The sequence below is a fragment of the Dongia sp. genome (genome assembly GCF_041905885.1).
GTDB lineage: Bacteria > Pseudomonadota > Alphaproteobacteria > Dongiales > Dongiaceae > Dongia.
In genome coordinates, this window is sequence record NZ_JAYRKD010000018.1 from 55,276 (window position 1) to 111,245 (window position 55,970).

53 protein-coding genes (2 of these 53 only partly in view) are annotated in these 55,970 nt (G+C 65.7%); 21 read left to right on the forward strand and 32 right to left on the reverse strand.

Translation table 11 applies throughout. From position 1 onward, the window contains the following. Together ACH2CY_RS17870 and ACH2CY_RS17875 are read right to left on the reverse strand one after the other, a co-directional pair. Positions 1-1,292 carry the 5' portion of a dihydroorotase family protein gene (locus ACH2CY_RS17870; RefSeq protein WP_395020733.1) on the reverse strand. The gene continues 55 nt to the left of window position 1, outside the view, so only the first 1,292 of its 1,347 coding nucleotides appear in the window; its start codon is at positions 1,290-1,292; the stop codon falls past the left edge of the window. Positions 1,293-1,297: 5 nt separating this feature from the next. Further along, positions 1,298-2,263, reverse strand: coding sequence for an aspartate carbamoyltransferase catalytic subunit (locus tag ACH2CY_RS17875; protein WP_395020673.1), 966 nt, complete (start codon positions 2,261-2,263; stop codon positions 1,298-1,300). 142 nt (positions 2,264-2,405) lie between these two features. Between ACH2CY_RS17875 and ACH2CY_RS17880 the strand changes: the two genes are divergently transcribed. After that, the gene (locus ACH2CY_RS17880; protein WP_395020674.1) at positions 2,406-3,479 is read left to right on the forward strand and encodes an AI-2E family transporter; all 1,074 of its coding nucleotides are present in this window, start codon (positions 2,406-2,408) and stop codon (positions 3,477-3,479) included. Between the two features lie 11 nt (positions 3,480-3,490). Continuing rightward, a complete protein-coding gene (locus ACH2CY_RS17885) occupies positions 3,491-4,054 on the forward strand; it encodes a hypothetical protein (RefSeq protein WP_395020675.1) in 564 nt (187 codons plus the stop codon). Here the strand turns inward: ACH2CY_RS17885 and ACH2CY_RS17890 are convergent. The 5 genes from ACH2CY_RS17890 to ACH2CY_RS17910 form a co-directional block, all read right to left on the reverse strand. Next, positions 4,051-5,268, reverse strand: a complete 1,218-nt coding sequence (locus tag ACH2CY_RS17890; protein ID WP_395020676.1) for a CaiB/BaiF CoA transferase family protein — start codon at positions 5,266-5,268, stop codon at positions 4,051-4,053. The two genes, ACH2CY_RS17885 and ACH2CY_RS17890, sit on opposite strands and share 4 nt — an antisense overlap. Positions 5,269-5,337: 69 nt before the next feature. Beyond that, entirely contained in the window at positions 5,338-5,805 is a 468-nt protein-coding gene (ruvX, locus tag ACH2CY_RS17895; protein WP_395020677.1) for a Holliday junction resolvase RuvX, read from the reverse strand. Positions 5,806-5,848: 43 nt separating this feature from the next. Next, positions 5,849-7,924 (reverse strand): FAD-dependent oxidoreductase, encoded by a 2,076-nt coding sequence (locus tag ACH2CY_RS17900; RefSeq protein ID WP_395020678.1) that lies wholly within the window; start codon positions 7,922-7,924, stop codon positions 5,849-5,851. Positions 7,925-8,024: 100 nt separating this feature from the next. Then, positions 8,025-9,458, reverse strand: a complete 1,434-nt coding sequence (locus ACH2CY_RS17905; protein ID WP_395020679.1) for an MFS transporter — start codon at positions 9,456-9,458, stop codon at positions 8,025-8,027. A gap of 10 nt (positions 9,459-9,468) precedes the next feature. Then, positions 9,469-9,657 carry a hypothetical protein gene (locus tag ACH2CY_RS17910; RefSeq protein WP_395020680.1) on the reverse strand — a complete coding sequence of 63 codons (189 nt, stop codon included), beginning with the start codon at positions 9,655-9,657 and terminating at the stop codon, positions 9,469-9,471. Between the two features lie 96 nt (positions 9,658-9,753). Here ACH2CY_RS17910 and ACH2CY_RS17915 point away from each other — a divergent pair, with 96 nt between their 5' ends. Next, positions 9,754-10,380 (forward strand): helix-turn-helix transcriptional regulator, encoded by a 627-nt coding sequence (locus tag ACH2CY_RS17915; RefSeq protein WP_395020681.1) that lies wholly within the window; start codon positions 9,754-9,756, stop codon positions 10,378-10,380. On the opposite strand, the gene ACH2CY_RS17920 is transcribed toward ACH2CY_RS17915, so the two are convergent. Continuing rightward, a complete protein-coding gene (locus ACH2CY_RS17920; RefSeq protein WP_395020682.1) occupies positions 10,381-11,412 on the reverse strand; it encodes an alpha/beta hydrolase in 1,032 nt (343 codons plus the stop codon). 414 nt (positions 11,413-11,826) lie between these two features. On the opposite strand from ACH2CY_RS17920, the gene ACH2CY_RS17925 reads away from it, so the two are divergent. From ACH2CY_RS17925 to ACH2CY_RS17935, 3 genes are all read left to right on the forward strand, one after another. Next, positions 11,827-13,635, forward strand: coding sequence for an ATP-binding protein (locus tag ACH2CY_RS17925; protein WP_395020683.1), 1,809 nt, complete (start codon positions 11,827-11,829; stop codon positions 13,633-13,635). Between the two features lie 45 nt (positions 13,636-13,680). Beyond that, positions 13,681-14,154 carry a PAS domain-containing protein gene (locus tag ACH2CY_RS17930; RefSeq protein ID WP_395020684.1) on the forward strand — a complete coding sequence of 158 codons (474 nt, stop codon included), beginning with the start codon at positions 13,681-13,683 and terminating at the stop codon, positions 14,152-14,154. A 141-nt stretch (positions 14,155-14,295) separates the two neighbouring features. After that, complete coding sequence (locus ACH2CY_RS17935; RefSeq protein WP_395020685.1) at positions 14,296-16,383, forward strand: methyl-accepting chemotaxis protein; 2,088 nt, start codon at positions 14,296-14,298, stop codon at positions 16,381-16,383. Positions 16,384-16,389: 6 nt separating this feature from the next. Here the strand turns inward: ACH2CY_RS17935 and ACH2CY_RS17940 are convergent, their stop codons facing one another. The 3 genes from ACH2CY_RS17940 to ACH2CY_RS17950 all read right to left on the reverse strand — a co-directional run bounded on the left by ACH2CY_RS17940 (position 16,390) and on the right by ACH2CY_RS17950 (position 21,322). After that, a complete protein-coding gene (locus tag ACH2CY_RS17940) occupies positions 16,390-18,072 on the reverse strand; it encodes a methyl-accepting chemotaxis protein (RefSeq protein ID WP_395020686.1) in 1,683 nt (560 codons plus the stop codon). Positions 18,073-18,335: 263 nt separating this feature from the next. Beyond that, the gene (locus ACH2CY_RS17945; protein ID WP_395020687.1) at positions 18,336-19,709 is read right to left on the reverse strand and encodes an aspartate aminotransferase family protein; all 1,374 of its coding nucleotides are present in this window, start codon (positions 19,707-19,709) and stop codon (positions 18,336-18,338) included. 263 nt (positions 19,710-19,972) lie between these two features. After that, positions 19,973-21,322 carry a glutamine synthetase family protein gene (locus tag ACH2CY_RS17950; protein WP_395020688.1) on the reverse strand — a complete coding sequence of 450 codons (1,350 nt, stop codon included), beginning with the start codon at positions 21,320-21,322 and terminating at the stop codon, positions 19,973-19,975. A gap of 256 nt (positions 21,323-21,578) precedes the next feature. Between ACH2CY_RS17950 and ACH2CY_RS17955 the strand changes: the two genes are divergently transcribed. Beyond that, on the forward strand, positions 21,579-22,361 hold the full coding sequence (locus ACH2CY_RS17955) for a 3-hydroxybutyrate dehydrogenase (RefSeq protein WP_395020689.1): 783 nt from the start codon (positions 21,579-21,581) through the stop codon (positions 22,359-22,361). Beyond that, positions 22,358-23,515, forward strand: coding sequence for a patatin-like phospholipase family protein (locus ACH2CY_RS17960; RefSeq protein WP_395020690.1), 1,158 nt, complete (start codon positions 22,358-22,360; stop codon positions 23,513-23,515). Before ACH2CY_RS17955 ends, ACH2CY_RS17960 begins: the two co-directional genes overlap by 4 nt. 127 nt (positions 23,516-23,642) lie before the next feature. On the opposite strand, the gene ACH2CY_RS17965 is transcribed toward ACH2CY_RS17960, so the two are convergent. From ACH2CY_RS17965 to ACH2CY_RS18005, 9 genes are all read right to left on the reverse strand, one after another. After that, positions 23,643-24,413, reverse strand: a complete 771-nt coding sequence (locus tag ACH2CY_RS17965; RefSeq protein WP_395020691.1) for a heme ABC transporter ATP-binding protein — start codon at positions 24,411-24,413, stop codon at positions 23,643-23,645. Next, positions 24,410-25,468 carry a FecCD family ABC transporter permease gene (locus tag ACH2CY_RS17970; RefSeq protein WP_395020692.1) on the reverse strand — a complete coding sequence of 353 codons (1,059 nt, stop codon included), beginning with the start codon at positions 25,466-25,468 and terminating at the stop codon, positions 24,410-24,412. Before ACH2CY_RS17970 ends, ACH2CY_RS17965 begins: the two co-directional genes overlap by 4 nt. Beyond that, a complete protein-coding gene (locus tag ACH2CY_RS17975; RefSeq protein ID WP_395020693.1) occupies positions 25,465-26,355 on the reverse strand; it encodes a hemin ABC transporter substrate-binding protein in 891 nt (296 codons plus the stop codon). Before ACH2CY_RS17975 ends, ACH2CY_RS17970 begins: the two co-directional genes overlap by 4 nt. Then, positions 26,352-27,410, reverse strand: a complete 1,059-nt coding sequence (locus ACH2CY_RS17980) for a hemin-degrading factor (protein WP_395020694.1) — start codon at positions 27,408-27,410, stop codon at positions 26,352-26,354. The genes ACH2CY_RS17975 and ACH2CY_RS17980 overlap by 4 nt, the downstream gene beginning before the upstream one ends. Before the next feature lie 16 nt (positions 27,411-27,426). Next, on the reverse strand, positions 27,427-28,356 hold the full coding sequence (locus tag ACH2CY_RS17985) for an energy transducer TonB (protein ID WP_395020695.1): 930 nt from the start codon (positions 28,354-28,356) through the stop codon (positions 27,427-27,429). A 2-nt stretch (positions 28,357-28,358) separates the two neighbouring features. Continuing rightward, the gene (locus tag ACH2CY_RS17990) at positions 28,359-30,452 is read right to left on the reverse strand and encodes a TonB-dependent hemoglobin/transferrin/lactoferrin family receptor (RefSeq protein ID WP_395020696.1); all 2,094 of its coding nucleotides are present in this window, start codon (positions 30,450-30,452) and stop codon (positions 28,359-28,361) included. A gap of 138 nt (positions 30,453-30,590) precedes the next feature. Next, the gene (gene hemP, locus ACH2CY_RS17995) at positions 30,591-30,785 is read right to left on the reverse strand and encodes a hemin uptake protein HemP (protein ID WP_395020697.1); all 195 of its coding nucleotides are present in this window, start codon (positions 30,783-30,785) and stop codon (positions 30,591-30,593) included. 256 nt (positions 30,786-31,041) lie between these two features. Further along, on the reverse strand, positions 31,042-32,160 hold the full coding sequence (ald, locus tag ACH2CY_RS18000; protein ID WP_395020698.1) for an alanine dehydrogenase: 1,119 nt from the start codon (positions 32,158-32,160) through the stop codon (positions 31,042-31,044). A 164-nt stretch (positions 32,161-32,324) separates the two neighbouring features. Beyond that, positions 32,325-33,689, reverse strand: coding sequence for an aspartate aminotransferase family protein (locus ACH2CY_RS18005; protein ID WP_395020699.1), 1,365 nt, complete (start codon positions 33,687-33,689; stop codon positions 32,325-32,327). A gap of 198 nt (positions 33,690-33,887) precedes the next feature. Between ACH2CY_RS18005 and ACH2CY_RS18010 the strand changes: the two genes are divergently transcribed. Continuing rightward, on the forward strand, positions 33,888-34,448 hold the full coding sequence (locus ACH2CY_RS18010) for a cupin domain-containing protein (RefSeq protein ID WP_395020700.1): 561 nt from the start codon (positions 33,888-33,890) through the stop codon (positions 34,446-34,448). Between the two features lie 3 nt (positions 34,449-34,451). Next, the gene (locus ACH2CY_RS18015) at positions 34,452-34,829 is read left to right on the forward strand and encodes a hypothetical protein (protein ID WP_395020701.1); all 378 of its coding nucleotides are present in this window, start codon (positions 34,452-34,454) and stop codon (positions 34,827-34,829) included. A 68-nt stretch (positions 34,830-34,897) separates the two neighbouring features. Here ACH2CY_RS18015 and ACH2CY_RS18020 read toward each other — a convergent pair whose 3' ends face one another. Beyond that, on the reverse strand, positions 34,898-35,812 hold the full coding sequence (locus ACH2CY_RS18020; RefSeq protein WP_395020702.1) for a calcium-binding protein: 915 nt from the start codon (positions 35,810-35,812) through the stop codon (positions 34,898-34,900). A gap of 149 nt (positions 35,813-35,961) precedes the next feature. Continuing rightward, positions 35,962-36,807: an N-acyl homoserine lactonase family protein gene (locus ACH2CY_RS18025; protein ID WP_395020703.1), complete on the reverse strand. Its 846-nt coding sequence runs from the start codon at positions 36,805-36,807 to the stop codon at positions 35,962-35,964. Between the two features lie 136 nt (positions 36,808-36,943). Here ACH2CY_RS18025 and ACH2CY_RS18030 point away from each other — a divergent pair, with 136 nt between their 5' ends. Together ACH2CY_RS18030 and ACH2CY_RS18035 are read left to right on the forward strand one after the other, a co-directional pair. Beyond that, positions 36,944-37,843, forward strand: coding sequence for an AraC family transcriptional regulator (locus ACH2CY_RS18030; RefSeq protein ID WP_395020704.1), 900 nt, complete (start codon positions 36,944-36,946; stop codon positions 37,841-37,843). Positions 37,844-37,854: 11 nt separating this feature from the next. After that, positions 37,855-38,382, forward strand: coding sequence for a PAS domain-containing protein (locus ACH2CY_RS18035; protein WP_395020705.1), 528 nt, complete (start codon positions 37,855-37,857; stop codon positions 38,380-38,382). Positions 38,383-38,389: 7 nt separating this feature from the next. Here ACH2CY_RS18035 and ACH2CY_RS18040 read toward each other — a convergent pair whose 3' ends face one another. Beyond that, positions 38,390-38,791, reverse strand: a complete 402-nt coding sequence (locus ACH2CY_RS18040) for a GFA family protein (protein ID WP_395020706.1) — start codon at positions 38,789-38,791, stop codon at positions 38,390-38,392. Positions 38,792-39,085: 294 nt separating this feature from the next. Between ACH2CY_RS18040 and ACH2CY_RS18045 the strand changes: the two genes are divergently transcribed. Further along, positions 39,086-39,478 (forward strand): hypothetical protein, encoded by a 393-nt coding sequence (locus ACH2CY_RS18045; RefSeq protein WP_395020707.1) that lies wholly within the window; start codon positions 39,086-39,088, stop codon positions 39,476-39,478. 759 nt (positions 39,479-40,237) lie between these two features. Here ACH2CY_RS18045 and ACH2CY_RS18050 read toward each other — a convergent pair. From ACH2CY_RS18050 to ACH2CY_RS18060, 3 genes are all read right to left on the reverse strand, one after another. After that, complete coding sequence (locus ACH2CY_RS18050; RefSeq protein WP_395020708.1) at positions 40,238-40,720, reverse strand: DUF1348 family protein; 483 nt, start codon at positions 40,718-40,720, stop codon at positions 40,238-40,240. A gap of 85 nt (positions 40,721-40,805) precedes the next feature. After that, complete coding sequence (locus ACH2CY_RS18055; protein WP_395020709.1) at positions 40,806-42,164, reverse strand: sensor histidine kinase; 1,359 nt, start codon at positions 42,162-42,164, stop codon at positions 40,806-40,808. Continuing rightward, complete coding sequence (locus tag ACH2CY_RS18060) at positions 42,161-42,820, reverse strand: response regulator transcription factor (RefSeq protein ID WP_395020710.1); 660 nt, start codon at positions 42,818-42,820, stop codon at positions 42,161-42,163. The genes ACH2CY_RS18055 and ACH2CY_RS18060 overlap by 4 nt, the downstream gene beginning before the upstream one ends. 142 nt (positions 42,821-42,962) lie before the next feature. Between ACH2CY_RS18060 and ACH2CY_RS18065 the strand changes: the two genes are divergently transcribed. The 3 genes from ACH2CY_RS18065 to ACH2CY_RS18075 are packed head-to-tail and all read left to right on the forward strand — an operon-like array spanning position 42,963 to position 44,240. Further along, positions 42,963-43,223 carry a PepSY domain-containing protein gene (locus ACH2CY_RS18065; protein WP_395020711.1) on the forward strand — a complete coding sequence of 87 codons (261 nt, stop codon included), beginning with the start codon at positions 42,963-42,965 and terminating at the stop codon, positions 43,221-43,223. A gap of 10 nt (positions 43,224-43,233) precedes the next feature. Further along, positions 43,234-43,773: a cytochrome b/b6 domain-containing protein gene (locus ACH2CY_RS18070; RefSeq protein ID WP_395020712.1), complete on the forward strand. Its 540-nt coding sequence runs from the start codon at positions 43,234-43,236 to the stop codon at positions 43,771-43,773. A gap of 14 nt (positions 43,774-43,787) precedes the next feature. Beyond that, the gene (locus ACH2CY_RS18075; protein ID WP_395020713.1) at positions 43,788-44,240 is read left to right on the forward strand and encodes a DUF3293 domain-containing protein; all 453 of its coding nucleotides are present in this window, start codon (positions 43,788-43,790) and stop codon (positions 44,238-44,240) included. A 1-nt stretch (position 44,241) separates the two neighbouring features. Here the strand turns inward: ACH2CY_RS18075 and ACH2CY_RS18080 are convergent, their stop codons facing one another. Beyond that, positions 44,242-44,688, reverse strand: a complete 447-nt coding sequence (locus tag ACH2CY_RS18080) for a globin family protein (protein ID WP_395020714.1) — start codon at positions 44,686-44,688, stop codon at positions 44,242-44,244. A gap of 247 nt (positions 44,689-44,935) precedes the next feature. On the opposite strand from ACH2CY_RS18080, the gene ACH2CY_RS18085 reads away from it, so the two are divergent. Both ACH2CY_RS18085 and ACH2CY_RS18090 read left to right on the forward strand, forming a co-directional pair. Next, positions 44,936-45,790 carry a sulfite oxidase heme-binding subunit YedZ gene (locus ACH2CY_RS18085; RefSeq protein ID WP_395020715.1) on the forward strand — a complete coding sequence of 285 codons (855 nt, stop codon included), beginning with the start codon at positions 44,936-44,938 and terminating at the stop codon, positions 45,788-45,790. Between the two features lie 93 nt (positions 45,791-45,883). After that, positions 45,884-48,148: an SUMF1/EgtB/PvdO family nonheme iron enzyme gene (locus ACH2CY_RS18090; protein ID WP_395020716.1), complete on the forward strand. Its 2,265-nt coding sequence runs from the start codon at positions 45,884-45,886 to the stop codon at positions 48,146-48,148. Positions 48,149-48,151: 3 nt separating this feature from the next. Here ACH2CY_RS18090 and ACH2CY_RS18095 read toward each other — a convergent pair whose 3' ends face one another. Continuing rightward, positions 48,152-49,087 carry a DMT family transporter gene (locus ACH2CY_RS18095; protein ID WP_395020717.1) on the reverse strand — a complete coding sequence of 312 codons (936 nt, stop codon included), beginning with the start codon at positions 49,085-49,087 and terminating at the stop codon, positions 48,152-48,154. Positions 49,088-49,362: 275 nt separating this feature from the next. On the opposite strand from ACH2CY_RS18095, the gene ACH2CY_RS18100 reads away from it, so the two are divergent. Next, positions 49,363-49,584, forward strand: a complete 222-nt coding sequence (locus ACH2CY_RS18100; protein ID WP_395020718.1) for a hypothetical protein — start codon at positions 49,363-49,365, stop codon at positions 49,582-49,584. 54 nt (positions 49,585-49,638) lie between these two features. Here the strand turns inward: ACH2CY_RS18100 and ACH2CY_RS18105 are convergent, their stop codons facing one another. Then, positions 49,639-50,661, reverse strand: coding sequence for a histone deacetylase family protein (locus ACH2CY_RS18105; RefSeq protein ID WP_395020719.1), 1,023 nt, complete (start codon positions 50,659-50,661; stop codon positions 49,639-49,641). Between the two features lie 91 nt (positions 50,662-50,752). On the opposite strand from ACH2CY_RS18105, the gene ACH2CY_RS18110 reads away from it, so the two are divergent. Then, positions 50,753-51,856 (forward strand): hypothetical protein, encoded by a 1,104-nt coding sequence (locus ACH2CY_RS18110; RefSeq protein WP_395020720.1) that lies wholly within the window; start codon positions 50,753-50,755, stop codon positions 51,854-51,856. A gap of 173 nt (positions 51,857-52,029) precedes the next feature. Further along, a complete protein-coding gene (locus ACH2CY_RS18115) occupies positions 52,030-53,349 on the forward strand; it encodes an Nramp family divalent metal transporter (RefSeq protein WP_395020721.1) in 1,320 nt (439 codons plus the stop codon). Between the two features lie 480 nt (positions 53,350-53,829). Here ACH2CY_RS18115 and ACH2CY_RS18120 read toward each other — a convergent pair whose 3' ends face one another. The 3 genes in view from ACH2CY_RS18120 to ACH2CY_RS18130 are tightly spaced (at most 45 nt apart) and all read right to left on the reverse strand, a layout consistent with a single transcriptional unit that may run on beyond the window. After that, a complete protein-coding gene (locus tag ACH2CY_RS18120; protein WP_395020722.1) occupies positions 53,830-54,396 on the reverse strand; it encodes a DinB family protein in 567 nt (188 codons plus the stop codon). Further along, positions 54,393-55,652 carry a class I SAM-dependent methyltransferase gene (locus tag ACH2CY_RS18125; protein ID WP_395020723.1) on the reverse strand — a complete coding sequence of 420 codons (1,260 nt, stop codon included), beginning with the start codon at positions 55,650-55,652 and terminating at the stop codon, positions 54,393-54,395. The genes ACH2CY_RS18120 and ACH2CY_RS18125 overlap by 4 nt, the downstream gene beginning before the upstream one ends. Before the next feature lie 45 nt (positions 55,653-55,697). Then, on the reverse strand, positions 55,698-55,970 hold the 3' portion of the coding sequence (locus tag ACH2CY_RS18130; RefSeq protein WP_395020724.1) for a DUF4189 domain-containing protein. Its footprint extends 213 nt past the window's final position; 273 of the gene's 486 nt are visible here — the last part of the coding sequence; its start codon lies off the right edge, out of view; the stop codon is at positions 55,698-55,700.

Below are 55,970 nucleotides of genomic sequence, written 5' to 3' on the forward strand. Positions count from 1 at the left end.
ACGGCGCCCTGCACCTGCCGTCCGTCATAGGGCGAGTTCTTCGACTTCGAATGGAAGGCGCCGAGGTCGATCTTATGCTCGTGCTCGAGGTCGATCAGCGTCATGTCGGCGGGTGCGCCCCTGGCGAGGCGGCCCTGCGGCAGGCCAAGGATCTCGGCCGGCCGGCTGGTCATGCATTTCAGGAGGTTCGACAGCGAGACCGAGCGGTTGTGCGTGAGACCGAGGCTCACCGGAAGCAAAGTCTCAAGCCCGATCCCGCCGGCTGCGGCCTGAGCGAAGGGCACGCGCTTGCTCTCGACATCATGCGGCGAGTGGTCGCTGGCGATGCAGTCGATGATCCCTTCCGCGACGGCGGCGGCGATGGCGCGCCGGTCGCTCTCGTCGCGGAGCGGCGGCGACAGCTTGGCGAAGGTGCGGTAATCGCCGATCTCCGCCTCGTTCAGCGAGAAATAGGGCGGGGCGGTGTCGCAAGTGACCGGCAGACCTTCCTGCTTGGCCTTGCGGATAGCCTCCACGGCGGCGGCGGTCGAGACATGTGCCACGTGATAGCGGGTGCCCGACATGCGCACGAGATGCAGGTCGCGCTCGATCAGCATCACTTCGGCGCAGTTCGGAATGCCGCCGAGGCCGAGCTTGGTCGCGAGCGCCCCGTTGTTCATGGCCCCGCCGGCGGCGAGCCGCGGCTCCTCCGGGTGCTGAATCACCAGCAAGCCGAAGGACTTCGCGTAGTTCAATGCCCGGCGCATCACCTGGGCGTCGGCGACGGCGTGCAGGGCATCGGTGAAGCCGAGCGCGCCGCTGGCCGAGAGCAGGCCCATCTCCACCAGGTCCTTGCCTTCGAGGCCGCGGGTCAGCGCGCCATAGCAATAGATCTTGGCCCGCTTGGTCTCGCGGGCGCGCCGCGCAATGAACTCGACGCCGGCGACATCGTCGATGATCGGGTCGGTGTTGGGCAGGGTCACCATCGAGGTGACGCCGCCCGCGGCCGCCGCCAGGCTGCCGGTCTCGATCGTCTCCTGGTGCTCCTCGCCGGGTTCGCGCAGCTGCACGCGCATGTCGATGAGGCCCGGGCAGAGCACGTCGCCGTGGCAGTCGATGACTTCGGCGCCTTCCGGCAGATCGTTGCGGGTGATCTGGCCCCCGAGATCGCGAATGACGCCGTCCTCGACCAACACGCCGCCGGTCTCGTCGCGGTTGCTGGCGGGATCGATCAGCCGCGCATTGATCAGTGCCAACGGCCGGGTCTGGCGCTTCGGCGGGCGGTGCGTGCCGGAAGCTTGCCGCTGGCTCATGGGGCTCATGCGTTGGCCCCGGTCAGATTGCGATTGAGCGCATCGAGGCAGGCCATGCGCACGGCGACACCCATCTCGACCTGCTCGCGGATCACCGAGCGGTTGATGTCGTCGGCCAGTTCGGAATCGATCTCGACGCCGCGGTTCATCGGGCCGGGATGCATGATGATCGCATCGGGCTTGGCGACCTCCAGCTTCTCGTAGTCGAGGCCGAAGAAGTGGAAGTATTCGCGGATCGACGGGACATAGGCGCCCTGCATGCGCTCCAGCTGCAGGCGCAGCATCATCACCACGTCGGCGTCTTTGAGCCCCTTGCGCATGTCGGTGAACACCTCGACGCCCATCTTATCGACCTGCGAGGGCAGCAGGGTCGTCGGCGCGATCACGCGCACCTTGGCGCCGAGCTTGGTCAGCAGATGGATGTTCGAGCGCGCGACCCGGGAATGGAGTACGTCGCCGCAGATCGCGACGATCAGGCCCTGGATCTTGCCGCGGCGGCGGCGGATGGTGAGTGCGTCGAGCAGCGCCTGGGTCGGGTGCTCGTGGCGGCCGTCGCCGGCGTTGACCACCGCGCCGTCCACCTTCTGCGACAGCAGGCTGACCGCGCCGGATTCCGGATGGCGCACGATCATCACGTCCGGGCCCATGGCGTTCAGGGTCATCGCGGTGTCGAGCAGGGTCTCACCCTTCTTGATCGAGCTGGTGCCGACCGCCATGTTGATGACATCCGCGCCCAGCCGTTTCGCAGCCAGCTCGAACGAGGTCAGGGTCCGGGTCGAGTTCTCGAAAAACAGGTTCATGACGGTCCGGCCGCGCAGCAGGGCGCGGGCCCGCGGGTCGTCTTTCGGCTGCTCGGCATAGGACTGGGAGAGATCGAGCAACCGGGTGATCTCGTCCGCCGAAAGTCCTTCGATTCCCAGCAGATGCCGGTGGGGAAAGAAGGCGGCGGGCTTGCGGGCGGGGTCGCTCATTGACCGCGCATCATAGGGGCGGGGGCCTTCAGGTCAACGATTCGCGAGAGGGGATTTTAGTGAAGATTCCGGGGCTCGCCCCCGGTCCAGGGACATATAATGGCTTGACCCAAGGCCACCGGGCCGCCATTTCAGAACCCAGATGAAGCACCGCTCGCAAGTCGCTGCCAAACCCGAAGCAAAGCTGGAGCCGATCCGCTATCCCGACCAGCGGCTGATGTTCCGCTGCGACATCGCGGCCTGGGTGATCATGGGCGTCACCCTGGTGGCGGTGCTCTGGCTGCACCTGATCGCGGGCCTGCTGGCCGGATTGCTGGTTTTCGAGCTGGTCCAGGTCATTGCCGCGCGGCACCACTGGATCGGCGTCAGCCGTCGGGTCGGCGGTTGGATCGCGGTCGGGTTGGTGGCCTTGGTGGTCGTCCTCGCCTTGGTGCTCGGCGGCTGGAGCCTCGCCAGCCTGGTCACCGACCGGTCGGACAACCTCCCGGTCCTGATGCAGAAGATGGCCGACATCGTCGGCTCGGCCCGCGCCTACCTGCCGCCCTGGGCGCGCGAATACCTGCCGGCCAATGTCAACGAGATCGAAAACACCGCCGCCGGCTGGCTGCGGGCGAATGCGCGCGGGCTGCAGATCTTCGGAGAGCGCGCCGGCGGCGTGCTGTTGCACCTCTTGGTCGGCATGATCATCGGCGCGATGGTGGCGTTGACCGATCTCAGGCCGACCCGCGAGCTGCCCGTGCTCTCCCGCGCGCTGGAGCAGCGGGTCTCGCGTCTCGGCATGTCCTTCCGCCGCATCGTCTTCGCGCAGATCCGGATCTCGGCGCTCAACACCACGCTGACGGCGATCTACTTGGTGCTGATCCTGCCGATGCTCGGCGTCAACCTGCCGCTCACCAAGACCATGATCCTGGTGACCTTCGTCGCCGGCCTGCTGCCGGTGATCGGCAACTTGATCTCCAACACGGTCATCGTGGTGGTGAGCCTCAGCGTCTCACTCTATGCCGCGATCGGCTCGCTGGTGTTCCTGGTCGGCATCCACAAGCTGGAATACTTCGTCAACGCCCGGATCATCGGCGGCCAGATCCACGCCCGCGCCTGGGAGCTGCTGCTGGCCATGCTGGTGATGGACGCGATCTTCGGCATCCCCGGCGTCGTCGCCGCGCCGATCTACTACGCCTATATCAAGGACGAATTGAAGGCGCGCGGGCTGGTTTGACCGGGGTGAGCATGACTCTGCGCGATCTGGCTCACATCGCCCTTCGGATCGGCGCGGTCATCGTCATTGTTGATATCTTGGTCTCGCTGCCGATGGCTTTCACCGCCGCGCGCTACTACGCGCCGGTGACCTTCAATCAGCGGATCTTTGATTCGGCTATCTTCCCGCTCGCGATTTCATTCTGCTGCGCGGTTCTCATTTATGGCTTTGCCGAGGAGATCGCCGATCGGCTCGTGCTCCGGGGCAAGACGGAGGTTGAGATCTTGGCCCCCGCCGATCTCAGCGGGCTGGAGCAAACGGCTGTTGCAATTCTCGGCCTGTATTTCCTGATCATGGGTCTGGCCGACGTCGTCCATTTTTTGGTCCGATACCTCACGCTCCAGCTGGCCATAGGCCCGGCGTCATCTATTCTCGTGTCGCCCGACACTGCAAACTTCGGTGGCACCTTGTTTCGGGTCATCGTCGGTGGCTTCTTGTTTCTGAACGGCGATGCGTTCGTCCGAATGAGGCGCAAGATCCGCGCTAAACGTGGCATCGCCGGGGAAGAAGGCTCCGCGCCGGAAGCCTATAGCTAGACGATCCCCTTCGCCCGCAACTCCGCGATTTCCTTCTCCTCCAGGAACAGCAGTTCCTTCAGCACTTCGTCCGTGTGCTGGCCGCAGACCGGTGGTGGGCGCTTGTAGTCCACGGGCGATTCCGAGAGCTTGATCGGATTGCCGATGAGATCGACATGGCCGGAGCCGGCGAGCGGGTGCGGCATCGTCACCTTCATCCCGCGCGCCAGGACCTGCGGGTCGGCGAAGACCTGGCCGATGTCGTTGACCGGGCCGACCGGCACGCCGAGCTTCTCCAAGCCTTCCATCCAGTAGGACGTTGTTTTGGTCGCGGTGACGCCGTTCACGAGTGCGTAGCATTCGACCCGGTTCTTCACCCGCGCCGGGTTTGTCTTGAAGCGTTCGTCCGTCGCCCATTCCGGCTTGCCGGCGAAGTTGCAGAATTTCTGAAACTGGCTGTCATTGCCGACCGCGAGGATGAAGAAGCCGTCGGCCGACTTCACCACCGAATAGGGCACGATCGACGGATGCTCGTTGCCGAGCCGCACCGGCACCCTGCCCGAGGTGAGATACTGCAAGCCGGCATTGGCGAGCCAGCCCACCTGGGAGTCGAGCAGGGCCATGTCGACATACTGGCCCAGGCCGGTCACATGACGGTGCTGGAGTGCGGCGAGGATCGCCGTTGAGGTGAAGATGCCGGTCACGATGTCGGTGGCGGCAACGCCGACCTTGGTCGGCTCACCGTCCGGATTGCCGGTGATGCTCATGATCCCGCCCATGCCCTGCGCCAGGAAATCGTAACCGGCGCGGTTGGCATAGGGACCGGTCTGTCCGAAGCCGGTGATCGAGCAGTAAATTAACCGCGGAAACTCGAATTTCAGCTCGTCGTAGTTCAGGCGATACTTGGCCATATCGCCGACCTTGAAATTCTCGATGAAGATGTCGCAGCGCGCGATCAGCCGCTTGGCCAGTTCCTGGCCTTCCGGCTTGGCGACGTCCAAGGTGACCGAGCGCTTGTTGCGATTGATCGCGAGATAGTAGGCGCTCTCGGTAGTGTCGTTGCCGGCCGCGTCCTTGACGAAGGGCGGGCCCCATTTGCGCGTATCGTCGCCGGCACCCGGCCGCTCGATCTTGATGATGTCCGCGCCGAGATCGCCGAGGATCTGGGTGCACATCGGCCCGGCCAGGATACGCGTCAAATCGAAAACCCGAAGGCCGGTCAGCGGTCCGGACATTGAAGCTCCCCATGCTTATTGTCCGCCACTCTCGGGGGGCGGCTGGGCAAAAGCAAGCGAGGAGTGGTCTCAGCGCCCCCGGTGCAGGGAATCCAGCGCGCCTTGCAGGATGAAGGCGGCGGCCGATTGATCGACCACCTTGGCGCGCTTCGCCCGCGAGAGATCCGCTTCGATCATGCCGCGGGTGACCGCCATGGTGGACATGCGCTCGTCCCAGAAGGCGATCGGCAAATCGCGCATCGGCTTGAGGTTCAGGGCGAATTGCCGGACGGACTGGCAGCGCGGCCCCTCCGTGCCGTCCATGTTGAGCGGCAGGCCGATGATGAGGCCGCCGATCTGGCGCTCGTCGAGGATGCGCAGGAGCTCGGTCGCATCCTTGGTGAACTTGCTGCGCCGGATCGTGGTCAGTGGTGAGGCGACAAGGTGCCCCGGATCGCCGATCGCGATGCCGATGGTCTTCTCGCCGAGATCCAGTCCGGCGAGGCGCGCATGGCGCGGCAGGGCGGCGACGAGTTCGTTGGGGGTCGCGCAGATCATCGGCGTTTGATACGCGCGCCCGGCGCTCCCGTAAACCCTGCCGTCACTCCGGCAGCAATTCCGTGATCTCGCGCCGGAAGGGCAGGGCGTCGCCGATCGGTGGGGCATCCATCTCTTCGGCATAGCGGCGGCCGCCATAGACCGCGCCCGCGATGGTCGAGGGCGCCCAGGCGTCGCCGGCGCATTTCACGCCAATAATCCCGGCATCGGCCCAATCCTTCTCCCGTGCCTTCATGTCAAGATAGAGCCGGTCATTGGGCAGGCGCGCGGTCACCATTACCACGCTGTCGGCAGCGCGCTTGTCGGTCCGGCTGGTGAAGACGCAGGCGGTCTCGATCCCGCCTTTCCGCACGGCAGAGACGGCGCGGCCGGTGACGATCTCGACACCGAGCTCGAGCAACCGCGCCTGGATCTTGAACTGCTCCATGGTGTTGCGCGCCCAGTTGGAAACTTCCGTCGCCGGCGTCACCAGGGTGACCACGAAGCCCTCGCGCTGCAGCAGCTCCGCCAGCACGCCGCCCATATAGTAGTGATCGTCGTCGTAGAGCGTCACCGTCTTGCCAACCGGGCGCTTGCCCGCCATCAGGTCATCCGGCGTCAGGATCTCGGCATCCGCCGCAATCGGCATCGGCAGGGTGTGGGAATGCGCAACGCCGTCGCGCCGCCAGGTCGAGCCGGTCGCGACCAGCACCTGGCCGAAGCCGAACTCCAGCACCTGGGCGGCGTCGAGCCGGCTGTCGTAGAAGATCTCGACATTCGCCATCTTCGAAAGCTGGAGGGCGCGATAGTCCTTCACGCGGCCCCAGGCCGAGAGACCGGGCAGCTTCTGCTCACGGGCGACGCGACCGCCGAGCTCGGTGGTCGCTTCGGCCAGCGCCACGTCATAACCGCGCTGGCCCAAGGCCCGCGCCGCTTCCAGCCCGGCCGGACCGGCGCCGACGATCAGCACCCGCGCCTCGGATTCCTTGGCGCGGATGAATTCCGGATGCCAGCCCTTGCGCCATTCCTCGCCCATGGCGGGGTTCTGGGTGCAGCGGCTGGGCGACATGGTCATGTCGCCGGAGACGCAGATGTTGCAGCCGATACACTCGCGGATGTCCTCGATGCGGCCTTCCTCGATCTTCTTCGGGAGAAAGGGGTCGGCGATCGAGGGCCGTGCCGCACCGATGAAATCCAGCAGGCCCTGTTTGATCTGCCGTACCATCTGGTCCGGCGAGGTGAAGCGGCCGACGCCGACCACCGGCTTGGAGGTCAGCGCCTTCACGCCGCGCACATACTCTTCTTCGCCGGCTTCCTCGACGAAGCGGGAGGTGCGGGAATCGATGTCCCAGCTGCCCATGGTGAGGTCCCAGAGGTCCGGCACCTCGCCCATGCGGCCGATCACCTCCTCGGCCTCGGACTTGGTGATGCCGTCCGGTCCCATCAATTCTTCCATGGCGAAGCGCACCGCGACCGCGCAGGTATCGCCGACCGCTTCCTTGGTGTCCTCGGTCACCTCGCGCAGCAGGCGCATGCGGTTCTCGAGGCTGCCGCCGTATTCGTCGGAGCGGTGGTTGTAGCGACGCGACAGGAAATGCTGGAACACGCTGAAGCCATGCGCGGCATAGACATAGACGATGTCGAAGCCCGCGCGCTTGGCCCGGATCGCCGCGTTGCGATGCCAGCGCCGGAGATCGCGGATGTCCGCCTGATCCATCGCCCGCGCTTGCATCGGGTCGTAGGTGAAGGTGGCGATCGGCAGATGGCTGGGCCCGAGAGGCGTCTCGCGCGTCGTGAAGTTGGCGCCGTTCATGCCGCTATAGGCGAGCTCGGTCCCGGCTAGTGCCCCCTGGTCGTGCACCACCCTGGCGATCCGCTCGAAGATCGGCAGGTCGCGGTCGTCCCACATCCGGAGCTCGATGAAGGGCGTGATCTCCGAGGTGTGGTGGATTTCGACCTGCTCGGTGCAGATCACCGCCCAGCCGCCGGCGGCCTTGTTCTGCCGCATCTTGATCATGGCGGAAGGGTCGCGGTAGCCCTGGCCGTTGCAATGCGGCACCTGGTAGAAGCGATTCTTCGCGGTGAGCGGACCGATCTTCACCGGTTCGAACAGGATGTCGTAGCGCGGGTCACGCGGCATAAGGACAGGCACTCCCAAACGAAACAGGGCCGCAGATTGCCCGAAGGGGAGTGTATATGGAAAATCGAATTAAATGAGCGACGGCATAGATAATGCCGATTCAGGCCGCACGCCGTGGATGCACGGCGTAGACACGGACTATCCGCCAGGCGAACAGGATGCCGATCCCGGCCAGCAGCGCTCCGCCGCCATAGAGAATGAGCGAGGCCTGCTCGACGATCGCGACGGTGAGCGGGCGATCGAGCCCGATGCTGTTGCCGACCAGGCCTGAAACCGCCGCGCTGATGGCGCCGCCCATGCCGAAGATGGTGGACATCGAGGCGATGGTCGCATCTTCCTCGCCGGGATCCGCGCTTCCCATGATGCGCTGGCTGAGGAAGGAATAGGAGATGCCGAAGCCGCAGCCGATCGGCACCATCGCGATCGCGATGATCGGGAGCGGGCTGGTCGCGAGGGTGAAGGCGAGGCCCGCCAGGCCGATCGCCAGCAAGGTCGGGCCGGCAATGATCGCATGGTCGTGCCAGCGGGCGCCGAGCGGCGCCACCAGCATCGCGGTCAACGACCAGGCGATCGCATGGATCGCGCCGAAATAGCCGGCCCAGGTCGGCGTCAGGCCGCGATAGATCTGCAATATGTAAGGTCCATAGACATAGACCGCGGCTTCCGACAGCGCCATCAGCGCCAGCACCCAGATGCCGAGGCATGCGGGATGGCGGAACCCGGGGAAGGCGGTGGGGAAGAGCTTGTTCCGGCTGCGCCGGTCGAGCGCGAAGGTGAGGGCGATCACGACGATGCCGAAGGGAACCGCGGCGAAGCCGAGCAGGGGACCGAACTCGCCTTCGACCAGCACCGAGAGCCGGTCGGCGACGGCGATCGCCATCACGCCGATCGCGAGCAGCAGCAGTCGCAGCATCGGCGCCGACTGCGCGATCTTCTCATAGGGATGCCGGCGCAGAATCACCCAGCCCAATGCCATCATCGGCAAAGGCAGCATGCCCGAACCGAAGAAAGCGAGGCGCCAGCTGCCGAGATCGGTCAGCCAGCCGCCGAGCAGCGGGCCGATGAAGACGGCGCAGGCCCAGGTTACCGCTTCGATGCCGCCGACCCGCGGCACCAGTGCGTTGTCGAACAGCTCGCGCACCAAGGTGTAGCTCAGTGCCAGCAGGAAGCCCTCGCCCAACCCCTGGATCGCGCGGCCGGCCAGGATGAAGCCGATGTTCGGTGCGATTGCGGCGAGGACGCCGCCGGCGACGACCACCAGTCCGAACACCATCATCGCGTTGCGCGGGCCGAAACGCGCCTTGATCGGCGGCAGCATCGCGCCGCCGAGGATCGAGGTCATGAGATAGAGGCTGGTCGCCCAGCTCAAATAGGCGGCGGCGTCGAGCTCCTCGACCGCGCTCGGCATCGCCGTCGTCGCCATGTACCAGATCGTGGCGTGCAACCCGACGCCGAGATTGACCAGGATCAGCGGCGCGATATTCTGGCGGCGCAGCAGGCGCACCGGCTGCGCATTTTCAACGGCGGAGCTCATCGGCCCAATCTCATCGGAAGGTGCGCCAGTCCTCGCGGGTCTCGCAGCGGAAGGTCTCGAACCCGATGTCGCGTCGCAGATAGGGCGGCAGGACGCAGAGATCGATCTTGCCGCGTTTGCGCGGCTCGCTCTGCCGCAAATCAGGGAGGCGCAGTGCGTGCAGCAGGGCGACGAGGCGCAAGGGCAGGGCGAGAGGCATGGGCACCTCGGCAGGTTCAGGTTTTCCCTCTTAGCGCGTCGTAATTTGAAAAGCAAATACTTTTCAAATTATCGGCCCCGTGCTAGTGTCATCGGCATGAAACATCGAGGCTCGCTCCGCGTCCTGCATGCGCTGAAGTCCGCCGGTCCGCAGACCGCGGAAGCACTCGGCCGCAAGCTCGGCATGACCGCGGTCGGCGCGCGTCAGCATCTCGCGCGCCTGCTGGAGGAGGAGCTGGTCGAAGCGGTCGATCAGAGCGAAGGCGTCGGGCGGCCGAAGCGCATCTGGTCGCTGACCGAGGCCGGCCATGCGCGCTTTCCGGACAACCACGCCGGGCTTACGCTGGAGCTGATCACCGCGATCCGCAAGACCGGCGGCGAGGCGATGCTCGATTCGGTGATCGGGGCGCGCGAGAAGGCGGCGCTATCGACCTATCGCCGCGCGCTGGACGGCGCCGCGTCGCTGAAGGAGAAGGTGAAGCGGCTCGCCAGGATCCGCAGCGAAGAGGGCTACATGGCCACCACCGCGCCCGGCGGCGAGGGCGTCCTGCTGTTGATCGAGAACCACTGCCCGATCTGCGTCGCCGCCAAGGCCTGCCAAGGCTTCTGCCGCTCGGAGCTGGCACTGTTCCGCGAAGCCCTCGGCAGGGACGTCAGCGTCGAGCGCGACGAGCACATCGTCGCCGGCGCGCGGCGCTGCGTCTATCGGATCAGCGCGCGGTAGCTATTTCGCCAGATCGAGCCGCCAGTAGTTGCCCTTCTTTCGGTATGTGCGATTCGGCAGGGCGGTGTCGTCGAGACCCAGCATCGCACCGCAGATATCGTTCCTCACCTCCGGCACCAGGCGATAATACTGGTGCCATTGCGGGTCGAGGCGGATCTCCTTCTTCTTGTTGACGAAGGGATTGGCGGCCGAGCAGTTCACGAAAGTGATGTTGTGGCCGAGGAAACTCTCCTTGTCGGGCGGGCCGTCCACGCCGAGCCTGCCGATGCCGTGCACGGGACGGCTGATCAGGCTCAAGGGGACGTCCTGGTTGTTGTAATAGAGATAGACCCGGTCGCAGATGCCGAGGCTGGTCCCCAGCCCGTCTGGCCGCGACAGCGAATCCACGTCCTCGTCCGATGCCGCCAGCACGACGCGGTCGACCACCGTCTTGAGGTCGGCGGGCGAGATCTGGCCCGGCGCGGTGCCGACGGCCGCGGCCAGTCCAGCGCGCAGGAAATGGTTGCCCATGCTGTGCGCCAGCAGGGTCACGCGGCGGTTGGCGCCGCCTTGCTTGAAGGCGCGTAAGGTCGGTAGCGCCGCCTGCAGGAAGCTCCTGAAGGCGATGCCGGAGAGGCCTGAGCTGCGGTAGTCGGTACGATAGGCGTCGATGCTGAGGCTGCCGAGCGACGGCCAGGTGAAGGCGAGCAGGGTGGAAGGAACTTTCGGCGAGCCCTTGCCGAACCAGTCGCCGAGCATAGCGGCGCGCATCATCACTTCGCGGAAGCGATAGTCGAAGCCGTGCAGATAGATCAGCAGGTGCTTCGCGTTGCCGCCGGCGATCTCGGTTTGCAGCGCGGGCGAGAAGCCGCCCGCCGTGACGGCATCGATCGCGATGTTGGAATTGCCGATCTCGCTTTCGTCGGCGACGGAGGTGATGACCGCCCGGCCGCAGGCGAGGCCGCCATTGGGGCTGAAATCCGTGCCGAAATTGTTGGGCACCGGTCCGAGGATCGCGTTGCGGTTGGTGCCGAAGTAGACCGTGACAGCCATGACCCGAGCTCCCTGCCGAAGCCGGCGTCGATTGCCGGCACAGGCAAGCTAGCCTCAGGGGCTAGGACCGTCGCGGCTTAAGGCTGCGAAGTGGGACGTTCGTCACAGGCCGAGAATCCGAAGGCCGGAATTGGGCGAGGGCCGCGGGACCCCCGAGCACCCGCGGCCCTCGTGTTCCGGCGGCGCGAAGCAATGCTTCACCTGCGCCGGAAAGGCGTGCGCTGACGCGCGCGTTATCGTTTGTGGGGGTTGGAAGAGAGGTGGTTCAACTCCGGACAAGAATCTTTCGACGCTATCCAAACACAGCCGGGTTGAAAGACCGTTAACACGTCGCCGGTGCGAAAAACCGAACAAAACCGCTATCTTGACGCGACCACGCTAGGATAAAATCCCCTGAATTGTCCGGGGGGATTGTTGGATCTGGAACCGCCTGAAGTCGAAGAACCGCGGCGGCGTCCCGGCAAACCGGACCGCCTGTTGCTGTTCTTCGCCGTCTTCTCCGCCGCGATCCTGCTGGGAATCTGGAGTGCGACGGCCCTGGTGGCGATGGATCGCCGCGAAGACACCTTCCATTCCGCCAGGCTCGAGATCCTGGGTGCGCAGCGGCTGCTCCGGGCGCAGACCGCGCGCACTTACGAGGTCATGCAGTCCGCCCTGACGATCACCAACAATTGGCTGAAGAAGAATTCCGGCCCGGCCGGCACCGCCGGATTTGCGGACCTGATGGAGACCATCAACCAGATGGTCTCCTTCGAGGATGAGCCGGTGGCGCTGCGCTTCGTCGACAACGCGGGCTACCTGCATCGGCCCGCGGATCTCGGCGAGGAGAACATCTCGATCTATGTCGGCGACCGAGATTATTTCAAGGCGCTTAAGGACCAGCCGCCGGGCAGCATCTTTCTCGGCCCCGCCGTCGTCAGCCGCGACAGCGGCGCCGAAGTCCTGCCGGTCGTGATGCGGGCCTACCCCAACCGTTACGGCGTCGGCTACATCATCGCTGCCGTACGCACGACCGCCTTTCGCAGCAGCTACGACGGGCTGCTGATCTCGGCGCCGAGCCGGATCGGTTTCGTCCGCGGCGACGGTACCGTGCTGATGGCCTGGCCGGTCAACGAATGGGTGGGCCGGCAGGTGCCCGAGATCTCGGATCTCGCCGTGAGCCAGGCCGGCAACACCCGCGGTCGCGGCAATGCGACGCCGGGCATCGTCCAGAACGGGAAGAGCCTGCTCGCCTACATCCGCCTTTCCGGCGAGCCGATCATGATCTTCGCCTTGTTCGACACCGCCGATCTGCAGCGGAAATGGCTGCTGGGGATGATCTGGCCTTTTTCCCTCGCCGTGTTGACCACGTTGATCGTGCTGGCCGCGACCGTCTGGATCGGGCGATTGATGCGGCGGAACCAGGCCTATTCCGCGGAAGTCGCCGCGGCCCTGGTCCAGGCGCAGGCGGCCAACGTCGCCAAGCAGGATTTCCTCGCCAACATGAGCCACGAGCTGCGCACGCCCTTGAACGCGATCATCGGCTTCTCTGAGGTGATCGAGAAGGAGATGATGGGACCGGTCGGGACGCGTGCCTATCGCGGCTATGCTGCCGACATCGCCAAGGCGGGCGGGCATCTGCTCGGCATCGTGCGCGAGATCCTGGATTTTGCCCGGATCGATGCCGGCACCTTCCGCACCGGCGACCACCCGGTCGACGTGCGGCGCTGTCTTGCCCAATGCACCGACCTGGTGCGCGACATCGCAGCCGCCAAGCAGATCACGATCGATCTCGACCTCGGCGACAACCTGCCCGCCGTGCTGGCCGACGAGACGCATCTGCGGCAAGTCTTTCTCAACCTGATCGGCAATGCGGTGAAGTTCACGCCGGAAGGCGGAGTGATCTCGATCCATGCCAGCGATCCCTCGGACAGCTCTCCCGCCGGCGCGCTGGTAATCTCGGTCGCGGACAGCGGCATCGGCATTCCGCGTGACAAGATCGACAAGCTGTTCCAGCCCTTCGTGCAGCTCGCCGGCAGCCAAAGTCGCAGCCATGGCGGCCTCGGCCTCGGTTTGGTGAACACGAAACGCATCGTCGAGGCCTATGGCGGCGCGGTCTGGCTCGACAGCGAGCTCGGCGCCGGCGCAACCGCCTACGTCAGCATCCCGAAATCCCGGCTGGGCAAGGCCATATCGCCGGAGACGCCGAGAGATGTCGTCGCCGCGGGGACGGCGAGCCGCTGAAGGAAGACAGCCAACGCATGCTCAAAGCCGATTACCCGAGAATTGTTGGCCGCCGCCTTCCTCGAGCGCTGTCATCCGCGAACCGCGGACTTCTTCCGCTATTGGCAGTCGAAGCGCCGGAGCGGGATGTTCCCAGCGCGCGCCGACCTCGATCCGATCGAGATGAAGCCCTGGCTGCCCGGTCTGGTGCTGGTCGATGTCACGCCGATGCCCGGTCAATCGCCGCCATATCGTCTGACCTACCGGTTGATCGGCACCGGGGCGACCAGCCTGCGCGGCCAGGAGGGCACCGGCAAGCGCGTCCAAGAGGCCTATTTCGGCAACAGCCTGGCGGAGATCATGGAGAATTACCGGCTGGTGATCGAGGAGCGCCAGATCGTCTATGACGGCGACCGGACGCTCTCTGAAAATGGCGCAAAGCTCGAAGCCGAGACGCTGCTCCTGCCGTTGGCGAGCGATGGCTCCGCCATCGACATGGTCGTCTGCTACCAGGAAATCGAGATGGTTCGCCCGGGATGACCGCGCTGCTCTCCGCCGCCGGGTCCGGCGGCCGATAGGAATTAGAGCTTAATACAAAATAAAGTTTCTGGGCGCAATTTGCCCCTGTCGGCCTGTGGAATCTGTTCCACGGCAGCTAAAGCGCGTTCGGGGGGATCCGTCATGCGTCTCTGGAACCGGCTTCCATTGGCAGCAAAGCTGTTGCTGCCTATTTGCACCGCCTTGGTCATCGGCCTTGCGGCGTCTACCTTCGTGGTTGCGACCCAATCCGGACGCGAGACCGAGAAGCTCTCGATGGCGCTGGGGCGCGCTGCGGCGGACCAGGCCGCGACCGCCATCCAGCTCCGTTTCGAGACGGCGTTCCGTCTGGCAAGGCTGCTCGCCCAGAACGCCGCGACCATCCAGACGGAGAAGGGCACGCGCGAGATGCTTGCGCGCATCGCCCTCGATGCAACCCGGACGGCGCCGGACCTGGTCGGTGCCTGGGTCGAATTCGCGCCCGATGCCTTCGACGGCGCCGACAAGGACCACGCCGATCCGAAGAAAATGGTGAACGACAGCAGCGGCCGCGCTTCGCTCTACGCGGTGAACTCGCCCGACGGGGTCAAGCTGCAGCAGAACAGCGACGCCGTGATCATGGAGCAGGACTATTTCACCAAGTCCTACAAGAGCGGGAAGGAGGAGGTGACCGAGCCCTATATCTTCCCGGTCAACGGCAAGGACGTGTTGATGACCAGCCTGACGGTGCCGATCGTGGTCGACGGCAAGACCCTCGGGACCGCCGGCGTCGATATCGACCTCAGCGCGCTTAACGCCGAGCTGGCGACGATGAAGCCGCTCGGCGACGGCAGCGTCTATCTGATTTCATCGGGCGGACTCTGGGTCTCCTACAAGGACCCGGAACGGCTGGGCAAGAAGGTCCACGACACCCAGCCTTCGCTCGATGCCGGTTTCGAGAAGGCCGCCGCCGGCGAGACCCACGAGACCACCGACTTCTCTGAATCGCTCCAGAGCGATGTCAACCGCTTGTTCATTCCGGTGAAGCTCGGCCGAGCCGAAACGCCTTGGGTCGTGATGTCGAACCTGGTCGGCGCGACGGTCGATCGGCCGACCCGTGACGTCACCCATGTGATCGAGATCTCGTCCGCCATCCTGGTGATCCTGCTCGCCTTGGTGATGGCGATGCTGGTGCGATACCTGGCCTCCAAGCCGGTGCGTTCGCTGGCCGGCGTGGTCAACACGCTCGCTGACGGCAAAACCGACGGCACCGTGCCCGGCGTCGGGCGCGGCGACGAGCTCGGCGTGATGGCGAAGGCGATCGAATTCTTCCGCCAGAAGCTGATCGAGATCGAGGCGCTGCGCCGCAAGACCGAGGATGCGGAACGCGAGGCCTCGGCAGCGCGCCGCCGCGGCATGCTGGAGCTTGCCGACAGTTTCGAGGCCTCGGTGCAAGGCGTCGTCCAGGCGGTCTCCGCCTCGGCGGTCGAGCTCGAATCCAACGCTCAGTCCATGGCGTCCGTGGCCGAAGAGGCGACCCGGCAGGCCGCCGCCGTCGCCGCCGCCACCACCGAGGCATCGGCCAGCGTCACCACCGTGGCCTCGGCCTCCGAGGAGCTTTCCGCCTCGATCTCGGAGATAAGCCGGCAGGTCAACGACAGCTCGACCGCGGCGAGGAATGCGGTGACCGAGGTCGAATCCACCGGCAGCACGATGTCGGAGCTGGCCGCCGCGGCTGCGGAGATCGGCGGCATCGTGAAACTGATCGGCGACATCGCCGGCCAGACCAACCTGCTGGCCCTGAACGCCACCATCGAGGCGGCGCGCGCCGGCGATGCCGGCAAGGGCTTCGCCGTGGTGGCCAGCGAGGTGAAGAGCCTCGCCAATCAGACGGCGAAGGCCGCCGAGGAGATCACCGGCCGCATCTCCCGCATCCAGAGCACGACGGAGAGTGCGGTCAACGCCATGAACAGCGTCAAGACCACGATCTCCCGCGTGAACGAGATCGCGGCCGCCATCGCCGCCGCGGTGGAAGAGCAGACCGCGGCCACCAAGGAAATCTCCGGCAACGCGACCCAGGCCGCCTCCGGCACCGAAGAAGTCGCGCGCAATATCAGCGGCGTCTCGCGCGCCGCCCAGGACGCCGGCGGCGCCGCGTCGCAGGTCCGCGAGGCCTCCGGCGAGCTTGCGAAACAGGCCGAGGCCCTGCGGAAAGAGGTCGACACCTTCATCGCCAAGGTGCGCGCCGGTTAAGAGGCGTCAGGCGGCCTTGATGCCGGAGATATAGCGCTCGACTTCGGTGCGCATAATCTCGGCCTGCGCGGCCAGATCCTTCGACGCGTCGAGCAGTTGACCGGCGGCCCGCCCGGTCTCGTCGGCCGCTTCGGTTACGGAAACGATGTTCGAGGACACTTCCTGTGTGCCCGCCGAGGCCTGCTGGACGTTGCGCGCGATCTCCTGGGTGGCGGAGCCCTGCTGATCGACGGCGGTTGCGACGCTGGAGGTGATTGCGTTGATCCGCGCGATGATCGCCGAAATGTCGCCGATCGAGCGCACGGTTTCGTCCGTCGCCTGCTGAATGCTGCCGATCTGGGTGCCGATCTCCTCGGTTGCCCTGGCGGTCTGCGTGGCCAGTGACTTCACCTCGGAAGCGACCACGGCAAAGCCCTTGCCGGCTTCACCGGCCCGTGCGGCCTCGATCGTGGCATTGAGCGCGAGCAGGTTGGTTTGGCTGGCGATTTCGCTGATCAGGCTCACCACGGCGCCGATCTTCTGCGCCGCTTCGGACAAGGCCTTCACCAGTTCGCCGGACTTGTGCGCCTGGGCGACGGCGTCGGCCGCGATTTTGGTCGACTCCGCCATCTGTCGGCTGATCTCTGCGACCGAGGCGGAGAGCTCTTCCGCCGCGGATGCAACGGTCTGGACATTGGCCGAGGCCTGTTCCGAGGCGCTGGCGACTGCGCCCGCCTGGCTCGCGGTCCGTTCGGCGGTTTCGGTCATGGTGCTGGCGGTGGTTTGCATGCCGCCGGCCGAGTTCGAGACGGTCTTCACCACGGCGGTCACCTGCCGCTCGAAGTCGGCGGTCAGCGTATCGATGGTCTGCGCACGCTTGGCGCGCGATGCCTGCTCGTTGGTGCGCTCGGCCTCGAGCCGGAAGCGGTCCATGCCGCTCTGCTTGAACACTTGCATGGCGCGCGCCATCGATCCGATCTGATCGTTGCGCTCGAGATAGGGGATCGCCGCGGTCTCCACGTTCTCGGTCAAAGCGGTCATGGCGTCGCCGGTCCGCCCGAGCAGCCGCAAGGCGGTGCGGGTGGACAGGAAGGCGACGATGGTCAGCGCGATCAGGCCGAGCAGGCCGATCAACCCGACGACGAGCGGGATCCACTGAAAGGTGGCATCGCCGCTCGCCTCGATCGCCGTATCGGTGTCGAGCAGCTTGCTGCGGATGTCGTCCATCACGCCTTCCAGCTCTTCGAAGGCGCCGTCATATTCGTCGTATTTGGCGTCGGCGGCCTTCGGGTCGGTGAGTGCGAGCTGGACTTCCGCGGTGGTCGCGCTGAGCACGCCGTCCATCAGGCCCTGGGCCTTCTGGTAACCGGCGAGAATCTCTGCGGGCAGGTTCAGCGTCACGTTGGTCGAGAGCGAGTCCTTGATATTCTGGAACTGCTCTTCCATGTCGTCGGCGAGTTCCTTCTTTGCCTCTTCGTCGCCGCCGGTATTGGCGATCCTGAGCGCGCGCAGCACGTCGTCCCGCAACCCATCCATCCGCCCATCCATAAGCGTGTGGTTGCGCAAAGCGGTCTTGGTGTCGACCACCTGGTGAAATGCAGTGCTGAGGTGAAAGCTCGCGATGAGCCCGACGGCGGTGATCAGCAGCGCGGTCAGCCATCCGATCGCCGGCCCAGCCAGCAGGAGGGTCCGAAGTGAAAGTCGCTGCATGATGAGCCCCTGAACGCGCAGTTTGGAATCAAAGTGCGGCCACTTGTGCGGCCGCATCGCCGGTCAGCTAACCGCGAAAGCTTTGATTTTGCGTTAAGGCAGCGAGCACGGTCGCTGATCTTGCACAACGCCGTATGCCGGGTCTGGGACTGGCGTCCCAGGAATTCGGGTTTGAGCCGCATTTGGGAACGGGATCGCAGTCCCGTTCCCAAAATGCATGCCGATAGTCTCTGGTCTGATCGCAGAACTCTGTCAGCGAATTGTCAGGCTTTGCCGACTTCCTTGGCGGTCAGATCGAGCGCTTGCTTGGTCAAGCCGGCCCATTCGTCGATGTCGGCCTTGGTCCAGGTCAGCGGCGGTGAGATCAGCATGGTGTCGCGGGTCGCCCGCATCACCAGGCCGAGCTTGAAGCAATGATCGCGGCAGATCGTGCCGGTGTCGCCGACCGGATCGAAGGTCTTGCGCGTCTTCTTGTCCTTCACCAGCTCGATCGCACCCATGAGGCCGAGGTTGCGGACTTCACCGACCAGCGGATGGTCGAGGAATTCCTGCATTCTCTTGGCGAGATAGGGGCCGGTCTCGTTCTTCACCCGGTCGACCAGCTTCTCATCATTCATGATGCGAATATTCTCGATCGCCACCGCGCAGGCGACCGGATGTCCGGAATAGGTGAAGCCATGGGCGAAGTCGCCCATCGCGCCCAGCACATCCGCCACCCGATCCCCGACCATGATCGCCGAGAGCGGGATGTAGCCGGAGGTGATGCCCTTGGCCAGGGTCATGAAGTCGGCCTCGATGCCGTAATATTCCGAGGCGAACCAATGGCCGGTGCGGCCGAAGCCGCAGATCACTTCGTCCGCAATGAGCAGGATGTCGTGCTTCTTGCAGATCTTCTGGATCTCCGGCCAGTAGGTCTGCGGCGGGATGATGACGCCACCCGCGCCCTGGATCGGCTCGCCGATGAAGGCAGCGATATTCTCAGGCCCGAGCTCCTGGATCTTATCCTCCAGCGCCTGGGCGCAGAGCTTGCCGAAGGCGTCCGGTGTCATGTCGCCACCCTCGCCATACCAGTAGGGCTGGCGGATATGCACGAAGCCTGGCAACGGCAGATCGGCGAGCTCGTGCATGTAGCTCATGCCGCCCAGGGACGCCGCCACCATGGTCGAGCCGTGATAGCCGTTGGTCCGGGCAATGATGGTCTTCTTTTTCGGCTGCTTCTTCAGATTCCAGTAGCTCCGCACCATGCGCACGATGGTGTCGTTCGCATCCGAACCCGACTGGCCGTAGAAGACATGGTTGAACTGCTTCGGCGTCATGTCGATCAGGATTCGCGACAGCTCGGCCACCGGCGGATGCGTGGTCTTGAAGAAGGTGTTGTAGTAGGGCAGCTCGAGGAGCTGCTTGTAGGCGACCTCGGCGATCGACTTGCGGCCGTAGCCGACATTGACGCACCAGAGGCCGGCGAAGGCGTCGAGCAGCTTCACGCCCTCGGAGTCGATGAGATGCGTGCCCTCGGCCTTGGTGATGACGCGCGGGCCGACCTTGTGCAGCTGGGCATGGTCGGTGAACGGATGGACATGGGCGCGGTCCAGCGCCTGCCATTCACGGGTCGAATTGCGTGCGGGTTGTGCAGACATAACGGTGTTCCTTCCTGAATGTGTCGCGCGGCATCAGCCGCAGGTTCCGCGGAAGGAAGGCGTCACGGATTGAAGTTGATCCGCGCGGTCAGGACCAGGAGCTCGTATTTGTTGGCGAACATCTCAGCCCCCTATCTCTCGCCATGGTCCGCGCAGGCGGACCATCCAAGAGTTTCTGCGGAGTGACCGATGCAAACTCGTGGATCCTCCGCCTTCGCGGAGGATGACGAGTCAAAACACATGTGTCCGACTACGGGCATGCATTACACATTCAGCAGCAGATGCTCGCGCTCCCAGGAGCTGATGACGTTCTGGTAGGCTGCCAGTTCGGCGGTCTTCACGACATAGAGAGCCTGGATGAACTTCTCGCCCAGCAGGCTCTTGATCGGCTTGCAGGCCATGAAACGGCTTAAGGCCTCATAGGCGGTCTTCGGCAGAGTATGCGGCATGCGATAGGCGCTGCCTTCGATCTGGTTCGAGGGCTTCAGCCTTTCGGTCATGCCGATGTAACCGCAGACCAGGGTCGCGGCCATCGCGAGGTAGGGATTGGCATCCGCGCCGGCGAGCCGGTTCTCGATCCGCCGGCCGGCCGCGTTGGAGACCGGCACGCGCAACCCGCAGGAACGGTTGTCGATACCCCATTGCACGTTGATCGGCGCGTCGAACTGCGGCTGCAGCCGGCGATAGGAGTTGATGTTCGGCGCCAGCATCGGGATCACCTGGGGCAGGTAGCGCTGCAGCCCGGCGACATAGGCACGGAACAGGGCGGTGTCGCGGCCCTTGGAATCGGCGAACAGGTTGCGGTTGGTGCGCTTGTCCGTCACCGATTGGTGGACATGCATCGAGCTGCCCGGCTGGTTGGCCAGCGGCTTCGCCATGAAGGTAGCATAGACATTGTGCTTCAAGGCGGCATGGCGGACCGTGCGCTTGAAGAGAAACGCCTGGTCGGCGAGCTCCAGCGGGTTGCCGTGGTTGAAGTTGATTTCCATCTGCGCCGATCCGGATTCATGGACCAGCGTATCGACGTCGATCTCGGAGACCTCGCAGTAGTCGTAGACGTCCTCGAAGATGGGATCGAACTCGTTCACCGCGTCGATGCCATAGGCCTGGCTGCCGGTCTCCGGCCGGCCGCTCTTGCCGACCGGAGGCAGCAGCGGCAAGTCGGGATCGGTGTTGGGCTGCACCAGGTAGAACTCGAGCTCCGGTGCGACCACCGGCTTCCAGCCCTTATCGTCATAAAGCTGCAGCACGCGCTTCAGCACATAGCGCGAAGCCATCTCGACCGGCTTGTCGTCGCCGTCATAGGCGTCGTGGATCACCTGCGCGGTCGGGCTTTCATACCAGGGGACGATCCGCACGGTGTCGGAATCCGGGCGCATATAGACGTCGGGATCTTCATAGGAGCCGACGCTGTCCTCATCGACGTCCGGATATTCGCCGGTGACGGTCTGCAGGAACACGCTGGTCGGCAGGCGCAGGCTCTCGCCCTTGGAGCTTTTGATGAACTTGCGAGAGGGCAGGATCTTACCGCGCGGGATCCCGTTGATGTCGGGGACCAGGCACTCGACCTCATCGACCTTGCGCTCGGTCAGCCAATCTTCCAAATACTTCATAAAATGACCGCTGGTTTGCCAAACTGAGCCGGCGACGGAATGGCCCAGGCATGTCATCCCGGTCGTCCCCGGCGGGCCGGAGACTAGCCCAGATTCGGGCGCCCTGGCAAAGGGGCCCCCAGGGTTATCTAGGCAGCTGAAATCCGCGGAAATAGGGCATTTCCGTTACGGTTTGATACCATCAGGTCGGTTGAAACCGTCGGCCGATCCCACTACCTTTTGCACTGCAGCAAAATAAAATATGTGGAGAACCAGAATGCGTCTCGACGGCAAGGTGGCGCTGATCACCGGTGCGGCCAGCGGTATCGGCAAGGCGATCGCGGAAACCTATGCGCAGGCCGGCGCCAAGATCGGCATCGCCGACCTGAACCAGGCCGGCGCCGACGCGGCCGCCGCCGAGATCAAGGCCAAAGGCGGCGAGGCGATCGGCATCGCCATGGATGTTTCCGACGAGCAGGCGGTCGAGACCGGCACTGACCTCGCGGCGAAGACCTTCGGCACCATCGATATCGTGATCTCCAATGCCGGCATCCAGATCGTGAAGCCGGTGCATGAATTCCCCTTTGCCGAGTGGAAGAAGATGATGGGGATCCATCTCGACGGTGGCTTCCTGATCACCAAGGCCGCGATGAAATACATGTACAAGGACAAACGCGGCGGCACGATCATCTACATGGGCTCGGTGCACAGCCACGAAGCCTCGAAGCTCAAAGCCCCCTATGTCGCGGCCAAGCACGGCCTGCTCGGTCTGGCGCGGGTCGTGGCGAAGGAGGGCGCCGAATACAACGTGCGCTCGCATGTGATCTGCCCCGGCTTCGTGCGCACGCCGCTAGTGGACAAGCAAATCCCCGAACAGGCCAAGGAGTTTGGGATCACCGAGGACCAGGTGATCAAGAACATCATGCTGAAGGACACCGTGGACGGCATCTTCACCACCGTCGAGGACGTGGCGCAGATGGCCCTGTTCCTGGCCTCCTATCCGTCGGCGGCGCTGACCGGCCAGTCCTTCATCGTCAGCCACGGCTGGTCGATGAAGTGACCGAGCGCATCCAGCTTCCCGCATACGAGACCGTCGCCCTGGTGCTCCAGGGCGGCGGCGCGCTCGGCTCCTATCAGGCCGGTGTCTACCAGGGCCTGCATGAAGCCGGGATCATGCCCAACTGGTTCTGCGGCATCTCGATCGGCGCGCTCAACGCCGCGATCCTTGCCGGCAATGCGCCGGAGAAGCGGCTGGAGCGCCTGACCGAGTTCTGGGACACGATCTGCAGCTCGGCGCTGTTGCCGGAATGGAATGTCGACGACCGCTTCGCCCCGAAGCTCGGCAGCGGCGACCTCCGCTCCGCCGCCAGCGCCTTCGCCGCGGCGCGGGCGTTGTTCGAAGGCCAGCGTGGCTTCTACAAGCTCCGCTTCCCGCCGCCCTTCGTCATGCCCGGCGGCGGTCCCGCCGCCACCAGCTATTACGACACCGCGCCCTTGAAGGAGACCTTGGAACGGCTCTGCGATTTCGACCGGATCAATTCCCGCGAAGTGCGGGTCTCGGTGGGCGCGGTCGATGTCGAGACCGGCAACTTCGCCTATTTCGACAACGCCAACCGCGAACTCCGGCCCGAGCATTTCATGGCCTCGGGTGCGCTGCCACCGAGCTTCCCCGCGGTCGAGATCGACGGCCGGCACTACTGGGACGGCGGCCTGCTGTCCAACACGCCGCTCATCGAGGTGCTGCAGCATCTGCCGCGCCGCGACACGCTGGCCTTCCAGGTCGATCTCTGGTCGTCGCGGGGTCCGCTGCCGAAGAACGTCTTCGACGTCGAGGAGCGCAAGAAGGACATCCAGTATTCCAGCCGCACCCGCCAGGCGACCGATGTCAGCCTCGAGATTCAAAAGCTCCGACGCACCGTGCGCTCGCTCCTGCAGAAGCTGCCCGAGGGCCTGGACAACGACCCCGACGTGGTCGCTGCTCGGGAGCAGTCCTGCAGCAAGGTCCACAACGTCATCCACCTGATCTACCGCGACAAGGCCTTCGAGGCCTATCACAAGGACTACGAGTTCAGCCGGCTGACGATGCGCGAGCACTGGGAGTCCGGTTTGGACGACATCCGCCGCACGCTCGCCTACCCGGAATGGCTGGAGCGACCCGACAACGAAAGCGGCGTCATCACCCACGACGTGCACCGCCTGCACGTGAAGACGTGAGCGGGCGCTACGTCAAACCCAGGCCGTCATCCCGGCGCTAGGCGCCGGGATCCACGCCTTGGGCTCGATGAAAGAAAAGGCGTGGATCCCGTGACCAAGTCACGGGATGACGACCGAGTAGGCGGGTTTACCGAAACACGATCACCGGCGCGGCATCTGCGGTGCGGATGACCTGCGCTTCCGCCCCATAAGCCGACGACAACACCTCCGCCTGCAGCGCCGCTTCCGGGCCGCCTTCGCTGATGATGCGCCCCTGGTGCAGCAGCACCACGCGATCGGCAAACCGCGCGGCGTCGTTGAGGTCGTGCAGCGCCAGCACCACCCCGATCCCGGCGATGGTGAGGTCGCGCAAGAGCCGCATCACCGCCAGCCGATGGCCGGGATCGAGACTGGCGGTCGGCTCGTCCAGCAGCAGCATCCTGGGCTCGCTGTCCTCGCGCAGCCGCCAGACTTGCGCGATCACCCGCGCCAATTGCACGCGCTGGCGTTCGCCGCCGGAGATCCGCTGATAGGAACGATCGCGCAGCTGCCAGGCATCGGTCAGCCGCAAGGCCGTCTCCGCGGCGGCGCGATCCTCCCGCGCCGATGTCTTGCCGTGATAGGGCGAGCGGCCGAGCATCACCAGGTCCATGACCCGGATCGGAAAGGCGACCTCCAGCGATTGCGGCAGGAAGGCGCGCCGGCGGGCGAGCGCGACCGGCGCCCAGTCGGCGATCGGCTTGCCGCCGAAGCTGACGCTGCCGCTGTCGGCGGCGCTCCGCCCGGCGAGCAGGTCCAGCAAGGTGGATTTGCCGGCGCCGTTCGGGCCGATGATCGCGGTGCAGGCGCCCGCCGGCACTTCCAGCGAGAGGTCGCTCAAGCCGCCGATCCGCCGCGAGATGTTGCTGGCGCGGATCATGCACCGATGCTCCGGCTGCGCCCGAGCAGCAAGGCCAGGAAGAAGGGAGCGCCCAACAGGCTGGTGACGATGCCGATCGGCAATTCCGCCGGCGCCACGATCAACCGGCAGAGCGTGTCGGCGAGCAGGATCAGGATCCCGCCCAGCAGGGCGGCGCCGATCAGCAGCGCGCGGTGGGCCGGTCCGATCGCCAGCCGGATCATGTGCGGCGCCACGATGCCGACGAAGACGATGACGCCGCAGAAGGCGACCGCGGTGCCGACCCCGGCAGCGACCGCGACGATCAGCAGCTTCTTCGCGGCCTCGACATGGAAGCCCAGCGTCTGCGCCTCGCGCTCGCCCAGCATCATCCCGTCCAGCACCCGCGCGAGACCGAGGCAGGCGACAACCACGATGAGCGCCACCGGGCCGACGGCGGAGAGGGGACCCCAGCCGCTGCCGCCGAGGCTGCCCAGCATCCAGAAATTGATGGTGCGGAGCTGGGCGTCATTGCCGATGAAGGTGAGCAGCCCGATCCCCGCCATGACCACGGCGTTCACGGCAATGCCGGCCAGCAGCATGGTGGCGATGTCGGTGCGGCCGTCGCGCTGGGCCAGCCGCTGGATCACCAGGACCACGGCGATGCCGCCGAGGAAGGCGGCGACCGGCATCGCATAGAGCCGCAGGCTGTCCGGGATGAAGCTGAAGGAGGCACCGAACACGATGAAACTCGCGGCGGCGAGCGCAGCACCCCCGGAGACCCCGATCAGGGTCGGGTCCGCCAACGGGTTGCGGAACAGGCCCTGCATCGCCGTGCCGCCCACCGCCAGCACCGCGCCGACCGCGAGGCCCATCAGGCTGCGCGGGATGCGCAGATCGAGGATGACGTCCTTGAGCATGGCATCGACATCGCCGCCGCTGAGCGCGGCGCCGATCTCCCCGAGCGTGATCGGGATCGGCCCCAAGGCCACCGAGAGCAGGAAGGCGCCGACGACCCCGGCCACCAGCAGCGGCAGGATCACCGCGGCCGCCGACGCGATGCTATCTTCGACCTTGGCGAGCGTCGACTCCGTCACGAACTGGTCCAGGGCCGGTCGGGGAGCGCCGGCAGGGTTGCATTCGGATGCAAGGCCGCGGCGAGGTCGCGGATTGCATGCGCGGTGCGCGGCCCGAAGTTCAGCATGTAGTTGCCGTCGAGTGCCACGATCCGCTTCTCCTTCGCGGCGGCGAGCTTCGCCAGGGCGGGCAGCATGGCGACCGCGTTGATGCCGCCGATCTCGTCCACCGTCTGCTTCATCATCAGCAGGTATTCCGGATCGGCGGCGAGCGACGCCTCTGGCGAGACCGGTTTGTAGCCGTCCACCCCGGCAAAGCTGTTCTCGCCGCCGGCGCGCGCGATCATCTCGCCGGCTGCCGTGCCGTCACCGGCGCCGCGCAAGCCGCTCGGGCCGACCGCAATCAGGAACAGCACCTCGGGTCGCTTCGCGATGCCGGCGACCGCGGTCTCGACCGCCTTCAGGTCGGCGACATAGCCTTCGATCATGGTCTCGGCTTCCGCCTGGTGGCCGATCGCGTCGCCGACGAAGCGGATCTTCGGCACCACCGAGGCGGCGGTATGGTCGCCGCTGAAATGCGCCACCGGGGCGCCCATGTTCTGCAGCTGGTCGAGCACGTCCTTCGGCCCGGCATCGACGTCGGCCAGGATGAGGTCGGGCCTGGTCGAGAGAATGCCCTCGACCGAGAGCTGCCGCAGATAGCCGACCTTCGGCAAAGGTGCCACCGCGCGCCAGGGATAGAGGCTGGTGATATCGACCGCGACCACCCGCGCGCCTTCACCCAAAGCGAAGACGATTTCGGTCATGGCTCCGCCGATGGCGACGATCCGCTGCGGCGCGGCCGCAAAGGCAGGCCGCGCCACAATCAGCGCCGCCCCTCCGGCGAGGAAGCTGCGACGATTGATCATGCCGTCGCTCCCAGATCACGGACCAGGTCGCGCCAGGCTTCGAGCTCCGGCTGCCCCGGCTTGCGCACACCGAAGAAGGTCGCCATGCGCTCGCCTATGCCGTCGAACACTTCGACCGAGGTGACGATGCCGTCGCTGGTCGGCTTCTCGACCTTCCAGACCTCGGCGACCTTGTCCTCGCGGAGATGCAGGTTGAACTCCGGATCCAGCACGTTCAGCCATTCGCCGACCGTCTGGATCCGCACAACCGGCCCGCTGTGGATCTGAATTATCCCCGGATTGCCGACGAAGACCATGATCGGCACCGCGCGCTCCGATGCGGTCTCCAGCAGGCGTCGTACCATGCTGTTTTCGAGCCGTCGGCTGAACCGCCCCTCGGCCAGGCGAAACGCCTGGTTCGGCTGCGCCTTGTGTTTCATCAGCAGCGGCACGAAGTCATGCGTGTCCTTGAGGTTCTGCCAGCCCTCGAGCAGCGACCCGGCATCGATCTCGGCATCGGCGCGCGGCGCGGCCTTGGTCGCCGGTGCCGCGAGATCGAGCTGCGCCGACTGGATCGGCGCGCGGAGATCGGCGATCAAAGCGCCCCAGGCCGCCGCATCGGTGTTCTCCCCGGCATAGATCTTGTGCACGGCGGTGCCGTGGCGGTCGAAGATCTGCAGGCTCTTCAGGATGCCGCGCCGACTCTCTTCCTCGACCGCAAACATGAAGCGCCAGGACTTCAGGAAAATGCGGAGATCGATGTCGGGACCCAAGACCAGGCCGACATGGTCGTTGAAGCTGGCCTCGGCGTAAGTGCCGCGGCGCTCATGCACCACGGTCTCGTTGCGGGTCAGGGCCATCACTTTGCCGAGCTTCGGCAGCCGCGCGAACAGGCCCGGCCAATCCGGCTGCAGGCGGATGGTTTTCTCCCCGAGACCGGAGGCGACCAGTTCGGCCTCGCTGACGCCCAGCGCCTCGGCGGCGTCGCGATTGCGGATGCGGGGCTTGGCCTGGCGCAGTTCAAGCCAGAGCTGCCGGAGATCGGCTTCGGGGAGCTGGGGTTCGTCGAGCGGCATGGATACCTCGGGTTGATCAGATCAGCTTGAAGGGAATGGGGATTTCGACGATCGCCCGGACCGTGCGGCCGCCGACCTTCTGCGGGACGAAAGCGCAGTTGGCGATGGCTTCCTGCGCCGCTTGGTCGAGCAGGCGATGGCCGGAGCTCTGCGCGACCGAGACCTCGATCGGCTTGCCGTCGGGGCCGATCAGCGCATGGACCACGACCGTGCCTTCCTGGTTGCGCCTGCGCGCGCGCTCCGGATAGGAGATCGAGCAGGCACCGGCATAGTTCGGGTTGGTGACCCTGACCGGCACGTCGCTGATCGCCGCGCTCTGGTTGGCGGCCGGCGCGGGCTTGGACTGCGCCGCCGGCGAATCCTGCGCCGGCGTCGACGAAGGCGAGGGTGCGGCTGCGGGAGCCGGCACGGCCTGCTTCTCCGCGACGGCCGGTGCGGCGGCTTTCTTGCTCTGCTTCTTCTTCGGTTTCTCCGGCTTCTTCTTTGTCTCCTTGGGTTTCGGCTTCTCCTCTGCGTTCTTCAGCGCGACCGCATCCACGGGCTCCGGTTCGGCGACGCGCGTCGCCTTCGGGTCGAAGGGGAAGCTCTCAGGCTCCGGCAGGTCCGGCGGCGCGAAATCGACGACCGGTTCCGGCGGCGCGGCCGGCGGCTCCGGCTGCGGCAGCGCGATCCCGGTCGCGGGGAGCGGCAGCGGCTCGAACTCCGGCTCGAGATCGGGCGCTGCCACGGAAGGGGCGGGAAGCAACTCTTCCGGTGCCGGCGCCGCGGCGGGGGCGAGCGAGATGAAGGTGACCGGCGGCTGCACCTGGTCGCCCTCGGACAGGCCGAGCCAGATCACCAGCACCACGGCGCCGTGGATCAGCAGCGACGGCAACAGGCTGAGCAGCGAGCCGGATTGCACCGGCTCGTTGCCCACCTTGTCAAAGATGCCGTCGCCCACCGCCATCGCTAGAACGACGCGCCGTAGCTGATGGCAACGCGGAAGTCGCGGCCCGGGGCCTCTTCCAGGGCGCGGAAGCGCTCGTAGTCCTCGTTGAGCAGGTTGTCGATCCCGGCATCGACCCTGAAGCCCTTGAGCAAGCCTTCCTCGGGCACCCAGCTCGCGAAGATGCCGACCACGTTGAAGCTGCCGACCGCCAGCTCGTCCATGTCGGCATCGGGGAGACGGTGCTGCGCCCAGTTATGCTCCTCGGTCACCCCGAAGGCGAGGTCGAGCGGCGGTACCTTGGCGCCGACGGTGACGTAGAGCTTGTCGGCCGGGATCGATGTCAGCGGCTGGTCGTCGGTCAGGTTGTCGCCGCGGATCCGCGACCAGCCGCCGCTGAAGAAGGCATATTCGGAATCATAGGAGAGCTGGATCTCGGCGCCGCGCAGATGCGCCTTCGGCACGTTCACCGGCTCGGTGGTGAACTGGGTCGGCGGGATGAAATCCATCACCACCTCGCCCTCGATGAAGTTCTTGGCGCGGGTGTCGAAATAGCTGCCGTCCAGCCGAATGCCGTCGCCTTCCATCAGAACGTCGTCGAAGGCGAAGCGCAGGCCGCCTTCCCAGGTCCGGGTGCTCTCCGGCTTCAGGTTGGGGTTGGGGATGAAGACGTTGTTGAACGGCCCCCCGATCGCGAAATGGATGCCGGAGATGTAGAGCTCGCGGATCGAGGGCGCGCGATAGCCCTCGGAATAGCTGCCGAAGGCGGTGACCCATTCCAGCGGCTGCCAATCGACACCGACCTTCGGCGAGAGCCGGTCGTTCGAGCGGTTGGCGAAGTCGTCGCCTTCGGGGTTGGTCGCGTAGTAGTCATAGCGCAGCCCCGGCGTCACGCTGAGCTGGTCGAAGAAGGTCATGCGGTATTGCGCGTAGACGCCGACCACGTCCTGGGTCGCGTCGGGATTCTGGCCTTCCTTCTCGCCGTTGACCCGGCCCTGGCCCGCGTCGTGGTAATACTCGGTGCCGAAGGTGAAGGCGTGCTCCGCCCGGCCGGTGTCGAACTCGAAGGTGTTGAAGATGTCGGCGCCGGTGGTGGCCAGCTCCGCCTTGCTGATGCGGTCGACATCCCGGCCGTCGTCGGTCACCTCGGTCTCGTCGCGGTAGAGCGTCGCCGAGAGGTTGATGAGATCGCTGCTCGGGCTGTCGAAGGTGTAGTGCGCGCTGGCGGTGGTCTTGCGGATCCGATGATCGGCGGCATACTCGTTGTTGCCGGCGTTCACGTTGGTCGCGACGATATCCTCGTCGTCGGAGAACAGGATGCCGGAGAGCTCGAGGCGATGTCCTTCGGCCGGGTTGATGCCGAGCTTCATCAGGCCGTTATGGACGTCGACTGCGCTATCCCTGAGCTTCCGTCCATCGGCATCGTGGTAGTCGGCGCTGGTGCGCCAGGTGTAGTTGCCGAGGAAGTCGACGAAGCCGTTCGGCCGCCAGACGAAGGTCTGGCTGACCATCGGCTCCTGGTTGTTGGAGTGGTAGCCGGCCTTGGTGCGGAAGCCGTACTTGTCGTCGCCTTCCAGGAAGTCGGCGGCATCCTTGGTGGTGAGGGCGATGACGCCGCCGATGGCGCCGCTGCCGTAGAGCGTCGAGCCGGTGCCTTTCAACACCTCGACCTGCTTGATCAGCTCGGGGTCGTAGAACATCGAGCCGCCATGCGCGGCGCCGACGTCCTGCCGCGCGCCGTCGAGCGTCGTGACCACGCGGTTGGTGCCCCAGCCGGTGCCGCCGAAGCCGCGGATGTTGGGCTGCGACTGCGAGCCTTTCGGCCCGCCCTCGATCATCACGCCGGGGAGGTTGTCCAGCGCGTCGCCGACCGTCAGCGGCTGCTGGCGGTCGAGATCTTCCTGGGTGATCACGTCGATGGTCGCCGGGACCTCGCTCTTCGGGGTCGGTACCTTGGTGCCGGTCACCGTCAGCGGGTCGAGCACGATCGGCTTCGGCGCGGCTTCATCCCCGGTGGCGGGGACGGGGTCTGCCGTGATCTCTTGCGACTGGGCCGGTGTCATCAGCATCAGCAAGACCGTGGAAACCGAGAGCAGTAGGGCAGAGTGGCGTGACATCGACGCGGGCCTCCTGGAGCCGTTCAGGGAAAATTCCTGGCTGGCTCCGGGCGCAAGGCATGGCAGCGCCTTGCGTCCAACGAGACTCGCTGGGACCAAACCGATCGCCGCACGCAGAGCGAAGCGCGCGCCGGGCGGCTACTTGGTGAGAATGAGCTTCTGGTTGCGGGTGATGCGCAGGCGATAATCGGCGCCGTTGAACTCGATCACGATCTCGCGGTCGCTGCCGAGGATGCGCGAGATCGGGACACGCCGCAGCGGTTCCGTCTGCCTGCGCTCGCTGCTCCCGCGAGCATCCTTGTTCTGCGTCGACGACCAGTGCTGATCCGTCATCGCCACGTCATCCCACCCGTTCGAAACCCGCTTTAGTCCCGCGGATCATCGATTGAGAACCATTCTCAACTGAGGATGAGGTGTAATGCCTCGGAATGTAAGATGCAAGTAAGAATTATTATCAACTCCTACCCAGATTGCCCCTCTGTCGCGGTTCGGCCCTGGCAAAAGGGCCGCCCAATCAGGGCTTTAGGCAAAAGAAAATGCGGGGCGTTTCCGCCCCGCATCGCTTCTCCGGCTAGAAATCGCGAGGGGGTTAGAGCCCCAGTGCGTCCTGCGACTTCACATACTTCAGCTTCAGCGCATCGGCGACGGCCTTGTAGGTGAGCTTGCCGTCATGGACGTTGAGGCCGTTCATCAGATGCGGGTCCGCGGCGCAGGCCCGCTGCGCGCCCTTGTTGGCGAGCGCGATCGCGAAGGGCAGGGTCGCGTTGTTGAGCGCGAAGGTCGAGGTCCGCGCCACACCGCCCGGCATGTTGGCGACGCAATAGTGCGTGACGTTGTCCACCACATAGACCGGATCGGCATGGGTGGTCGCATGGCTGGTCTCGAAGCAGCCGCCCTGGTCGATGGCGATATCGACCACCACCGAGCCCGGCCGCATCGACTTGATCATCTTGCGGGTGACCAGCTTCGGCGCCGCGGCGCCCGGTACCAGCACGGCGCCGATGACGAGATCGGATTCGCGCACATACTCTTCGATCGCATGCACGGTCGAGTAGATGGTGTTGAGCTTCGAGCCGAACACCTCATCCAGCTCGCGCAACCGGTCGAGCGAGCGGTCGATTACGGTGACCTGCGCTTCCATGCCCATCGCCATGCGGATCGCATGGGTGCCGGAGACGCCGCCGCCGATCACGGTCACATGCGCAGCCTTCACGCCGGGCACGCCGCCCAGCAGGATGCCGGCGCCGCCGGGCTCCTTCTCGAGATAATGCGCGCCGACCTGCACCGACATGCGGCCGGCGACTTCCGACATCGGCGCCAGCAGCGGCAGGCCGCCGCGCGCCGAGGTCACGGTCTCATAGGCGATTGCGGTGCAGCCCGACTTGATCAGGCCCTTGGTCTGCTCGGGATCCGGCGCCAGGTGCAGATAGGTGAACAGCAGCTGGCCCTTGCGCAGCATCTTGCATTCGTTCGGCTGCGGCTCCTTCACCTTCACGATCATGTCGGCCTTGGCGAAGACCTGCGCGGCGTTCGGCGCGATGGTCGCGCCCGCCGCCTTGTAGTCCGCATCGCTGAAGCCGATGCCGCCGCCGGCCTTGGTCTCGACCACGACCTTGTGGCCGTGATGGATCAGCTCGCGCACGCTGGAGGGCACGAGACCGACGCGGTACTCGTGGTTCTTGATCTCCTTCGGAACGCCGATGAGCATGGTTGGAATCTCCCTTGGCTTCTAGAACCCTCCCTCGTCTTCGGGGGAGGGGAGGGTGGGGGTGCCCCACACTCCGTTATTGATTGGATCAGTACGCTTGGTTCAGAAAACGCGAAACGGCCGGTCCCTATCAGAGACCGGCCGCAATCGCGATGTCAAAGAGATCAGTCGATCTTGGCGAGCACGTCCCGGAGTGTGTTCACCATCTGGTCGATCTGGCTCTTCTCGACGATGAACGGCGGCGACATGGCAATCGTATCGCCGGTCACACGCGTCAGAACGCCGGCCTCGTAAGCGGCGATGAAGGCTTCCTGGCCGCGGGCGCCCGGCTTGCCGGCCCGGGGCTCGAGTTCGACCGCGCCGATCAGGCCGATGTTGCGGAGATCGACGACATGCTTGGCGCCCTTCAGGCTGTGCACCGCCTGCTCCCAATACGGCGAGAGCTCCTTCACCCGGTCGAACAGACCTTCGTTCTTGTAGATGTCGAGCGCCGCGAGGCCGGCCGCGCAGGCGACCGGATGCGCCGAGTAGGTGTAGCCGTGGAAGAGCTCGATGGCGCCTTCCGCCGAGCTGTTCATGAAGGTGTCGTAGATTTCCTTCGACACGATCACCGCGCCCATCGGGATCGAGCCGTTGGTGAGGCCCTTGGCGCAGGTGATGAGGTCGGGCTTCACGCCGAAATATTCGGTGGCGAAGGAAGCACCGAGGCGACCGAAGCCGGTGATGACCTCGTCGAATACCAGCAGGATGCCGTGCTTGGTGCAGATCTCGCGCAGCTTCTGCAGATAGCCCTGCGGCGGGACCAGCACGCCGGTCGAGCAGGCGACCGGCTCGACGATGACCGCGGCGATGTTGCTGGCGTCATGCAGCAGGACCAGCTTCTCCAGCTCGTCGGCCAGATGCGTGCCCCAGGTCGGCATGCCCTTGGAATAGGCCATCTCGGCGCGGTTGTAGGTATGCGGCAGGTGATCGACGCCGTTCAGGGCATTGCCGAACCACTTGCGGTTATTGACCATGCCGCCGACCGAGATGCCGCCGAAGCCGACGCCGTGATAGCCGCGGTCGCGGCCGATCAGCCGCTGGCGCGTGCCCTGGCCCTTGGCGCGGTGATAGGCGAGCGCGATCTTCAGCGCGGTATCGACCGACTCAGAGCCGGAGTTGGTGAAGAACACATGGTCGAGCCCGGCCGGCAGCAAGGCCGCGACGCGCGAGGCCAGCTCGAAGGAGGAGGGATGGCCCATGTTGAACGGCGGGGCGTAATCCATCTCGGCGATCTGGCGCGCGACCGCTTCCGAGATCTCCTTGCGGCCATGGCCGCAATTCATGCACCAGAGGCCCGCCGAGGCGTCGAGCACCTTGCGGCCCTCGATGGTGGTGTAGTGCATGCCTTCCGCCTTCACGAACAGGCGCGGTTTCGCCTTGAACGCGCGGTTCGAGGTGAACGGCATGAAGAAGGCTTCGAGATTGTTCGGGGTCGGCTTGAACTGCGTCGCCTCGAAAGTCTTCGAAGCTGCGGATTGCGTCGCCATTGTCTGGGATTCCCGGTCCGGTTTCGGATGGGCGGGAACACTATCACGTTCAGGAAAATCAACAAGTTGAATCCCGGAATGCCCGATCTGGCCCCCTAAACCCTTGATTCCTGGCCCAATCGTTTAATATATTGAGCGCACTGAACACGCCGTAAAGCCCTCCCCCGACTTCGGGGGAGGGTGGGGTGGGGGTGACACATGGATAATGTTGCCGGCTTCGACCTCGGCGCGCGCCTGAAAGCGCTCCGCGAATCCCACGACCTCTCGCAGCGCGAGCTGGCCAAGCGCGCTGGCGTTTCCAACGCCATCATCTCGATGATCGAACAGAACCGCTCCTCGCCCTCGGTCGGCCTGCTGAAGAAGCTGTTGGACGGCTTCCCGCTTTCGCTGGCGGAGTTCTTCGCCGCGGACCTGAAGCCCCGCCCGCAGATCTTCTTCACCGCGACCGAGCTGGTCGAGCTGGCCGGCGGCCCGGTCTCCTACCGCCAGGTGGGGCGCGACCTCACCGGCAAGGCGATGCAGATCCTGCACGAGCATTACAAGCCGAGCTCCGACACCGGCGAGCAGATGCTGACCCACGATGCGGAGGAGGGCGGCGTGATCATCCGCGGCAAGCTGGAGGTGACCGTCGGCGACCAGGTCCGCGTGCTCGGCCCCGGCGACGCCTATTATTTCGACAGCCGCACCCCGCACCGCTTCCGCAACGCGGGGCCGGAGGAATGCGAAGTCGTCTCGGTGAACACGCCGCCGAGTTTCTAGAACATGAACCGCAAGCGCGCCCGCTTCGTGCTTATCATCGGCGCGCTCATCTGCTTGCCATTGGGGGCGCTGGCGATGCTGCTCCTGAGCGACGATTTAGCGCAGCGGTTCGCGCAGGAAGTACTGTTGCGGCAGCAGAGCCGGGAGGGGTGCCTGGCACATGCCGACCTGACAGGCGAGTGCCTGGCAGTCCCCGATGAAGCCGCCGATGTGCAGCCGTGGATCAGCTTCAACAACGTCACCGCTGGCAGACCTGCTCTGGCGGCGGCGCTCGATGCCGCCGCGTTGAAGGCGCTCTCGATCTCCGTCCTGGCCTGCCTGGCATTGCCGATTGCGGCCTTGGCCGCGGCCTATGCGTGGATCAACCGGAAAAGAGACTAACTGAGCGACTTGCGCGTGGCAGCGCTTGGCCTCCGAAGCGCCGCTCGCTTCGGAGGCCGCGTGCTCGCCTAAGCCGGCGGTGCCGGATCGTACTGCGTGAAGTTGATGCCGCTCACCCCCGCATTGTAGCTCTGCAGCACGAAGAGGGCGGCGCCGCCGTCGAAGACGGTGGTGGAATTGGTGCCGGCATTGAAGGTCCAGCTGTCGCCCTCGACCGTGTCGCCCTGGGCCGCGGAATAATCCACGACCGTGTGCGGCTGGGGCTGGGCGATATCGTCGATGCTGACGAAGGCGTCGGCGCCTTCATTGCCGTACATGGTGTCGGCGCCACCCATGCTGCCGACCAGGGTGTCGTCGCCCTCGCCGCCGAACAGGGTGTCGGTGTCGTCGCCGCCGAACAGCCAGTCGTTGCCGCCCATGCCGGAAAGCACGTCTTCACCCTCGCCGCCGGAGAGGAAGTCGTTGCCGTTCAACTCCGGCGATTGGTCGCCGTCGCCGAACAATGCGTCGTCGCCGGTGCCGCCCTCGATGTAGTCGTTGCCGGAATCGCCGTAGATTTCGTCAGCATCGCCGCCGCCGTCGATCGTGTCATAGCCGTCGCCGCCGGTGATCAGATCCTCGCCGCCGAGGCCGTTGATGATGTCGCCGGCGTCGGTGCCGTCGAGATCGTCATTGCCCGCGGTGCCGTTGATCGGGAACAGGCCGGGCGCCAGGAAAACCGGATCGGGCAGCGGGAAGATCGTGTCGCCGTCGTGATGCCCGGTATCGGGATGCTTGATCTTGAGTTCGTCGATATCCGGACTGGGCGCAGCGAGATCGTGGCTCTCGGGCTTCGGCGCCGGCGGCAGGCCGTGGGTCGCCGGCCGGTAGATCGTGTTGGTCACATCGAACAACGGACCCGAGGATGCTGCGGCAATGCCGAGCTGGTCGGGCACAAGCTTCGGATCGAGAACGTTGTTGGTCGTGCTACGCGTGGTCGTCATGGCAGGTCTCCTCTCTAAAGACAGGGCCCGCCCCCACGTGAGATGGGTCGGATGTCAGGAGCCTGATGGTTCAGGGCACACGCGGCGCTTGTGACGATCGTCATGACCTGCCTCCCCCGGTGTAGGGGGAGGCAGGATTGGTCACTGCATCACTCCGCCGCGTTCGGAAATGCCGGCAGCTTCTTGATGTCGTTGGCGTCATGCTGCACGACCAGAGTCGCCTTCAGTGATTTCGCCATCGTCTGCAGCCTTGCCATCGAAGCCAGCGAATCCGCGCGATCGGTGTTAAAGCCCGGCACGCCGTTATTCTTGAACTGTTCCTCGAAATGCACCACGTCGCCCGAGAGCAGCACCGGTCCCGTCTTCGCCAGTTGCACCAGCAGGGCATAGCTGCCCGGCGTATGCCCCGGCATCGACAGCATCACCACCGACCCGTCGCCATAGACATCCTTGTCGCCGCTGACCGGCTCCGACGGCGCCCCGTCCTTGAGCCAATGCGCCAGCAGCGCGGGATCCGCGCCGAACGGCGCCGGCTCGGCCTTCAACGCCTCGAAGTCGGCCTTGCCGATCAGAAGCTTCGCCTGCGGAAATTCCGCCGCCTGTCCGACATGGTCGAAATGGTAGTGGCTGATGCCGACCAGCCCGATCTGCTTCGGCTCGACCTTCAGCACCGCGAGCTGCTCGGCCAGGGTCTGCGTCAGCGTCGGCGAGAGCGGCGCCCTGTCGTCCAGCGGTGCGCCCTTCAGCCCGGCGGGCAGGCCGGTATCCCAGATCATGTAGTCGGCGCCGTGCTGGATCAGATAGCAGCTGTCGGTGAGCTTCCGCTTCTCGCCGACATAGCTGAAGGTATCGGAGAAGAGATCCAGGTTGTTCACCTGGACGGTGCCGCAGTCCAGGCGCCAGAGCTTCACGGCGGCGGCATTCTCGGCGGCTGAGGCCGCGGTGGCCGCGGCGGTCAATACGGAGCAGAAGGCAGCAAGCGCGATCGGTTTCATCTTTTCCTCGCAGGTCATGAAGTGCCCCGATCCTGCGGCGGCCGGGCGAGCGCTTCGCGCCGGAAACGCTCCGTCTTGTGCCGGAAACGCTCATTTCTCGTTTGCCGCCCGGCCGGGCGGTCGCTACGACTGAAGCATGGAAGACAAAACCGAGACGGCGCGCCTGCGCCGGCAACTGCTCGACCGCCTGCGTCCCCTGGCCACCGCGCCGGGCCGCCCGCGCAAGGATCCGGGCATGCACAACTTCACCCGCAAGGAAGCCGGTCGCCAGGTTTTCACCTATTGCTGCTTCACCGCCGAGCGGCTGGTCCAGGTGCGGATCGTCCGCCCGCTGATCGGCATCGTGCTCTCGGGCGAGAAGGAATTCTGGCTCGGCGATCAGAGCCAGCGCTTCGTTGCCGGCGACGTCTTTGTCAGCCCGGGCGGCGCGACGCTGGACGTCGTGAACATCCCCGACGGCCGCAACGGTCTCTATGAATCGCTGCTGGTCGAGGTGGCGAGTCTCCCGCCCGGCATCGCGCAACTGCCGGACCTGCCGCCGGCGCCGAAGAAGGGCTTCGAGATCGGCGTGACCTTGACCGCGGACCTGGTTGATGCGCTGGCCCACGCGGCAACGACGCTCGCAACTTCCGACCATGCGGCGGTCCTCGGCGAGCATCGCCTGGCCGAAGTGCTGATGCTGCTGCGGTCCGATCCCGCGGCGCGGCCGCTCTTCGCCGTGCCGCTCGCCGATCGCATCCGCTGGATGGTGGCGTCGAATCCCACGCACCGCTGGACCGCGGATGAGCTGGCTAGGCGCCTGGCGATCGGCGCCTCCACCTTGCGCCGCCGCCTGACCGACGACGGAACGCCGTTGCGTGCGGTGCTTGCCGCGGCGCGCATGCATATCGCCCAGGACCTCTTGAGCCGCGGCGACGCCAGCGTCACCGCGGCGGCCGAAGCCGCCGGCTACAGCTCACGTTCGCATTTCACTCGCCGTTTCCGAAAAACCTACGGCAGCACTCCTGGCGAGCACCGCGCGCGGCGCGTCGGCTAGGGCAGAGACGGGTGTTGCTCGGCGCTGCGGGGTGGGTCACCCTGCATATCATGTTGGTCACCATCCCGGATCTCCGATCGCTGGAAAGCTACGGCGCCAACCTGCGGCGGATCTATACCTATTGGCTGTCGAAGCGGGGTGGCCGCACCATGCCGCGCCGCGCCGATCTCGATCCGACGGAAATTCCGCCGCATCTGCTGCCGGGAATAACACTGGTCGATGTCGTTGCGGACCCGCGCCGCTATGTCTATCGCCTGGTCGGCACCAAGGAGGCGGAAGTGCGCGGCTACGACCCGACGGGAAAATCCGTCGGCGAGGCCTTCTTCGGAGAGAATGCCGAGGACGCGACGGAATGCTACGACCGCGTCGTCGAAACCCGCGCGCCGGTCCTGGACCCGGTCCCGTTTCTCGAGCGCCGGCGCGGCTATCGGGGAGCGGAAAGCATGTTCCTGCCGCTGTCGAACGACGGCATTGCGGTCAACATGATCCTGGTCTTCTTCGACCCGGAGGCCGTCGTCCGCTTCACCGGCTCGAAGTGACCCGATCTCAGTCGCTCTTCTCAAGCGGCTCGGCGCGGATCTCCACCCAGGGATAGCGCCGGCTCTCGTGATAGAAGGAGAGAAACGGCGCCGGGAATTCGAGATCGGCAAAGGCGCCGACCGGGATCGCGACCAGGCCGGGCTGCACGTCGATGCTGTAATGCACCGTGGTGCCGCATTCCGGGCAGAAGAAATACGTGACGTGATTTCCGGCATCGGTCACGCGTGTGAATTCCTTCGATCGTCCCTCGAACGACACGCGATCTTCCGGGAAGCGCGCGTTGTTGCTGAAGGCGCTCCCCGTACGCCGCTTGCAGTCCAGGCAATGGCAGACCGAAATCCGCACCGGTTCGCCTTGGCAGATCGCCGCGAGCTGGCCGCAGGAGCATTGGGCGCGGCGGGCGGTCATTTCCTCACTCCTTCGCGAAGTTGGTGACCATGTTTATGGTTTGTTCCGTTGACGGCATCGTGTATTATTCGCGCGTGGGATGCAACGAAAAGATCTCGACGCATTGACGGATTGCGCCGAGCGGTAACGGGTCGTCGAAACCAAATAGGCCAAGCCATTTGCCGACGCGCCGGCCAATCGATCGGCTGCGGCCCTTGAACCGAATGCTGATCCAGCGCTGCGGTGTTCGGGTGCCAAGCATTGCGGAACGCGTCGCGTACCGCGCTCGCGCTGCCAGGGTTTGAAAGTTTTCTTATGAAGAGGGATCGGCTATTTCGCAGCGCTGTGGGAGCATGCATTCTCACTCTGCTTTGCGCCGTTTGGAAACTCAATTCTTCGGCGGAGCCCACAATCGTTGACGAGCAGAAGATCGCTGGATGGACGCTGGACGCGATTACCGACGATTCCAACGATCACGTCATCTGTTCGATTGACCAAGGCAACGGGCACGACATGTTGCTGTTCGGGGTTATGGTGGAGCATCCGTCGCGGGTATGGTCTTTGACCTTATCCAGCCTGGGTGACGACAAGCCGTTCAAAGTTGGCGCGGCCTACAGCATCACCTATGCGATCGACGGGGGAGCCGAAGTCACGGTGAGGGCCGAGGGGTTTGGAACACCGTCGGTTTTCCGGTCAGCCAGGACTTGATGCAGTCTCTGCGTCGAGGAAACAAGATCGAGTTTCTAGCCAGGAAAGGCGGAGCCGCAACATTCAGCTTGTCCGGATCGGCGCGCTTTGGATGCGCTGCAGGATTGTGCGACACGCTACTTTGGCGCCCAGATAACTCCGGAGCCTACAGACCAAGGGGCGCTATCCACAAGCAACCCCTTCGAAGGTTCGGAAGCCATGCCGCCTGCGGCCGCCCCAGCGGACGTCGATGGTCTCTCGGACGAATCCTTGTCGGAGAAGATTCTTCAAACTCTTAAGACGACAGAGTCGCCGGCCGTCGAGTCGTTGTTGATGGGGCAAATCTTTCTCGATGAGGCGCATCTTGCGGGCTATGCGGAGTCGCTGGAGGCGGACAGCACGCATCAGCTTGACGGCTACGACGTCCTCTGGAAGTTGCCCAATGCCAAGCTGGGTTTCCTCGTCTTGAACGATGTGCCGCTCTACACTGCGAAGGCTTACATGCAGGAGAGGCGGCCGAAATGGGGTGCCCAACTCGATCACAGGCCGAATGGCCTACTGAACTTGCTCCCGGTATTGTCGGCCGCCTCCGTGTCTACTGTGACGATGACCCGTCCGCAATGTTCATATTCCTTCGTCGTCCTAGAGGGGGGCTGTATCAAATGCTGGTGCTCGGCGACCCCGGCGCGGAGGGCCGCGCGGCCGCCAAGAAGTACGATGACAAGATCGCGGGGGTCTTGCTGGGCAGTGCAAGCAACCACTGAGGGACTAAGATAGCTCCTAGAAGCCCAGTGCCGTCAGTCCCGGGAAGTCCTTCGGCCGCGGGCCCTGCGGCCAGGTGAACTTGCGCTCGCTCTGCTGGATCGGCACGTCGTTGATGCTGGCCTGGCGCCGCCGCATCAGCCCGTTCTCGTCGAACTCCCAGTTCTCGTTGCCATAGGCGCGGAACCAGTTGCCGCTGTCGTCGTGATACTCGTACTGGAAACGCACCGCGATCCGGTTGTCATGGAAGGCCCAGGGCTCCTTGATCAGCCGATAGTCGAGTTCGCGCGCCCATTTGCGGGTCAGGAACTCTATGATCTTGGCGCGGCCGGAGAAGAACTCCGCCCGGTTGCGCCACTGGCTGTCCTCGGTATAGGCGAGCGAGACCTTGACCGGATCCTGGCTGTTCCAGGCGTCTTCGGCCATCCGCGCCTTCTGCGCGGCGGTCTCGGCGGTGAAGGGCGGCAGCGGCGGACGCTGGGTCGGGGCGGGGTCGGCCATGATGGGCTCCTGGGTGCAGAAAGCAGGGGTCCTCGCTTACGCCCGTCGCCACCGCCGCGTCAAATCAATGGAATTGATCGCGTCATCACGGCAGTCGAATGACCGCCTCGAACCCGTCCGCGCGGCCGGTTGCCGGCGAGCGCAGTTCCAGCCGCCCGCCGGCCTGGTCGAGGATTTTCTCGGCGATGGCGAGGCCGAGACCCGATCCCTCCGCCGCGGTATTGCCGCGCACGAAGCGCTGGGTCAGCCGGCGCAGCACGTCCGGCGCCACCACCGGCCCGCCGTTGGCGATATGGATGCCGCGATCGCTGCCGATCGACACCGTGACCGGGCGGGCGCGGTCGCCGTGCAGCAGCGCGTTCTCCAGCAGATTGCGGAACACGATGGCGAAGGCATCGATGTCGATCCGCGCCGCCAGCCGGTCGCTCGCGCCGGGATCGAAGTCGATGCGCCCGGCATATCCGGGAATGCGCGCGAACTCGTCGATCACCAGGCCCATGATCGGCAGCAGGTCGGCGCTCTCGCTGGTGACGGCGACACCGCTGTCGGCGCGCGAGAGCTGCAGCAGCTTGGCGACCCGGCTGGCGAGCCGCCGCAATGCATCCTCGATGGCGTGGATGCGCGCCTGCTGCGGGCTGCCGGCGAGCTCCGCGCCGAGCCGCTGCACCTGCGCCAGCGCCGCCGCGACCGGCGTGCGCATCTCATGCGCACTGTTGGCCGCGAAGGCGCGCTCGGCCTCCAGGGTCGAGCCCAGCCGCTCGATCAACCGGTTGACGTCGCGCACGATCGGCGTGAGCTCGTTCGGCAGGCCGGCCTCCGGCAGCGGCTCGAGATTGGAGCCGCCCCGGCTCGCGATTTCCTCGCGCAGCGCCCGCAACGGCCGGATGCCGCGGGCGACGGTGCGCCAGATGATCAGCCCGGCCAGCGGCGGCAGCAGGAGCAGCGGCAGGATCAGCGAGATCAGTCCGCGCAGCATGGCGCGGTAGCGATGCGCCTGCTTCTCGGCGACCTGGATCACCAGCTTGCCGTCCGGCGCAGGCTCGGTATAGACGCGCTGGCCGGCGAGATCGGTGAAGCCGTGGCGCAGCGGCGCCGCGAACGGATCATGCGGCGCGTCGTGCGAGCGCAGCAGCACGCGCCCGTTGCGGTCGCGGAACTGGTAGACCAGGTATTCGTCATGGCCGGGCAGCGGGATCGTGTCCTCCGCCTCGAAGCCGTCGTCCTCGGCCCGATCGGCCAGGTCGTCGATGTCGTCCACCGCCAGCGCCAGCAGGCGCTGTGCGGTTTCCTGCAGCGCGCTGTCGAAGATCTCGTTGGTCTCGTGCACCGCGGCCCAGCTCGCCAATGCCGCGGCGACCAGCCAGAGCAGGCCGAGACTGACGGTGAGCGAGACGATCAGCCGCCGCGACAGGCTCCAGGGGCGGGCGGTGACCGGCGGCTTCATGTCTCGCCCAGCCGATAGCCGACGCCGCGCACGGTTTCGATGAAGGTCTTGCCGAGCTTCTTGCGGAGCCGGCTGACATGCACCTCGATCGTGTTGCTCTCGATCTCGGCGCCGAACGGATAGAGCGCTTCCTCGATCTGCTCCTTGGTGACGATGCGGTTGCGGCGGCTGAGCAGCTGGTCCAGCACCGCCCATTCGCGCCCGGTGATGTCGATCCGGCGGCCGTCGCGCCGGAGCTCGCGGCCGCTCTGGTCGATCTCGATCTGGCCGAGGCGGATGATCGGTCCCGGATTGCCGCTGGCCCTGCGCGCCACGGCGGCGACCCGCGCCGCCAGCTCGTCGAGGTCGAACGGCTTCACCAGGTAATCGTCGGCGCCGGCGTTCAGGCCCTCGATGCGGTCGCGAATCTGGTCCCGCGCGGTCATGATGATCACCGGCCGCCGGTCGCCGGCATTGCGCAGGCTCTTCAGGAGGTCGAGGCCGAGCCCGTCGGGCAGATGGAGGTCGAGCAGGATGAGGCCATAATCGACGCCGCGCAAAGCCGCCCGTGCGTCATCCAGCCGCAGCACGTGATCGACCGCATGCCCGGTGGCCGCGACATGTTCGCGCACCGCTTGGCCCAGGCTCGGTTCGTCTTCAATCAGGAGAATGCGCAAGATCAGGATCCAGTTTCGTCCCGGCAATCTGCCGAAAGCACCTTAAGCCAGGCTGAAGAAGAATCTTTTTCCGCTTCAGGTCGTCTTCAGCAGGCGCCCTCATGTTGTCGCTCGTCAACCCCAACCTGATGAGGTTTCCAACATGAAGCGTTTCGCCCTTTCCCTTCTGATCGCCAGCGTCGCCGGCATCGGCACCGCCGCCGCCGAGGACATCTGCAACGTGCCCCAGGCCGAATGGCAGCCGAAGGAGGCGCTGCAGCAGAAGCTCGTGTCCGAAGGCTGGACGATCAAGGCCATCAAGATCGATGAAGGCTGCTACGAGGTCTACGGCAAGGATGCCGCGGGCCAGCGGATGGAGACCTACTTCGATCCGAAGTCCTTCGCCGTGATGAAGCAGGACTGAGGAACCGGTCATGGCGACGACGGTGAAGATCTGGGACCCCTTCGTTCGGGTGTTCCATTGGAGCCTGGTGGCGAGCTTCGCCGTCGCCTGGCTCACCGCGGAGGACGTGCGGGTGCTGCATGAATGGGCCGGCTACGCCGCCGGCGCGCTCATAGGGCTCCGCCTGGTCTGGGGCATCATGGGCACGCGCTACGCCCGGTTCCGGCAGTTCATCCGTTCCCCCGGCACCGTCGTCGCCTATCTCCGGGATATCGCCACCGGCCGGGAGGCGCGCTATCTCGGCCACAATCCCGCCGGCGGCCTGATGATCCTCGCCTTGCTGGCGACGATGGCCGCGGTCGCCGCGACCGGATGGATGCAGACCACAGATACCTGGTTCGGCGTCGATTGGGTCGAGGAGGTGCACGAGGTCCTGGCCAGCGTGATGCTCGGCCTGGTCGGGCTGCATGTGCTCGGCGTCCTGGTGGCCAGTCTCCGCCATCGCGAGAACCTGGTGCGCGCCATGTTCACCGGCCGCAAGCGCCTGCCGGGCGGTGCCGACATCCACTAAAGAGACGTGTTAGCATGGCGGTCTTCACACCGGAGACCGCCGTGCTCGACCCGGCCCTGATCGATGCCTACCGCGCCACCGACTACGTCCTCTTCGTGGCGCCGCGAACGGAGATCACTCTCAACATCGGCCTGCCGAACGCGGCCTTAGATCGCGAGCTCGACCGGCGTGGCGCGGCGACCGCGGTGGTGGTGACCGCCTACAACCCCCGCAGCATCGTCCTCAGCGAGACCGAGAACCGCGCGCGCCACGCAGCGCTCACCGCTTTGCTGGACGAACGCGGCCATACCTATGCGTTGGGCGAAGGCCGCGATCCCAAAGGGCATTGGAAGGCCGAGCTGGAATGCGTGGTCTTCGGCATTCCGCTGGAAACGGGATTGGAGATCGCGCGCCGCTTCGAGCAGAACGCGATCGTCTTCGTGCAGAAGGGTGGGGTGCCGGAGCTCGCCTATCCGGACGGAGCCTGACTTACTCGGCGGCCTGGCGTGCCGGACGGCGCTCCGGCTCCGGGCTCTCGGCGCCTTCGATCATCGCCTGGGCGACCCGGCCATAGGCATTCTTCCAGGCTTCCCCCAGCTCGTTGGTCCAGCTGGTGCCGAGCCCGATCTCCAGGGTCCAGAGCAAGGCCGCGCCGACCACGTCGTAATGCCGGTTGCGCACGCCGTAGCTCTTGTGGCGCCGGCCAAGCTCGCGGACCGACGGCAGCAGGCTGTCCATCTTCTCGAGGTTGGTCACGACCAAAGCGAGGGCGACCATCAGCTTCTGCTTCTGCTCGGTCAGGTCCGACCGGAACATCAGGCGCAGCGAAGGGTCGAGCTCGAACAGCCGGCAATAGAACAGCTCGGCGGCTTGGTCCTTGAAGGGCATGATCTTCGCAAAGCTCAGCTTCACGATCTCAATCTGGCGCGGGGTCATTTCAGTCTTTCCGTGTGGTGCGAGCCTTAGGCGCAGTGGCCCGGATCAAGGTTCGACCCTAGCGGAGCGATCCGGCCCCTGCTGTGACCCCAGTCACAAGGCCGGGCGCCGGCACGCCCGGCTGTGGGGGCCGTCACCGCCGGTCATGCCCGGAAGGCATGGATTCCGGTCACGCCAGGGTGATTGGCTCGCCGGCTGGAGGCGCTTATCTTCAGGGCCGGGTTCACCTTCCCAAGGATCGCGAATCATGCGGGCGCCCTGGCGCGAGCGCAACGGCAGCTTCTCCTGGTTCCGGGCCGCCATCCTGCTGGCGGTCTGCAGCCCGGGGGTCGTGACCGCGGCCCAGTATTTCGCCGGCTATTTTCCGGTGCGCCCGATCACAGAGATCATCTACGCGACCGGCCTCTGGACCATCCGCCTGCTGATGATCAGCCTCGCGGTGACCCCGTTCCGCCAGTCCTTCCGCTGGGCGCGCTTTATCACGGTGCGGCGCATGATCGGCGTCGCCGCCTTCGCCTACGCGGTGCTGCACATCGTCTTCTACACCGCCGACAACATGTTCGACCTCTACAAGGTGGTCGGCGAGATCGCGCTCCGCATCTACCTCACGATCGGCTTCGCCGCCTTGCTGATCCTCGGCGCCCTGGCCCTGACCTCGACCGACGGCATGGTGAAGCGCCTCGGCGGCAAGGCCTGGGCGCGGCTGCACCGCTGGATCTACGCCGCGGGCGTGCTGGCCTGCATCCATTACTTCATGCAGTCGAAGCAGAATGTCAGCGAGCCGCTGGTGGTCGCCGGCCTGTTTCTCTGGATGATGGCCTATCGCCTCATTTATTGGCTGAGCTCCGCCGAGCGCGCCGGCGCGCTCACGACCCTGGCCGGACTCGGGGTCACCGCGACCTTGGCGACCGCGCTCTGCGAGGCGGCCTATTATCACTTCAAGTCCAACGCGCCTTTCCTGCGCGTCCTCGAGCCCAATCTCACCTTCCATGCCGGCATCCGCCCGGCCTGGGTCGTGCTCGGCATCACCACCACGATCGTCATCGTTGCCGCCTGGCGGCAGTGGCAACGCACACGCGAAGCTGCATTGGCCTCCGCCTGAGCTTGCCAAGCGCCGTCCCGAGGCTCAGACTTAATTCGATATGCAACGCCGGTCGGGAATGGGCGTCATTGCATGCATGGGGGTCTATCCAGGTTGATCGGGTTCGCGCTGCTGCTTGGCGGCGCGCTCTCCGCTGTGCCGGCGGCGGCCGAGACGGCTGGCCCGCGGGTCGCGCTGGTGATCGGCAATTCGCGCTATGGCGGCGAGATCGGCGACCTCGCCAATCCCGCCAACGACGCACGGCTGATGGCGGAGACCTTGCGCAAGCTCGGCTTCACCGTGATCGAGCGGATCGACGCCGACCAGAAGCAGATGCAGCGCGCCGTCGTCGATTTCGGCAAGAGCCTGTCGCAAGCGGGATCCGAGGCGACCGGGCTGTTCTACTACGCCGGCCACGGGTTGCAGGTCGATGGCGAGAACTACCTCATCCCCGTCAATGCCGCGATCAAGGATGAGCGTGATGTCGAAGTCGAGGCGGTCGCCAGCAACCTGGTGCTGAAGCAGATGGATTTCGCCGGCAACGCGGTCAACATCGTGATCCTCGATGCCTGCCGCAACAACCCGCTGTCGCGCAGCTTCCGCTCGCAGGTGAGCGGCCTGGCCGAGCCGCGGCGCAAGCCGCGCGGCAGCTTCATCGCCTATTCGACGGCCCCGGGCGACGTGGCGGCGGATGGCGCCAGCCGGAACAGCCCCTACACGCGGGCGCTGGTCGATGCCATCCAGAAGCCGGGCGCCGCGCTGGAGGAGATCTTCCGCGACGTGCGCAGTAGCGTGATGGCCGCGACCCAGCAGAAGCAGGTGCCCTGGGATTCCTCCTCGCTCACCGCGCCGTTCTATTTCATCCCGCCCACCGAGACTGCCGCGGCCGAAGCGCCGGTCGCACCCGCACCCGCGCCGAGCGGCGACAGTAAGGCGGTGGAGCTCGCCTATTGGAACTCGATCGCCAACAGCAGCAATCCGGCGATGTTCGAGCGCTACCTGAAGCGCTTCCCGAACGGCGAGTTCGCCGACCTTGCCGCGGCCAAGCTGGAGGAGCTGCAACAGTCCGCCGCGGCGGAGAAGACGCGCACGCCCGAGACACGGGCCGAACCCGACCTGGAGATCGCCGAGCTCGACGCGACCTATGTGGCGGTGCAGGGGGCCAATATCCGCGCCGCGCCGAGCACCGATGCCAAGATCGTGGCGCGGTTGAAGGCCGACGATCCGGTGCTGGTGACCGGGCAGGTCAAGGGCAAGGACTGGTACCGCGTCGAATCCGAGACCGGCGCCGGTTTCGTCAACATGACCCTGCTGGCCCAGGCGGACGCGAATGAGATCGCGGAATGGCGCGACCTCAAGGCCACGCCCGGCGTGGAGGCGACGAAAGCCTTCCTTGCGAAGCATCCCGACGGCTATTTCAAGCCGAAGGCCGAGGCGCTCCTGGCTTCGCTGCAGCAACCGTCTCCAGCCCCGGCCCCGGCCCCGGCGACGACACCGTCCCCAGCGCCGGCGCCGGCCGCCGCTGCCGGCCCTGCGGTGAAGGCAGGCCAGGTGCTCCGCGACTGCGGCGATTGCCCGGAGATGGTGGTGGTGCCGGCCGGAGTCTTCGTCATGGGCGCGGCCACCGGCGAGACCGGCAACTACACCAACGAGAGCCCGCAGCGCCAGGTCGCGATCAAGGCCTTCGCCGTCGCCAAGTTCGAGGCCACGATCGGCGACTTCGGCAACTTCCTGCAGCAGTCCGGTTACGATGCCGGCAGCGGCTGCTATGTCGATTCGGTCAATGTCGTGCCCACCCTCAGCTGGAAGAATCCCGGCTTCTCGGGCTATGCGCCCGGCGCGCGCGACCCGGTGGCCTGCGTCGATTGGAATGCGGCCCAGGCCTATGCCGCCTGGCTCTCGAAGAAGACCGGCAGGCGCTACCGCCTGCTCACCGAGGCTGAGTTCGAATATGCGACACGGGCCGGCTCCACCGGCTTCTTTCCCTGGGGCATCGATGCCAACCAGGCCTGCGCCTTCGCCAACATCGCCGACGCCACCGCGATGAGAGCGCCCTGGTGGCAGGCCGGCTATACTGGCGTCAACTGTAACGACGGCGCCAGCTATACGACTTCGGTCGGCCGCTATCAGCCCAATGCCTTCGGCCTTTACGACATGATCGGCAACGTCGCGGAATGGGTCGCCGACTGCTACTTCGACGGCTATGCCTCGGCGCCGGCGGATGGCAGCGCGGTCGATGTCGCCGGCTGCCAGCAGCGCGCCCTGCGCGGCGGCAGCTGGGGCGCCAATCCCTATCTCTCGCGCTCGGCCGCGCGCATCTATGCGGGGCCTTCGGTGCGCGTCACTGTTTACGGCTTCCGCGTCGCGCGGGATCTCTGATCGCTACTCGGCCGGCGCTTCGGCCGGCATGGCCCGCGCCCTGCGCCATTCCTCGAGCACGATGAAGGCGCCGCTCACCAGGATGAGCACGGCGCCGGCGAAGACGTTGAGGCCAGGCATGTCGCTCCAGATCCAGTAGCCGAGCACGAAGGACCAGACCAGCGCGGTGAATTCCAGCGGCGAGACCACCGAGGCGGGCGCGCGGCGGATGCCTTCGATCAGCAGGTATTGCGCCAGCGAACCGAGCACGCCGATGCCGATCATAAAGGTGAGGTCCATGAAACCCGGCGTCACCCATTTGAACGGCATGACGGCGCCGGTCATCAGCACGAAGGAGAAGCAGGAGGTCAGCATCTGCACCAGGGTCGGCTCCTTGGTCGCGATCTGCCGGATCAGGATCATCGATCCGGCCCAGAGCACGGCGGCGAGGAGTGCCAGGCCGATCGCGCCGGCATGGCTGAGATCGCCGGGGCGGCAGGCGATCAGCACGCCGCCGAAGCCGATCAGGATGCTGATCCAGCGCAGGCGGGTGACGGTCTCGCGCAGCAGCGGCACAGCGAGCACGGCCACCAGCAACGGCGAAGCGAAATAGATCGTCATCAGCTCGGCCAGCTGCAGCTTGCCCGCCGCGGTGTAGAAGCAGAGCCAGGCCAGCAGCAGGCCGATGGAGCGGGCGAGCAGGGCGTTGCGGATCGGTGAGCGCAGGGTCTGGATCACCACGCGCTTCCGCCCGATGGCGAGGCAGATCGCCAGGATGACCAGGCTGCGGCTGAACAGCACCTGCCAGGGCGAATAATCCGCCATCACCACCCATTTGATCGCCGCGTCATGCAGCGCGAAGACCGCGAAGGAGGCGATCGCACAGGCGATCCCGGTCAGCACGGCGCCGGTGGGGGCGGCCGATCGGCCGCTTCTCTCGGGGCTGGCGCCTTCGGGCATGGGACTCGGGCTGCATATAAAGGTGAGGTGGCGGCACCTTATGACGCAGGGCGCGGGCGGACAAACGCCGCTCCCGCAACCGGGCTGCGTCCCGGGCGCATGGGCGAAAACCGCGCTGTTCCAATAGGTTATCCACAGGCACTGCGGCGCCTGGGAGCCGGACGGGGCAGAAAATTACCTAAAATTCTATTAAACTCGCAGACGAAAGAACTTGCGGGTTCCGTTCGGAATGCTCAGATTCTGGGCAGGACCCAATTGAGGTCAGGAGATTGATGATGAACATCTCGGGAGTGACCGGCGTCGCGGCGGCCTTTGAAGGCGCCCGGATTGCCGGACAGCAGCAAGCCTCGGCTTCGTCGTCGGCCGCGCAGACCCAGCGCGAGAACGACCGCCAGGCCGAAGAGGTCGACTTGAAGAAGACCGAGACGGTCAATCAGGGCCAGGGCTCCTCGAGCTCCAGCGATGCCGGCGAGCGCCGCCTGAACATCGTCGTCTGATCCGGACGACATCGAAGAGTTTGAAAGCGCGCCCCTACGGGCGCGCTTTTGTTTTCAGCGCTGCTGAAACCCGCTGAGAAAGGCGGCGAGGTTGCCGCCGAGCTGCGGCGTCAGATACCCGCCCTCCTGGGTGATCACCGTCGGCAGCTTCAGACCGGCGATCATCCTCGCCATCTGGGTGAAGCCTTCGGTGGTGACCGCACCGCCGGCCAGCGGATCGGCCTCATGCGCGTCGAGGCCGAGTGCCAGCACCAGCGCACCCGGCGCGAAATCCGCGACCCGCTGCAACGCCGTGCCCAGGGCCTGCTGCCAGACGTCGTCCTTGCTCTTCACCAGCACCGGCAGGTTGAGGTTGAAGCCCTCGCCGTCACCGCTGCCGCGCTGCTCGCCGTAGCCGTAGAAGAACGGATAGTAGTGGGCGGGATCGCCGTGGATCGAGACGGTCAGCACGTCGGGGCGCGCGTAGAAGATCTCCTGCGTGCCGTTGCCGTGGTGGACGTCGATGTCGAGGATCGCGACCCGCGCATGCTTCTGCCGCAGATGCTGCGCGACGATCGCCGCGTTGTTGAGATAGCAGAAGCCGCCGGCGCGCTCCGGATAGGCGTGGTGTCCCGGCGGGCGGCAGAGCGCGTAGGCAGCGTGCTCGCCGTTCAGCACCAGCTCGGCGGCGGTCAGCGCGGAGAAGGCGGAGGTCCGGACCGACTCCCAGGTCTCGGCGGTGATCGCCGAGGAGAAATCCATGATATGCCAGCCGGCCCGGCCGAGAATGTTGTCGGGGTAGCCCGCAGGGCGCTCCAGCGGCCGTATGCTCGGCATCATCTCCGGATAGGCTTCCGGCACCTTCATCCATTGCGCATGGCCATGCTCGAGGAAGTCGAGATAGCGCTGGGAATGGACCGCGGCGAGGTGCTGCAGCGGAAAGGCCCGTGGCGCCGCGATTTCCAGGCCGGCACGGCTGACGCCGTCCAGCAGCCGGGTCACCCGTTCCGGCGTTTCCGGAATCTCGCCGATCCGGCCGTAACGCATGTAGCGGACCGGGGCGTGGGCGTTCTGGGCCTCGCCAAAGATGCACTTCATGATCCAACTCACAGTTTTCAACGCTGATATCGATTGAACCAGATCGGGGGTTGGGTGGACAACATCGACCTGAAGCTCGGGGAGATCCATTGTGTTCAGGACGGAACTGGAAGCCGCGGTACAGGCGCGCATCATTACGGCGGAACAGGCGACGCGCCTGATCGCCTTCCTGGAGTCGCGCACCGCGCCGGCCGCCGTGACGCCGGTCACAGGTCCGGCCGTGGCACCGTCGAAGTTCGATTTCGTCCATGTGCTCTGGTATGCTGGCGCCCTCATCGTGATCGGCGCGCTCGGCCTGTTCACCACGGTAGCCTTCGCGGCGATGGGTCCGAGTGCCTTGACCTTCACCGCCTTGGCCTATGGCACCGGCTTCATCGCGCTCGGCCGTTATCTCTGGGGCCGCCCCGGCTTGCGGACGCCCGCCGGCTTGCTGATCACCTGCGCGGTCAACATGGTGCCGATGGCGGTCTATGGCATCCAGGCCCAGTTCGATCTCTGGCCGATCCCGATGCAGGATCCCATGGGCTATGACGACTTCTTCTCCTGGCTGAACGCCAGCTGGGTCTATATGGACATCGCGACCATCGTCGCCGGCGCCATCGCGCTCCGCTTCTATCCGTTCCCCTTCATCGCCGCGATCATGGCGGGCGCGCTCTGGTTCCTCTCCATGGACCTGGTGCCGTGGATCGCCCTGGGGCTGCAGGGCAGCACCGACTTCAGCTGGGAGCTGCGCGAGAAGGTCTCGATGTATTTCGGCCTGGCGGTGATCCTGGTGGCCTGGGCGCTCGACCTCAAGCGCTGGCAGGCGGGCGACTTCGCCTTCTGGGTCCACTTGGCCGGTGTGATCTGCTTCTGGGGCGGCTTGACCTCGCAGAACAGCGACAGCGAGTTCCTGAAGCTGGTCTATTTCCTGATCAACATCGGCATGGTGGTGCTGGCGGTGTTCCTCGGCCGGCGCATCTACGCGGTGTTCGGCGCGCTCGGGGTCTCCTTCTATCTCGGCTATCTCGCCTATGAGGTGTTCGAGGACTCGCTGCTGTTCCCGCTGTTCCTCTCGATGACCGGCCTCGCGGTGATCGGCCTCGGCATCTGGTACTTCAAAAAGCAGAAGGCGATCGCTCACTGGCTGCTCACCAGCCTCCCGCCCGAGCTGCAACGCCTGCGCCCGGTGCATGCGCGGATGGCGGGGGCTTAGTCCGCCAACCTTCGAGAACCCTCTCGCGGAGCAGCGAATAAGAACCCCCTCTCCCCCGCCGACGAATGTCGGCCTACGCCGACGGTGCGGGAGAGGGCGGGGTGAGGGGTCGAAGACTTTCGCCGTCTTTGCATCTATGTTCGACGTGACTCGAACAAGAGACGCACGACCAGATGTTCCAGCTCCCCAAGTTCGCAACCGCGCCCTTCTGTCCATCGGAGGTACAGGGCACGGTCGCCGTGCCGGCCGGGCTCTCCGGTTTCCAGAAGCTGCTGCGCTACCTCGGCCCCGGGCTGCTGATTTCGGTCGGCTATATGGACCCCGGCAACTGGGCGACCGACATCGCCGCGGGTTCGGGATTCGGCACCGATCTGCTGTTCGTGGTCGGCCTGGCGAGCCTCGCGGGTATCCTGCTGCAGACGCTCTGCGCGCGGCTCGGCCTGGTGGCTGGGAAGGACCTGGCGCGGCTCTGCCGCGACCATTACCCGCGCCCCGTTGCCTTCATCCTCTGGATCTTTGCCGAGCTTGCGATCATCGCCTGCGACGTCGCCGAGGTGCTGGGCTCGGCCTTGGCGCTCAACCTGCTGTTCGGCCTGCCGCTCTGGCTCGGCGTGGTGCTGACCGGCTTCGACACCTTCATCGTGCTCAGCCTGAAGGGCCGCGGCTTCCGGCAGCTAGAGGCGATCGTGCTCGGGCTGGTCGGCACGATCTTCCTCTGCTTTGCGATCGAGATCCTGATGCTGCAGCCGGCTTTCGCCGACGTGGCGCGCGGCCTGGTGCCGAAGCTCTCGCTCACCCAGGATCCGGAGGCCTTCTATCTCGCGATCGGCATCATCGGCGCGACGGTGATGCCGCACAATCTCTACCTCCACAGCTCGATCGTGCAGACCCGGGTGACGCGGCCGGATGAGCAATCGAAGCGCGAAGCGATCCGCTTCGCCACGATCGACATCGTCGTGGCGCTGCTCTTGGCCATGCTGGTCAACGCCGCGATCCTGATCGTGGCGGCTACGGCCTTCCACGCCACGGGGCAGACGGAAGTCACCGAGATCGACGAAGCCTATCGCCTGCTGGAGCCGATCACCGGCACCGCTTTGGCCGCGATCCTGTTCGGCCTGGCGCTGCTGGTCTCCGGCCAGAGCTCGACCTTCACCGGCACCGTGGCGGGGCAGGTGATCCTCGAGGGCTTCCTCGACCTGAAGATCCCCTGCTACCAGCGCCGCCTGATCACCCGCGGCCTGGCGCTGGGGCCGGCGCTGATCGGCGTGCTCTGGCTCGGCGAGGGCTCGGTCGGCAAGCTGCTGGTGCTGAGCCAGGTGGTGCTGACGGTGCAGCTGCCCTTCGCGCTCTGGCCGCTGATCCGCTTCACCGGCAACCGCGCGCTCATGGGCGTCTTCGCCAGCGGCCCGCTGATGAAGACGCTGGCCTGGTCGATCTTCGCGGTGATCGCCGCGGCGAATTCCTGGCTGCTCTGGGGCCTCTTCGCCGGTTGACGCAAGCGGACTGAAACGACGCCTGCGCTGTCAACGCGGCGCCGATCGTGGTATGCTTAATTCTTCACATGCGACCTGTCCGCCGAATTATCGAGCAGGCGGAATTGTGCTGTGCGCTCGCGGGGGTGCTGTTTGAAATCGTAAAGCTTCAGGTCAACGCAGCGCCGCAGGCGCGGCGGTACTTTCGTGCAACCCGGACCTGACCCGGACAGATTGCGTGTTTCAACCGGACGGCCAACCCAGACCTGACCCGGACGGATTGCACATTCAGCCGGACACAGACAGATCCCCAACGCAGACCGGACGCAGACCGAATTGCGTTTCCCCGCCGGCCGCATTCTGCTGCTTTGCGTTTTACGGCAAGGGGTTGGCGTGACCGGCCGTAGTTCAGGCGATCGAACCCGTCTGCGTTGGAAGCGTCGGTGCTGGGTTCCGTCCGGGTTTTGGCCCGTCCGGGTTGGAACCGGCTCCGCCGGTCCGTCAGACGAGACCCTTCCACACGCCGGCCTCGGTCCAGCCCAGCGCCTTGAACTCCTCGGCGCGCAGCGGCGCCTCGTCACTCATGAAGAACTCGTCCAGCTGCGGCGGTGGGACCTTGGTGCCGGCCAGCATGGCATGGGCCTGGCCGCGGTGGTGGATCTGGTGCTCGAAGAGATGCAGCAGCACCTTGTCGGTGCGGTCGGACTGGATGCGGCTCTGCCGATGGATGCGGGTCTCGGCGGCGAGCGCCGCGTCGGTCAGTCGATCGCAGAAAGCCACCAGCCGGCGATCGACTTCCGCTTGCGCCGGCAGCAGCCCGGCCATGGTCGGGCAGGGGACCTCGTTCTCGAAAGCCTTCGGGCCCAGCGTGCCGCCTTCCAGCGCATCGACGTAGAGCCAATCGACCGTGAGATTGTGGTTGAGCGTCTCCATCAGGCTCGGAAAGAAGCTGACCCGCTCGGCCTGGAACTCGGCATCGCTGAGCCTGGCGCAGGCGCCGAGCAGGCGATGATTGGCCCAGGCATTGTTGCAGGCCATGGCGCGGAAATAGGTGGCGGCACCGCTCATCTTTCCTCCCGTTCGATCGCCATGCCGGCAGGCAGCAGGGTGAAGCCGATCTCGTCCGCCGTGCCGGCCCGGCGGCGCAGCACGGCATTGATGCGCGCGATCCCGCCCGGATCGGCCGCGGCGGCGACCGGCCAGATTCGCCCGGCCGAAGCCAGGGCGATGATCTGCGAGACCAGGGTATCGCCGGCATGTCCCTGCGCCGCGAGTGCGATCGCCGCCGCCGGCCCCTTCTCGAGCAAAGCCAGGATTGCCTGGGCGGCCGGATGGTTGAAGGGAATGCTCGTATCCTGCGGATGGGCCAGCATGAAGGTCGTGCCGCAGATCTGCGCGCGTGCCGCTGCTTCATCCAGCGGCGCGACATCGCGGCCGAATACGTCGCGGCGGAAGCGCTTCATCAGCAGATAGTCGCGCAGCAGCTCGCGGAGATCCGGATCCACCGCGGCGGCCACCAACTCGCGCGCCGGCCGCTCCAGGGTGAAGGCATCCACATTCTCGCGGATCGTCGCCGAGCCGATCGGCGCGAGGCCGATGCCGGCGACCGCGCTCCGCAACTCGGTGACATAGATCGGCTTCCAGGCCGGCGGCAGGAACTGGTGGACGAAATAGCCCGCCGGCAGCCTGCGGCGGAGCTCTTCCCATTCGTGACCCATGGCGCCCAGCCGCAGCACCTCGGCACCGAGCCCCTGCAGCGCCGTGATGATCCGGTCGGCGCTGTCCAGCCGCGCGACGCTGTCGCCGCTGCCTTGCGCCGTGAGGGTCTGCAGCAGATGCTGCAGCGGCATGTCGCCGGCCCAGCCGGGCAGGCAGTCGTAGCTCAGGTAGAGCAGGCCTCCCGGCTTCAGATGCCGATCCACGAAACCGATCAGGTCGGCCTGCGCCGCGGCATCGATCCAGGTATAGACGCCGTGGGCGACGATCATGTCGAAACGCGGCAGGTCGAGCTTCGCCGCGGCAGCGAAGTCGAGCGCATGGAACTGCGCATTGGCGATATCGGCCTCGCGGCAGAGCTTCTCGGCAAAGTCGATATGCTGCGGCATCAGGTCGATGCCGTGGAACCGGCTTTCCGGATGCGCCGCGGCGAGCAGCGCCGGCGTAACACCATGCCCGCAGCCGAGCTCGCACCAGGCAAAACCACCCTCGCGTGACGGCGGCTGGAAGCCACAGATCAGCGCCGTGAAGTCCAGCCAGGCCGGGCTGAGCTCGCGCACGAAGCGTCGCGCATAGGGGACATCGGTGACGTAACGCGCGGAGTCCATGCTGGGAATTATAGATTGGCGCCGGGCCCGGACAAGCGGAGCAATCTAGGGCCCGGTGCAGCTCCAGGCCTGCACTGTGCATTGCGTGCCGCCATCCTGCTGGCAGGCGGCGAGGGCTCCGCCTTCTGCCTGTCCTTGGTTGTCGCCGAGGCCATACCGAACCACGCCGCCGCCGGCCGCGACCGCCGCGCAGGTGTTCCAGAAATCCACGACGACCTGACAGTCGTTGCCGTTGGCGCTGCAATTCTTCAGCGCTTCATTCTCCGCCGACGGTGCATCGTTGAAGTCATACGACCAACCGACGGCGCCGCTCTGCGT

Coding starts and splice junctions, on each gene's coding strand:
- ACH2CY_RS17875 (WP_395020673.1), bottom strand. CDS start 2,263: ATGAGCGACCCCGCCCGCAAGCCCGCCGCCTTCTTTCCCCACCGGCAT.
- ACH2CY_RS17880 (WP_395020674.1), top strand. CDS start 2,406: ATGAAGCACCGCTCGCAAGTCGCTGCCAAACCCGAAGCAAAGCTGGAG.
- ACH2CY_RS17885 (WP_395020675.1), top strand. CDS start 3,491: ATGACTCTGCGCGATCTGGCTCACATCGCCCTTCGGATCGGCGCGGTC.
- ACH2CY_RS17890 (WP_395020676.1), bottom strand. CDS start 5,268: ATGTCCGGACCGCTGACCGGCCTTCGGGTTTTCGATTTGACGCGTATC.
- ruvX (WP_395020677.1), bottom strand. CDS start 5,805: ATGATCTGCGCGACCCCCAACGAACTCGTCGCCGCCCTGCCGCGCCAT.
- ACH2CY_RS17900 (WP_395020678.1), bottom strand. CDS start 7,924: ATGCCGCGTGACCCGCGCTACGACATCCTGTTCGAACCGGTGAAGATC.
- ACH2CY_RS17905 (WP_395020679.1), bottom strand. CDS start 9,458: ATGAGCTCCGCCGTTGAAAATGCGCAGCCGGTGCGCCTGCTGCGCCGC.
- ACH2CY_RS17910 (WP_395020680.1), bottom strand. CDS start 9,657: ATGCCTCTCGCCCTGCCCTTGCGCCTCGTCGCCCTGCTGCACGCACTG.
- ACH2CY_RS17915 (WP_395020681.1), top strand. CDS start 9,754: ATGAAACATCGAGGCTCGCTCCGCGTCCTGCATGCGCTGAAGTCCGCC.
- ACH2CY_RS17920 (WP_395020682.1), bottom strand. CDS start 11,412: ATGGCTGTCACGGTCTACTTCGGCACCAACCGCAACGCGATCCTCGGA.
- ACH2CY_RS17935 (WP_395020685.1), top strand. CDS start 14,296: ATGCGTCTCTGGAACCGGCTTCCATTGGCAGCAAAGCTGTTGCTGCCT.
- ACH2CY_RS17940 (WP_395020686.1), bottom strand. CDS start 18,072: ATGCAGCGACTTTCACTTCGGACCCTCCTGCTGGCTGGGCCGGCGATC.
- ACH2CY_RS17945 (WP_395020687.1), bottom strand. CDS start 19,709: ATGTCTGCACAACCCGCACGCAATTCGACCCGTGAATGGCAGGCGCTG.
- ACH2CY_RS17950 (WP_395020688.1), bottom strand. CDS start 21,322: ATGAAGTATTTGGAAGATTGGCTGACCGAGCGCAAGGTCGATGAGGTC.
- ACH2CY_RS17955 (WP_395020689.1), top strand. CDS start 21,579: ATGCGTCTCGACGGCAAGGTGGCGCTGATCACCGGTGCGGCCAGCGGT.
- ACH2CY_RS17965 (WP_395020691.1), bottom strand. CDS start 24,413: ATGATCCGCGCCAGCAACATCTCGCGGCGGATCGGCGGCTTGAGCGAC.
- ACH2CY_RS17975 (WP_395020693.1), bottom strand. CDS start 26,355: ATGATCAATCGTCGCAGCTTCCTCGCCGGAGGGGCGGCGCTGATTGTG.
- ACH2CY_RS17980 (WP_395020694.1), bottom strand. CDS start 27,410: ATGCCGCTCGACGAACCCCAGCTCCCCGAAGCCGATCTCCGGCAGCTC.
- ACH2CY_RS17985 (WP_395020695.1), bottom strand. CDS start 28,356: ATGGCGGTGGGCGACGGCATCTTTGACAAGGTGGGCAACGAGCCGGTG.
- ACH2CY_RS17990 (WP_395020696.1), bottom strand. CDS start 30,452: ATGTCACGCCACTCTGCCCTACTGCTCTCGGTTTCCACGGTCTTGCTG.
- hemP (WP_395020697.1), bottom strand. CDS start 30,785: ATGACGGATCAGCACTGGTCGTCGACGCAGAACAAGGATGCTCGCGGG.
- ald (WP_395020698.1), bottom strand. CDS start 32,160: ATGCTCATCGGCGTTCCGAAGGAGATCAAGAACCACGAGTACCGCGTC.
- ACH2CY_RS18005 (WP_395020699.1), bottom strand. CDS start 33,689: ATGGCGACGCAATCCGCAGCTTCGAAGACTTTCGAGGCGACGCAGTTC.
- ACH2CY_RS18010 (WP_395020700.1), top strand. CDS start 33,888: ATGGATAATGTTGCCGGCTTCGACCTCGGCGCGCGCCTGAAAGCGCTC.
- ACH2CY_RS18015 (WP_395020701.1), top strand. CDS start 34,452: ATGAACCGCAAGCGCGCCCGCTTCGTGCTTATCATCGGCGCGCTCATC.
- ACH2CY_RS18020 (WP_395020702.1), bottom strand. CDS start 35,812: ATGACGACCACGCGTAGCACGACCAACAACGTTCTCGATCCGAAGCTT.
- ACH2CY_RS18025 (WP_395020703.1), bottom strand. CDS start 36,807: ATGAAACCGATCGCGCTTGCTGCCTTCTGCTCCGTATTGACCGCCGCG.
- ACH2CY_RS18030 (WP_395020704.1), top strand. CDS start 36,944: ATGGAAGACAAAACCGAGACGGCGCGCCTGCGCCGGCAACTGCTCGAC.
- ACH2CY_RS18040 (WP_395020706.1), bottom strand. CDS start 38,791: ATGACCGCCCGCCGCGCCCAATGCTCCTGCGGCCAGCTCGCGGCGATC.
- ACH2CY_RS18045 (WP_395020707.1), top strand. CDS start 39,086: ATGAAGAGGGATCGGCTATTTCGCAGCGCTGTGGGAGCATGCATTCTC.
- ACH2CY_RS18050 (WP_395020708.1), bottom strand. CDS start 40,720: ATGGCCGACCCCGCCCCGACCCAGCGTCCGCCGCTGCCGCCCTTCACC.
- ACH2CY_RS18055 (WP_395020709.1), bottom strand. CDS start 42,164: ATGAAGCCGCCGGTCACCGCCCGCCCCTGGAGCCTGTCGCGGCGGCTG.
- ACH2CY_RS18065 (WP_395020711.1), top strand. CDS start 42,963: ATGAAGCGTTTCGCCCTTTCCCTTCTGATCGCCAGCGTCGCCGGCATC.
- ACH2CY_RS18070 (WP_395020712.1), top strand. CDS start 43,234: ATGGCGACGACGGTGAAGATCTGGGACCCCTTCGTTCGGGTGTTCCAT.
- ACH2CY_RS18075 (WP_395020713.1), top strand. CDS start 43,788: ATGGCGGTCTTCACACCGGAGACCGCCGTGCTCGACCCGGCCCTGATC.
- ACH2CY_RS18080 (WP_395020714.1), bottom strand. CDS start 44,688: ATGACCCCGCGCCAGATTGAGATCGTGAAGCTGAGCTTTGCGAAGATC.
- ACH2CY_RS18085 (WP_395020715.1), top strand. CDS start 44,936: ATGCGGGCGCCCTGGCGCGAGCGCAACGGCAGCTTCTCCTGGTTCCGG.
- ACH2CY_RS18095 (WP_395020717.1), bottom strand. CDS start 49,087: ATGCCCGAAGGCGCCAGCCCCGAGAGAAGCGGCCGATCGGCCGCCCCC.
- ACH2CY_RS18100 (WP_395020718.1), top strand. CDS start 49,363: ATGAACATCTCGGGAGTGACCGGCGTCGCGGCGGCCTTTGAAGGCGCC.
- ACH2CY_RS18105 (WP_395020719.1), bottom strand. CDS start 50,661: ATGAAGTGCATCTTTGGCGAGGCCCAGAACGCCCACGCCCCGGTCCGC.
- ACH2CY_RS18115 (WP_395020721.1), top strand. CDS start 52,030: ATGTTCCAGCTCCCCAAGTTCGCAACCGCGCCCTTCTGTCCATCGGAG.
- ACH2CY_RS18120 (WP_395020722.1), bottom strand. CDS start 54,396: ATGAGCGGTGCCGCCACCTATTTCCGCGCCATGGCCTGCAACAATGCC.
- ACH2CY_RS18125 (WP_395020723.1), bottom strand. CDS start 55,652: ATGGACTCCGCGCGTTACGTCACCGATGTCCCCTATGCGCGACGCTTC.